The following is a 57,545-nucleotide window of genomic DNA, read 5'->3' as shown; positions in this document are numbered from 1 at the left end:
TTGGGTATGACTGCCAAGACAATTCAAATTTTGAAGTAACCAGACTACAAAGACTACGGAACGGTAATTTTTTACTGGAAGCCAAGTTTTCCGTGAATGTATACTCTTATAATGCCTCAGTCCCCACTCCTCCGGGCGAAAAACCCACTGAAGTAGCAACCCTGCATAGGATTGAGAATGGGTTCATAAGACTTCAGGTAGATCTTTAAGCCTAAGTAGCAAGAAGTCTATGCACTGTAAAATCTACTATTAGGCTTCAGTCTTGAAAAACCTTTAAAGGATTACATCTTGTTTTAAGGCTGTTTTCTGTAAAACAGCCTTAAAACAAGATGTAAAAAGCCGAACAGTTTTGGAAACTGTTCGGCTTTTTGCTGATTAGGAGCATGAAATGTATGTTTCATAGGTAGTTTTAAAGAACTAAGCAATGAATCAACCTAAACTCCTCCTATATCAAGGCAGGTAAATCCACTATAGTTTTATTTGCTGTTTACCACAGAGAAAATGATTTCGAAAACAATAAAAAGTAATGGATAAATACTTTAAATATAAATATGATGACCTTTTCAATCCGACTTTAACGGCATTGAAAAGTCTTGGTGGCTCTGGAGCTGTTGGGGAAATTGAAGAAGAAGTTGCCAAACTATTAAATCTTAGTGAAGCGGCTACAAATGAAATACACAGAGAAAGCACTACTAAATTAACCTACAGGCTTGCTTGGGCGAGAAACTATTTAAAACGATACGGACTTATTGAAAACTCTTCTAGAGGTGTTTGGGCTTTAACTGAAGAAGGAAAGAACACTGCAAATGTTAATCAAGAAAGTGTTAAGAAAGCGGTTGTAAAAAAGGATAGAGAAGAAAGAAACCAAAAGAAGACAGAGAAAAATGACTCACCTGAACTTCACGATAAAACAGCAGAGATTGAAGAATTCTCCTGGCAAGACAAACTAATAGAAACAATAAAAAAGATCCAACCTGACCAATTTGAGAGACTATGCCAGAGGCTTTTAAGGGAACTTGGGTTTGTAAACGTTGAGGTTACAGGAAAAACTAATGATGGAGGAATTGATGGAAAAGGAATGATTAGACTTGGCGGGGTCCTTTCATTTCATGTTGTATTTCAAGCAAAGCGATACCAAGGTTCTGTTTCTTCTGCCGTAATAAGGGATTTTAGGGGTGCTATGAGTGGTCGTGCGGAGAAAGGCCTGCTTTTAACAACAGGAAGTTTCACGCGAGAAGCAAAAAAGGAAGCCCAAAGAGATGGGGCAATCCCTATTGACCTAATCGATGGAAACGATTTTGCAGAAAAGCTAAAAGAGTTAAATCTTGGGGTTACTGTAGAATTGGTTGAAGAAGTCAAAATAAAACCAGAATGGTTTAAAACCATCTAGTCTTTTTCAACAAGGGCCAAAATCTTATGCCAATACTCGCATCCTCTACCTCTTCTACTTCCCTACACCTTTCACCTCCACCCACACCGGGCCGTGGTCACTGGATTTCTCCCAGCCCCGAACGTCACGGTCTACCCCGGCGGCTACCAAATGCTTTTTCAAATCAGGGCTAAGCAGTAAGTGGTCAATACGAAGACCGGCGTTGCGGCCGTAGGCATTCCGGAAGTAGTCCCAATAGGTGTAGATGGTTTCTTTGGGGTGTAGGTGGCGCAGGGCATCGGTCCAACCCTGGCTTAGTAGGTCTTGAAAAGCAGCCCGGCTCTCTGGACGGAACAATGCGTCTTCCACCCAGCGCTCGGGTTTGTAGGCATCCAACTCGGTGGGAATCACGTTGTAGTCGCCGGCTAGAATCACGGGGGTGCCTGCCGCCAGCAGTTCAGCTGCGCGGGTAGCAAAGCGTTTAAACCAGGATAGCTTGTAGTCAAACTTCGGGCCGGGGGCTGGGTTCCCATTGGGCAGGTACAGGCACACCACCAGCACACCGTTCACCATGGCTTCCAGGTAGCGGCTTTGCTCGTCCTCGGGGTCGCCGGGGAGGCCACGACCTACTTCTTCAGGTTTGGTGCCCCGTGCCAGAATAGCCACCCCGTTATAGCTCTTCTGCCCGTGCCACACTGCCTGGTACCCTGCGTCCAACAGATCCTGCTCCGGAAACTTTTCCTGCGGGGTTTTCAATTCCTGCAGGCACACCACGTCTGGGGTGGTTTCCTGTAGCCAACGAAGCAAAATGGGCAGGCGGGCATTGATGCCGTTCACATTGTAGGTAGCTATTCTCATGGCCAGGCCGAAAGGTAAAATTGTTGGATAAAAAGTTTCCCATAGCATACGGTTGCGGCGCCGGCAAGGCCAGGCAGCAGAACAGAAAAACTTCTGAACCTGGTCCTTTGGCTATACCAAATAAAAGACCTGGTTTCAGAAAATGCGCCACCATCCTGTAAAACACAATCCCGGCAATCGCTGTTAAGGGTAGATAATGGCACCTGCCATCACACCCACGCCTTCCGGGCAACCGCTATGTTCCAACTGCTAGAAAAATATATCAAGGACCGCGCTTCCGTAGAGCCTGCCACGCTGGACTATATCTGTTCCCATTTTTCTGATGTCAGGACGAAGCGCAACCAACTCCTACTCCACTACGGCGACGTCTGCCAGCACTATTATTTTGTTAACAAAGGGGCCATCAGGGTATTCACGCTCAACAAAGAAGGGCAGGAAGCTTCCCGGTATTTTGCGTTTGAGGGGCAGTTTGGCACGGCTTTGCCCAGTTTCATAGAACAGCAGCCGGCCCTGGAATACCTGCAGACCATTGAACCCTCCCAACTGCTACAGATCTCCAGAAAAGACTTTTTCCAATTGGTAGACACCATACCCGCCTTCGCGGCTATCTACCGGCAAATAGTGGAGACCGGCTTCATCAATGCCCAAAAAAGAATCTATGGGTTTCAAGGGTTTGATGCCCTGGAGAAGCTACAGTGGGTGCTCCAACAGCAACCCGATTTCTTGGCCCGGGTCTCCAATAAAATGGCGGCCTCCTACCTGGGCCTTTCCCCTTCCACGCTCAGCCGGCTAAAAGCCCGGCTTTGAAAACGTTGCCCTAGATCAATGTTTGGCAGAAAACCGGCGGGTACCTTTGTAAAAAAACATGAGACTCACCCTTTTCCTTATCATATTGTTCCTTCCCGGCTGGGCCTGGGCGCAGGCTAGCAAGCCTCAAAGCGCCCCGGTGGCGCAGGTTTGGGTTTCTGAAGCCTTCCAACTCCCCCTTAAAACTGCCCAGGAAGTAGCCTCACGGGCTCGCATGAAAGCGGCGGCCTTACAGAAAGAGGTATCTATTGCCGTGGTAGATGCCTCCGGCGAAGTTATTCTGCTAAGCCGCGGCGACGGCGTAGGCCCGCATAATACAGAGGCGGCCCGGCGCAAAGCCTATACTTCCCTCTCCACTAAAACCAATTCCCTTCTGCTCAGCCGTAACACCAGAACCAATCCAGACACAGAAAACCTGGCCCATTTGCCGGAGTTGCTGCTTTTGGGCGGCGGGTCGCCGTTATGGTACAAAGGCAAGGTGATTGGGGCCATTGGCGTAGCTGGCGGCGGCGGCCCCGAAAACGATGATGCCATTGCCGCCGCCGGTCAGTTACCCGAAGCAGGTATCACCACTATTCATCCCTCTAAATAAGTACTCCTCATGAAAAAATTACTCTTCAGCCTGGCGTTATTGGTTTTTACCACCATGGCCTACGCACAAACGAACACCCACCAATTATCCAGCCACATCCTGGACATCTCCACCGGACTCCCCGCGCCCGAAGTAACCGTGCGGCTGGAGAAACAGGACGAAAAAACCAAAGCCTGGACAACCGTAGACACCAAAGTCACCGATGAAAACGGCCGGATCAAAGACTTTCTGCCCTATACTAAAACCCAGCCTGGCATCTATAAACTCACGTTTGAGGTAGCTGACTATTTCAAAAAGAAGAAGACCGACAGCTTCTACCCCTTTATTGAAGTGGTTTTCCAGATTAAGGACAAGAACCATTACCACGTGCCCATTACGCTTTCACCATACGGGTACTCTACCTATAGAGGCAATTAAGAAAAGGGCTACCCAGTGGTAGCCTTTTTCTTTTCAAGACTTACCATACTCTGGTTTAACTGCTACATTCAGCCAAGGAAAGGCCGTCCCATGAAAGCGTTTTGCCACTTCTTACCAACTGGTTAAGACCTCAACAAAAAACTGCAAAGCGCCATAGAAACAGACACCGCTAACCTCATCGGTTCTGTGGGTGTGGTTATTACTGAAGTGGTAGGCAACACTAATTTGACATTGACACATAGAACCGCTGGAGCAAAGCCCCGGCGAGACTCCTGGGCAGAAGAAATGGATCAAAAGTAAAGTAGGTCAGCCACTGGTATTTTAGGGCTATTTTTAAGAAAACGAGCTTAAAACGGAAACTAGGCGGTGTTTGCAGGAAAAAGAGAAGCCCCGGCTTTACCGAGGCTTCCCAATGGCCACTTAATGGCTTAACGCTCGCCCAGCGTGGGGGTGCTTACCGTTAACCCGTAACAGCCTAGCACAGATAGTATCTCCTTTCTTTAGTGAGTAGATATAACTATATACGAAATGCTAAATATTTAGGTACGCGTTTAAATACTCTATTTGCAGTGGTATTTTAAACTTTCACCTTACCGGTTCCTGTATTTTGCCTGCAGCGGAGCTGGCCAATTGGCTAAACAGATTAGCCTGCCTCGTCTCTTTTTTGTAATTTTGTAGGGTAGCCTGGCTGGCGTTTCGGGGCCGTTTTCCCGAAAACAGGCCTAAAACGCGGCCGCACTCTCCATACGTGTCATCCGGTTTTTTCCATACCAAGATAGAGTTTCTCAAGGGCGTTGGGCCCCAGCGGGCTGGTTTATTACAGACCGAACTGGGCATCTTCACCTACGGCGACCTTATCCAGCACTACCCCTTCCGGTACATGGACCGCACCCAGTTCCATGCCATCGCGGACCTCACCGAGGACATGCAGTACGTGCAGATCAAGGGCCGGATCATGGAGAAGAACCTCATTGGCGAGGGCCGCAAGCAGCGCTTGTCCGTGAAACTGCGCGATGCCTCAGATGAGATAGAGCTGGTCTGGTTCAAGGGCGTGAAGTGGCTCAACGTGCAGCTGAAGGAAGGGCAAGCCTACATCGCGTTCGGGAAGCCCACCCTCTTCAACGGCAAGTTCAACATGGCCCACCCCGAGATTGAGGAGGCCACCGAGGTAAAGCAGGACCAGAGCTTTCTACAGCCCGTCTACCACACCTCAGAGAAACTCAAGAACCACCGCGTAGACAGCAAAGCCATTAGCAAGATGATGGCCGAACTGCTCAAACAGGCGCCTACGCACCTGCCCGAGACGCTTACCCCTGAACTGGTGGACCAATACCGCCTGGTCTCCAAGCGCGAGGCCATGCTGCAGGTGCACTTCCCCAAGAATTGGGACACCCTGCAGGCGGCGCGCTTCAGATTGAAATTTGAGGAACTGTTCTACACCCAGCTCAAACTATTAAGGACCCGCACCAAGCGCAAAGCCGAACTGGCCGGACAGATCTTCAGCAAAACCCCTACCCTCACTGAGTTCTACAAGAACCACCTGCCCTTTGACCTCACCGGCGCCCAAAAGCGCGTGGTACGCGAGATTTACCAGGACGTGATTGCCGGCAAACAGATGAACCGGTTGTTGCAGGGCGATGTGGGCAGCGGCAAGACCATTGTGGCCTTCGTGACCATGCTCCTGGCCACCGATAACGGCGCCCAGGCCTGTATCATGGCCCCCACGGAGATTCTGGCCGACCAGCACTACCAAGGGCTGAAACAATACGCTGATAAACTGGGCATAGTGCTGGGAAAACTCACTGGCTCCACCAAAAAATCTGACCGCCGGGTGCTGCACGAGCAGTTGCGCTCCGGGGAGATGAAAATGCTGGTGGGCACTCATGCCCTTTTAGAAGACGAAGTACAGTTCCAGAACTTGGGCCTCTGTATTGTAGACGAACAGCACCGTTTTGGGGTGGCTCAGCGCTCTAAGCTCTGGCAGAAGAACCCACGTATCATTCCGCACGTGCTGGTCATGACGGCCACGCCAATCCCGCGCACGCTGGCCATGACCTTGTACGGCGACCTGGAAGTCTCGGTAATTGATGAGCTTCCGGCGGGCCGGAAAGAGATCATTACCGTGCACCGCTATGACAGCAACCGCCTGCGGGTGTTTGGGTTCATACGCGAACAGATCAAGCTGGGCCGGCAGATCTACATGGTGTACCCGCTTATTGAAGAGTCTGAGGGCCTGGATTACAAAGACCTCATGGACGGCTTTGAGAGCGTGAGCCGCGCCTTTCCAGAGTACCGCGTGAGCATGGTGCACGGCAAGATGAAACCCCAGGACAAGGATTTTGAGATGCAGCGCTTTGTGAAGCACGAAACCCACATTATGGTGGCCACCACCGTGATTGAGGTAGGCGTGAACGTGCCCAACGCCAGCGTGATGGTCATAGAGAACGCGGAGCGGTTCGGACTCTCGCAGCTGCACCAGTTGCGGGGCCGTGTAGGCCGGGGCGCTGATCAGAGCTACTGCATCTTGATGACAGGCTACAAAATTAGCAAGGAAGGAAAGACGCGTATTGAGACCATGGTGCGCACCAACAACGGTTTTGAGATTGCCGATATTGACTTAAAACTGCGCGGACCGGGAGATTTGATGGGAACCCAGCAGAGCGGGGTATTGGACTTGTTGATTGCGGATCTGGCTAAGGATGCCACTATCCTGAAGGCTAGCCGGGCGGCGGCCCTGGAGATCATAGAAAAAGACCCGGACTTAAGTCTTCCGGAGCATGCCAACCTGTTGCGGCACATCCGGTCACTGAAAGCCAACGCCGTTAACTGGAGCAGGATCAGCTAGACTTGAGTCTGGATCTTTTCTGGTAATTAAAGTAAATTAGTTGAGGGAGTACGTAAAGGTTTTCTCAGTTTGATTTTCTACTTTTTCGGTGTCTTGTACATTATGTACCGGCTGGGTAAAGGGGGAGATGGCTTCTGAATTTAGGGAGTAAATATCCCCGGTTGTAATATTCTCTTTCTTTCCAACGGTACTGGCATCAGCTGCTTCTTCTTTGTAGAGCTTTCCTACCACAATCATTCCCACTAAAAGGAACATCTTAAAAATAAATTTCATAGATAACTAATTATTTGTGCGTCATTTACTTCCCTACAAAAGTACAGGATCAATTTTTACAGGTCATTAACAGATAGTGATGCTTCTGTTAAGGAATGATAAAGCCATTCAGCGCAGCACCTTCCTTCACAGCTCACTAACACGTTGGGCAAGCCTAGGTGTTTACGGGCGCAGGAGGCGCTGGTTCAAGCTTTCTCTATAAAAAGTTATCCACAGGCAGGAAGTAAATCTTTTAGGTGACCTTAAATGTGAAATAGATAAATAATATGTCTTTTTATTTATGTCTGTTTAAGCAGGCGCAAAGATACTGATTAAAATGGCAATTTACTTATCCTGAATTATATAATCTGCTGGCCTTTAAATAATAACAGAATCAACCCACTGGCAGGTGATGACTTCCTTGAGGTTTAGCGGTATATTTGCGGGGTCTATAATCTTACCTTTATGCGTGTTACTACCTCACTTCTTTCCTGCTTGTTTTTGCTAGGGCTGCTTTTTCAGCCGGATTTAGGGCAAGCCCAAAAAATAAAATCTTCTGCCTTTGCCTATGCGCCAGAGGCTGCCGGAGACCAGTATAACCAACGTATCCCTAAAAAAGCCTTCGCGGTGAGCCCCACAGATTTTGTGATCCTGAGCCGCAAGTCTGACAACACGTATGCCATTGAGCGCTACGGCGCAGACCTCAAAGCCGTGTGGTCTACCCCGGTGCCTATGCTGAGTCAGGAAACCGTAGAGGCTTTCTCCCAGAACAAAGGCACTGCCCTGCTCATTACCCACCAGGTATTGCCAGACCAAGGCAGCCAGGCCCTTTTCGGAAGAGTATTTGACGTGGCCACCGGCAAAGAGTTGAAGAGAAGCAAACTGCAGGAAGCCCCCAGCCGTGGCCGCCGTCCGGCCGTTGCCATCTCCGCCGACGGCTCCAAACTAGTAACCTACCACGCCAATACCCGCAATGAGCAACTGCAGTCTATGCAAGCCAATGTCTATGACGCCTCGCTTACCAAAATCAAAGACAGATTGTATGACTTTAATGGCCTTGGCAACCAGGTAAGCGCCCACGTGCAGATAGACAACCACGGCAACCAGTTTGTGAGCGTGCTTACCAACAAGTCTATGCGCCTGAGCGTGCGCCGCTACAATAACCGTGACAATGAGATCAAAGTGATGGAAGTGATGCTGGGCGGAGTGTTTAACGGCGAGAAAATGTACGTGCTGGACACGCACTTCAAGATTCATCAGGACAGCAGCCTGTACGCCGCCGTGCTGGTGGCCGAGGAAAAGACCGGCGATTACCGCAGCCTCAAAATGGTTCGGTTTGACTACAAGGCCGGTAACATGCGTTTTGCCGAGGAGTTCAAGTTTACGCCAGACTTCACCAAAACCCTGGCCCAGTCAACCGGCGCCACCCGCCTGGCAGATATTTACCTTTCTGATATTCTGGTAAGCCACGAAGGCCAGATTCTGATTATGGCCGAGAAGAAATACACAGACGGCGGCGAGAACAGCGACTTCCATGCCCAGGAACTACTGCTATTCGCCTACAATGAGTACCTGCAACCTACCTGGAACTCCGCCATCATCAAAAACCAGAAGGCCCCTGCCTCTGAAGGCTTCGCCGGAATCTCTTACAGCGCCCACCTCATTGGCAACCGTCTGCAACTGCTTACCCTGGAAACCATCAAAGGCAAAACCGATCTTTACTCCCGGTCCATTCATCTGTTAACCGGCGGTGCCGAGCCTCCCAAAGCAGTAGGCCTGAACGTAGCCAATGACCAACGGGTATCATACGTGAAAGATTTTACCACCTGGCTGGACGAACGCACCATCACCGCCGTAAACCGTCCTAACAAAGCATCTGCTGGTCTCCGTTTGAGCCGCATCACGTTCAAGGATTAGTCCCTCTGTTTTGAGCCTGTTTTTGGAAAAACAGGCTCAAAACAGAGGGATGTATTACAGTTAAGACAATAGATTAAGTTGTTGGTGAGAACACCAACAACGGCAAGAAGGAAGTTGATTAAAAGTAGGGGCAATCCCTTGTGGTTGCCCTTTTACGGTTGCTACCTTGTTAGGGCAACCACAAGGGATTGCCCGATTCTAATTAAAACAGAAAACCCCGCTGATGCAGCGGGGTTTTCTGTTTTAGAGCCGTTTTAGCCAAAACAGGCTTAAAACGCTCATGCTACAACTCAAGAAAAGCCTTGCGCCGTATGTCCTGAATCTTGTATCTAAAAAACTAATACACAAACTCGTTCTCTTTGATCATCTCCGCGGCAATGCGGCGGCGGGCTTCTTTGGTGTTGAACGGCTCCAGTTTAGTGAAGCGTTTCAGGCCAATAAGTAATAGCTTCTGCTCATCACCAGGCTCGCTCATGGCGGCAATGGCTTCTTTACCGGCTTTGTTAATGCGGTCAGCGGCGTCATTGATGATTACGCGTACCATGTCTAATTGGCGGCCATGAGCTTCTTCGCCGTTCTGGCTTACCAGTTTTTCCACGCGCAATAAGGCAGACTCAGCAAGGTAGGTTTGGATGGCCATATCCGCTATGTACATCAACACTTCCTGCTCTTTGTCAAGGGTCATCATGAACTTCTGCACGGCGGTACCGGCGGTCAGCAAAGTGGCTTTCTTGAATTTCTCCACGGTCTTTCTTTCCGCGGCAAATAGGGTAGTGTCTTCATCCCCGAAATCTGGAATCTCCATCAGTTCCTGCTGCACGGCAGCGGCCGGGCCCATCAAATCCAGTTCGCCTTTCAGGGCTTTCTTCAAGATCATGTCCACAATAAGCATGCGGTTGATCTCATTGGTGCCCTCAAAGATGCGGTTGATACGGGCATCGCGGTACGCGCGGTCCATGGGGTAATCAGCGGAGAAGCCGTAGCCTCCGTAGATCTGCACGCCCTCGTCTACCACGTAATCCAAAGTCTCAGAGCTGTCCACTTTTAAGATGGCGGCCTCTACGGCAAACTCACGGGCGGCTTCCAGAACGGCCTCATTGTAGCCTTTTCCGGCGGCCAGCAACTCCTGCTCTTTGTTGTAGATGTCATGTCCGCAACGGTACAGGGCAGACTCCACGGCAAAAATCCTAATGGCCTGCTCGGCTAGTTTATGCCGGATGGCGCCAAACTTAGAGATGGGAATTTTGAACTGGATACGCTCATTGGCATACTTCACGGACAGATCTGTCACGGCTTTACAGGCACCCAGACACGCCGCGGCCAGCTTAATACGCCCGATGTTCAGGATATTGAAGGCAATGAGGTGGCCTTTGCCAATTTCACCTAGCACATTGCTCATGGGTACTTTGCAGTCAGTGAAGAACACCTGGCGGGTAGAGGAGCCTTTGATGCCCATCTTGTGTTCCTCGGGACCCAGGCTCAGGCCTTCATAGCCTTTCTCCACAATAAAGCCCGTGAACTTGTCGCCGTCTACCTGCGCAAACACAATGAAGACATCGGCAAAGCCGGCGTTGGTGATCCACATTTTCTGGCCGTTCAACACGAAGTTCTCGCCTTCCACGTCTAGGATAGCCTTGGTCTTGGCGGCCAGCGCATCTGACCCAGAACCCGGCTCGGTTAAGCAGTAAGAGGCCGTCCACTCCCCTGAGGTCAACTTAGGAATGTACTTGGCTTTCTGCTCCTCCGTCCCGAAGTATAGGATAGGCAGTGTACCAATACCCGTGTGCGCCGCAAACGCTACCGGGAACGAATGGCCAGAACCCACCGACTCAGTCACCAGCAAAGATGAGTTGAAATCCATGTCCAGCCCGCCGTATTCCTCTGGAATGGCTACGCCAAATAGGCCCAGTTCCCCGGCCTTCTTCATAAGGTTCTCCATAAGGCCTTCCTCATGGTTGTCCAGGCGCTCCACCAGGGGCATCACCTCAGACTGCACAAACTGCTGGGCCGTCTCGGCCATCATGCGCTGCTCCTCAGAGAAATCCTCTGGGATGAATATGTCCTGGGCGTTGGTTTGCTTGATGATGAACTCACCGCCTTTTAGGGTTTTGTTAGTCGTTTCCATGGCTATAATGCTGTTTATTTCAATAATTCATAAATACCTGCTACACCTTGCCCCCCGCCTACGCAGGCCGTCACCATGCCGTACTTTTTGTTCTGGCGGCGAAGCTCGTTAAACAACTGCACGCTTAGTTTGGCGCCGGAGCAGCCCAGCGGGTGGCCTAGGGCGATGGCACCACCGTTGGGGTTGAGTTTCTCGGGGTCAATGCCCAGTTCGCGCATGACGGCAATGGACTGCGAGGCGAAGGCCTCGTTCAACTCGAACACGTCAATGTCCTGCAGGTTGAGGCCAGCGTTTTTCAGGGCTTTAGGAATAGCTTTCACCGGGCCCATACCCATGATGCGTGGGTCTACACCTTCGGCAGCGTAAGATACCAGGCGGGCTATAGGCTCAAGGTTCAGTTCCTTGACCATGCGCTCACTCATGACAATGGTAAAGGCGGCTCCGTCTGAGGTCTGGGACGAGTTACCGGCGGTCACGCTTCCGTTGGCGGCAAACACCGGACGCAGCTTGGCCAGTTTCTCCAGGGAGGTATCGGCGCGGGGGCCTTCATCGGTGTCTACCACATAGGAGCGAGTTTTCTTTTTGCCGTTCTCGTCCAGGTAGGTTTCCTCCACGTTAATGGGCACAATCTGGTCTTTGAAGCGACCTTCCTCAATGGCCCTGATGGCTTTCTGGTGCGAGGCAAAGGCAAAGGAATCCTGGTCTTCGCGGCTTACTTTAAAGTCATTGGCCACAGCCTCAGCGGTTAAGCCCATGCTGAGATAGTATTCCGGGTGCTCCTTGGCAATTTTGTAGTTAGGAACGGTCTTCCATCCTACCACCGGCACCATGCTCATGGACTCGGTGCCTCCGGCGATAATACAATCGGCCATGCCTGCCTGTATCTTGAAGGCGGCGGTGGCAATGGTCTCAATACCGGAGCCGCAGTAGCGGTTCATGATGGCGCCGGGCACGTTGATGGGCAGGGCCAGCAGGGAAATCATGCGGCCCATCTGCAGGCCTTGCTCGGCCTCGGGCACCGCGTTGCCCACCAGGAGGTCATCCACGCGGGCGGGGTCCAGCTGCGGCACCGAGGCCAGCAGGTGCTTGATCACGTCGGCGGCCAGGTCATCGGGCCGGGTAAACCGGAATACCCCGCGAGGCGCTTTCCCCACGGCTGTTCTGAATCCGGCAACTATATAGGCAGTTTGCATTTTCTTTTCTGTTTTGGAGGTGTTTCTGGAAAAAGAGGCTCAAAACGTCTTTGCCCCATCTTCCTGAACAATAATTATTTATATCTAATTCCGCAGCGGTTTACCAGTGGTTAAGATGCTCTTGATGCGCTCCAGGGTCTTGCGTTCGCCGCAGAGACTCAGGAAGGCTTCGCGCTCCAGGTCCAGCAGATACTGCTCAGACACCTCAGAAGGCATAGACAGGTCACCGCCGCACATCACGTAGGCCAGCTTCTCAGAGATCTTGCGGTCATGCTCAGAGATGAAACCGGCCGCGTGCATGGCGTATGCCCCGGTAATGAACATGCCCAGACCGCCTTTACCCTGCACCTTAATGTTGGTCTTGGGCGTAGGTCTGGTGTAACCGGCCTCCGCTAAGAGGATGGCTTCGGCTTTGGCCTCTGCTAATTGGCGGTTATTGTTGAGCGTGATACCATCGCCGTGGCGCATAAAGCCAAGGTCATAGGCCTCAGCGGCCGAGGTGGAGACTTTGGCCGTCCCGATGGTCATGAACACGTTGCGCAGGGCGTTGTATTCAGTATCGCCTTCTTCATAGGCTGCCGAGGTGCGCAAGGTCATTTCCTTGGTACCACCACCGCCCGGGATCAGGCCTACGCCAAACTCCACCAGACCAATGTAGGTCTCTGCAGCAGCTTGTACTCTGTCTGCGTGCAAGCAAAGCTCGCAGCCTCCCCCCAGGGTCAAGCCGTGCGGCGCGGCCACTACTGGTATAGCGGAATAGCGCATGCGCATCATGGTGTTCTGGAACTGCTTGATCATGAGGTTGAGCTCATCATACTCCTGGTCCAGGGCGTACATGAACACCAGACCTAAGTTGGCTCCCGCCGAGAAGTTGGCGGCCTCATTGCCTACTACTACGCCCCGGAAGTTCTGCTCCGCCAAGTCAATCCCTTTGTTCAGGCCCTGGATGATCTCACTACCAATGGCGTTCATCTTGGAGTGGAATTCCACGTTCAAAATGCCGTCACCTAAGTCAATGATAGAGCAGCCGGCGTTCTTCCAGACCACGTTGGTACCGCGCAGCACGTCAAGGAGCACGAAGTTCTCGGTGCCCGGAATCTGCTTGTAGTCTTTGCTAGGGATGTCATAGTACTGGCGTTGGTTGTTCTGGCTGCGGTAGAAGGTCTCATGGCCGGCCTCCAGCATCTCATACACCCAGTCGGCGGGTTTGTAGCCGGCGGTTTCCATGGCGCTCACGGTCTCACGCACGCCAAAGGCATCCCAGGTTTCAAACGGACCCAATTCCCAGCCAAAGCCGGCGCGCATGGCGTCATCAATTCTGAAGACCTCATCAGAGATCTCAGGGATACGGTTGGTCACGTACTGGAACAGCCCGTAGGAAGTTTCCCGGAAGAACTCACCAGCCTTGTCCTGGGCCTGGCTGAACACCTTGAGGCGCTTGCGCAGGTCTTCAATGGGCTTGAGCATTTCCATGCTCTGGAACCGCACCTTTTGCTTAGGTCCGTATTCCATGGTTTTCAGGTCCAGGGTAAGAATCTCGGTTGCCCCTTCGGCGTTACGGGTTTTCTTGTAGAAGCCCTGCTTGGTTTTATCGCCTAGCCATTTCTTCTCCAGCATCTGCTCAATGTAGCCCGGCAACTGGAACAGCTCGCGTCTTTCATCGGCCTCGCCGGTTTGGTAAAGCCCTTGCGCCACTTTGGCCAGCGTATCCAGACCCACTACATCAGAAGTTCTGAACGTGGCCGATTTTGGTCTGCCCACTACCGGACCGGTCAGGCGGTCTACCTCATCTACGTTCAGGCCCAGTTTCTCCATGACGTGCAGTACCTGCATAATGCCATAGATACCCACGCGGTTGGCAATAAAAGCCGGCGTGTCTTTGGCCAGCACCGTGGTTTTGCCCAGAAACAGGTCACCGTACTTTAATAGGAATTGGGTTACCTCGGGGTCGGTTTCTGGCGTAGGGATGATCTCCAGCAACTTGAGGTACCGCGGCGGGTTGAAGAAGTGGGTGCCGCAGAAATTCTTTTTAAAATCATCTGAGCGGCCTTCCAGCATAAGGTGAATGGGAATGCCCGAGGTGTTGGAAGTAATCAAAGTGCCCGGCTTGCGGAACTGCTCCACGCGCTCAAACACAGACTGCTTGATCTTGAGGTTTTCCACCACTACTTCAATGGTCCAGTCACAGGCGGCAATGTCTTTGAGGTCATCGTCAAAGTTGCCGGTCTGGATAAGGCGGGCGTCGGTCTTCTTGTAGAGCGGCGCGGGGTTGGAGGAAATGGCCGTCTGCAGGGCGGTGTTCACAATGCGGTTGCGCACCAACTTGTTCTCCAGGGTAAGGCCTTTAGCCTCTTCCTCGGGCAGCAGCTCACGCGGCACCATGTCCAGGAGCAGCACCTGCACACCAATGTTGGCGAAGTGGCAGGCAATGCGCGAGCCCATAATGCCCGAGCCCAGCACCGCCACTTTCTTAATGATTCTCTTCATAGTTACTCTTTTTATGTATCAAGATGTGCGTATCTGGTAGCACTATTTTTTCTTCTTCAGCACTTTGCGTTTCAGGGCCGTTTTTCTAAAAACAGGCCTAAAACAGGTTTTACTTGGCTGGCTTGCCTTCTTCGGCGAACACCTCCTTGGCTTCAATAAGGTGGTTGATCTGCCCAATGACTTTGAAAAACACGTCCAGCTGTTTCTCCGGAATCACCTCCAGTACCTTCTGGTTGAACTGTTTCACGGTGATCCGGCTTACCTCCCGCTTTTCCAGGCCCAGGTCAGTGAGATGAATGCGCACCGAGCGTTTGTCCTGTTCATCGGCTACCTTGTAAATAAGGCCTTTTTCTTCCATGCTCTTGAGAATGCGGGTAAGGCTTCGGGCCTCCAGGCCCAGCAAAGGGGCAATCTTGGTGGCCGGGGTTCCTTTCTCGCGGTCAATGTTTAACAGCACAAACCCAATGGAGGTGGTAATGTCATTTTTGGCGGCCTGGGTATTATACATACGGGCAATAGCATGCCAACACACCTTTATATTAAAGTCAACGGTCTCCTCTGCTTTCATGAATGTATATAGGTGTCTCTTACCAAATTTAGAAAAATATGTTATGCTTGCATACTATTATTTGAGATTTTTTATTCTTTTCCTGAAAGAAGGGCCCTGCCTTGCGTTTTTGGAAAAGAGAGACAGCTTATTTTGCGAAGCTTTCTAAATTACAGACACCAAGTGCTGTAGTAGGTACTACCAAACTCGAAAAACGTTTTAAGCCTACTTTTATGAAAACGGCCCTGAAACGGTTTTTAGTGGGCTCGGGTACTTAGAAATTGCAAAACTGCGCAAGCGGAGAATTAGAGCCTTTTTTTTGGCAAGCCTAGGCCACGCTATTTGCTTTGACTAGTTCTCCGGTTTAGGCTTGAAATTGAAATTATACTGCAAGCTGATGCTGCCTACAAAACCGTCTAACTTAGGGTTGTGGCTTTTATCCTGGCTCAGCAACTTTGCCAGAACGCCTCCAGAAAGGCAGAACCTACTCTTGAGCAGGGGCAAAATTAAGGTTGTATTGCAGGCCAACCCTAAAAATAAAAGCGGCAATCCCAACCTTTTCCCTTACCCCTGCCCATACCCCTTCTTCCTTGGTGTTAATATCCTGCATATACACCTCATTCCATTCCCTTAACACAGGAACAGAGAATCCTGCCTGCCCATTAATCTTGAATTGACCAAGCTTGTAGCTATAACTTGCCACCGGTTCCAGGTTTGCACTCCAGAGGCCTTTATACATCCTCCTAATATTTGGAGAATCAGAATATTTAATGAAATGGAAAGTGCTGTAGCGGTTATAGGAGATTCGCAGGGCACCCCCAAACTCAGATTTAGGTTTTCGCTTTATTAGATTAACCTGCCCATTATAGCTCCAATATTCAGCATCTGTTTTAGTACCCGGATCATCATAACTAAGACTAATAGAATATTTTAAGTTATTTATGTGCTGAAAGGCCGCGCCCGCAAATAACTCCATCACCCATCCTTCCGCTCCCGGATTAGCAAGATAGCCTACCCCACCGGCCAAGGCGTAATTCTTCTTATCAATTTTATAGCGCCCCCCCAATAGAGAGGAATGGCTGGAGGACCATGGGTTTCGGGAGCCGGACGCATACACAGCCATATTGTTAGTGATGGCATAAGAGGTAACCAGGCCCACCCCGCCGCCTACGCCAAGCGATAGATGCAGCTGCTGAGGCTGGCTGTGTACTGGGATCACCAAAGGCTCCGGAATAAAAAATCCTTTTTGCGCATGTACCCAGCCTGGAAAAAGCAAGCCTACCCCTATGCTTATAAACTTATACAATATGTTTTTCATGTAGATAAAGAAATGAGCATGAATTATATAAGGCCTAAAACATTTAAGACATGTTGTGGGAATAAGGGGTAGAAATCAAGACTAAAAATAGAAAGGGGAAACACTTTCTAGTGTTTCCCCTTTCTTATCTAATTACTTAGGCCGTCCTATACAGGCCTTCTATCAGGTCTTTGTTGTTGGCAGTGATCACCTTGCGCTTGATGCTGAGCTTGGGGGTCATCTCGCCGGTCTCTACGCTCCAGGCCTTGGGCAGCACCACAAACTTCTTGATGCGCTCATACTGGGCCAGGGTTTCGTTGGCTTTGTCTATCTCCTTCTGGAACTTCTCCAGGATCTCGGGCTTCTTGATCATCTCCTCATTGGTGGTGTAGGGGATGTGGTGAATCTTGCACCACTCCTGCAGGCCGTCAAAGGCGGGAACGATAAGGGCACCCGGGAATTTCTCACCCTCGCCCACTACCATGACCTGCTCAATTACCAGAGACTCCTTGAGTTTGTTCTCAATGAGCTGCGGCGCCACGTACTTTCCTCCCGAAGTCTTGAACATCTCCTTCTTGCGGTCCGTGATCTTGAGGAAACGGCCTTCCACCAGCTCACCGATGTCGCCGGTGTGGAACCAGCCGTCCGGGTCAATGACTTCGGCGGTGAGGTCAGGGCGTTTGTAGTAGCCCACCATCACGCTTTGGCTGCGGGTCAGGATCTCGCCATCCGGGGCAATCTTCACCTCCACACCGTCTATCACGGGCCCTACGGTACCAATGGCGTTGTCTTCGGGCTCGTAGCGGTTCACAGCAATCACCGGCGAGGTCTCTGTTAAGCCGTAGCCCTCCATAATACGGATGTCAGCGCCCCAGAAAACACGGGCCAGACGCGGTTGCAGGGCCGCCCCGCCAGACACAATTACTTTAATGTTGCCGCCCAAGGCCTCTTTCCACTTGGAGAAAATGAGCTTGCGGGCCAGCTTGAGCTGCAGGTCATAGAATGCGCCCGGCGATTTGCGGGTATCGTATTTCTGGCCCAGGTTTAAGGCCCAGAAGAACAGTCCTTTCTTCACCCCGGTGAGTTCCCCGCCTTTGGCCACAATCTTGTCATAGACTTTCTCCAGCAGGCGCGGCACGGTCACAAAGATGTGGGGCTGCACTTCCTTGAGGTTATCGCCTACCTTGTCAATGCTCTCCGCAAAGTAAATAGACACGCCAACAGACAAGTAGATACAAGACACCATGCGCTCATAAATGTGGCAGAGCGGCAGGAAGCTCAGCGCGCGGTGCTCGGCGCTTACCGGCACGAAGGGCTTCACAGAGGTGAAGTTGTTCACCAGGTTGTTGTGTGACAGCATCACACCCTTGGGTGCCCCAGTGGTACCGGAGGTATAGATAATGGAAAGCAGGTCTTGCGGCGTAACAGCGGCTTTGTACGGCTCCAGCGTGGCCGGGTCTTCGCCCTCTCCCATCTTAAGCAGTTCGGTCCAGTGTTTAGCGCCTTCTACGCGGTCAAAGGTGTAGATCTCCTGGATGCCGGGAAGGTCAGAGGCGGCCTCTTTTACTTTATTATATAGATCCTCAGTAGAGACCAAAATGAGCTTGGTTTCTGAGTCTTTTAAGATGTAGCGGTAATCTTCTACGGTAATGGTGGGGTACATAGGCACGCTCACTGCGCCGGTCTGCTGGATACCATAGTCGGCGAACACCCACTCGGGGCGGTTCATGGAAATGAGCGCTACTTTATCATTCTTCCTGATACCAGATTTGATCAAGGCCAGACTAAGCGTATTTGCGGTGTCAATTACCTGCTGGGTGCTATATTTCACCCATTCTCCGTTTATTTTGGCGGCCAAGCAGTCTGGCTGGGGAAATTCCTGCACCTGCTGCGTGAGAAGGTCAAAAACGCGGGTCACTTTCATAGTGTTGTCTGTCTAGTTCGTTCGGTTAAGATAAAGCTAAATACGGTTAAAAAAAATTAAGCCCTGGGCCTTCTACGCCCATATTTGCTAAAAATGATACCTTTTGGTGCCCAATAATTACCTAAATTTGATTTTTGCCTACCCACTCCATGAATTTATCCATCTTTTTTGAGCCGCTTCCCGAAGAGCATTTTGGGCAGGTAACCAACCCCAAAACCGTGGGGGCCTACCTGGCACCGTTCCTGCACTCGTTCCCAGACTGGCGCTCTGCCGAGGTGGTGCTCATAGGCCTACCAGAGTACCGCGGCTCTGTTGACGCAACCAACCTTACCTATGAGGGCCCCAACCGCATACGCAAAGAGCTGTACCGCTTAATTAAAGGCACAGGGCAATGGCTGGTCATGGACCTGGGCAACCTGCTGCCCGGTATCCATCTGGAAGACACCTACCTGCGCCTGAAGGAAGTGGTGGAGATGGTGGTAGACGCCGGCAAATTCCCTATTCTGATAGGCGGGTCGCATGACCTTTCTTACGGGCAGTTCTTGGGCTATGAACACCTTTCCAAGAACGTAAACCTAACGGTGATTGACTCCCAACTGGACGTAGCCATTGAAGATGAAGCCCTGCCTGAAGCAAACCACCTGCAACGCATCTTGCTGCATGAGCCCAATTACCTGTTTGGGGTGAGCCACCTGGCCCACCAGGCCTACCTCACAGATGCCTCCATGCTGAACGTTCTGGAGAAGTTGCATTTTGAGCTTTTCAGAATTGGGCAGGTGCGGCAACAGATGAAAGACATGGAACCTGTGTTACGGCAAGCCGATCTGATCAGCTTTGACGTGTCGGCTATCCGGTACCAGGATGCCCCCGGCCAGCTGCAGGCCAACCCCTTCGGGCTTACCGGCGAGGAAGCCTGCCAACTTTGCTGGTATGCCGGCCAGAACGACCAACTGAGCTCCATAGGCTTCTATGGCTACCGACCCGAACTGGACCACCGGGCCCTCACGGCCACCACGCTGGCCACCATGGTTTGGTACACCATTGAAGGCTTTTACCAGCGCCAGGGCACCCTTGACTTCCAGAGCAACCACTTCCTGAAGTTCGCGGTGGGTTTCCATGACAACCCCCACAAGATGCTTTTCTACAAAAACCGCCACACCGAGAAATGGTGGATGCAGGTAGACGACCTTTCTGGCCAGCGCCCGCCCCTCATTGTGCCCTGCAGCTACCAGGACTACCTCACCGCCGCAGACGGCGAAGTACCGAATAGGTGGATTCTGATGCAGACACGGATTTGATTTAATGAGTGATTGTGTGAATGAGTAATTGTGTGAATGAGTGATTGTGTGAATGAGTGATTGTGTGAATGAGTGATTAATTATTTGGTTGTGTTCTTTCTTGCTTTAGATAAAACGTAAAGGATTTCTGTCGTTTCCTTCATGAGGATCTCTGTAGACAACTGCGTGGCAGATCCTGATTCTGTAAGCAGTTCTAGCCAGAACAATGTTTCATCTGCTTCTTCTATACAGATGCTAATTTTAGAATAGAATTCTGCAGCAGAGCGTGAGCGACAGGCAGCCCTATAATTTGCAGCCACAGAAGTTACGGAGCGTAATAACTGGCGTTTCATGATTGTAGCCTCTTCTGTTTTTGGCAATAGCTGGCAAAACCTTATTAAATGCAAGGCTAAATTCTTTGTACGTTGCCTGAAACGCTCAATAAATTCTTCCTTGGTCAATTTTATCGTCTCACTCATGGCTTGGAAAGTTTTTATCTCAAACACCAGTTTTACCTAAAAATTCACTTATTCATTTAATTTCATTCCAACATACACTCATTCACACAATCACTCATTCACTCCTTATAAGATGCAAGAATACACCCGCTCCCAACTGGCCCTGCGTAACGGGCAAGACCGTGATGAGATTTGGGTCGCCTACAAGGGGGAGATTTATGATGTGACCAAGTCTAGGTTGTGGCGCCGCGGGAACCACTATGAGCACTGGGCCGGACAAGACCTGACGGAGGAACTCAAAGACGCCCCGCACACTGAATATGTGTTTGACAAGTTCACTGTGATAGGAATCTTAAAAAAATAGGGCTTCTTTGGGCAGATTTTCAGAGATTTGAGGCTGTTTCTTTCCTCCCGCTTATGATCCTTATTGCCGACAGTGGCTCTACTAAAACCGCCTGGCGCCTGCTAAACGCTCAGGGCGAAGTGGCCCAGGCCCTTACTGTGGGGATTAACCCCTATTACCAGGATACCCCCGAGATTGCCCAAACCCTGAAAGACAGCCTGTTGCCGCAATTACCCGGCATAGCGCCCCAACAAGTATATTTTTACGGCGCGGGTTGTAGCGCCAAAGACAAACAAGACCTAGTAGCGGCGGCGCTGCTAGCGGTGTTCCCTAACGCGCAGGTGCACGTGCACCATGATTTGGAGGCCGCGGCCCGGGCCCTGTGTGGTCACAAAGAAGGCATTGCCTGCATTCTGGGCACCGGCTCCAACTCGTGTCTCTATGACGGCGAAAAGATAATACAGAACCTGCCCAACCTAGGCTTTATTCTAGGTGACGAAGGCAGTGGCGGGTACATGGGCAAACACATTGTACAGGCTTTTCTGAACCAGGAACTACCCGCCGACCTGCACCAGGCCTTTGAGGAGCGCTACCATACCAACCGTGATGAGATAGTAGATAATGTGTACCGCAAGCCCTACCCCAACAGGTACATGGCCGGCTTTGCCCGCTTTCTCTCAGACCACCGCGAACATCCCTTCATTTACCAGATGATCACTAAATGCCTGGGTGATTTCTTTGAAAAGGCCGTGGTCAAATACCCAGACTACCAGAAAAAAGAAACCCACTTTGTAGGCTCCATTGCCTATTATTTCAGAGACATTCTGCGTACAGTGGCCCAACAGTACGGGGTCACCGTATGCACTATCTTAGAAAGCCCCATTGAGGGCCTTAGCCAGTATCATCAGCAAAAACTTTCCCTATGAGTACTACTGAAACCGCCTCGCACTATGACCATCTGGAAAAGATGAGCGTGCATGAACTCCTTACCAACATTAACAAAGAAGACAAAACGGTGCCCCTAGCCGTGGAGAAAGCCATTCCGCAGTTAGAGAAACTGGTAGCCGCCGTGGTAGCCAAAATGCGCGAAGGTGGCCGTCTGTTCTACATTGGCGCCGGTACCAGCGGCCGGCTGGGCGTGGTAGATGCCTCTGAGTGCCCTCCTACCTTCGGCGTGCCTTTTGACATGGTCATTGGCATTATGGCCGGCGGCGATACCGCCATTAGAAGAGCGGTTGAATTTGCCGAAGATGATGATCAGCAGGCCATCAGAGACCTGGATGCCTATGGCGTAAACGAGAAAGACGTGGTGGTGGGCATTGCCGCCTCAGGCCGTACGCCCTACGTGATTGGCGGTCTGCAGGCCTGCAATGACCGCGGTATTACCACCGGTTGCGTGGTGTGCAACGCAGACAGCAAAGTAGCCGCCGTGGCCCAGTTCCCCGTGGAAGTAGTAACCGGCCCCGAGTTTTTAACCGGCAGTACCCGTATGAAAGCCGGTACCGGCCAAAAGCTGGCCCTCAACATGCTCACCACCTCGGTAATGATTCAATTGGGCAAGGTGAAAGGCAACAAAATGGTAGACATGCAACTGACCAACCACAAATTGGTTGACCGCGGTGTCCGCATGATCATGGATGAACTCAACATCTCTGAGGAAAAATCCCGTGAGCTGCTGGACCTGCACGGCAGCGTACGCGCCGCCATCACCTCCTTCTACAATCAATAACCACCTCTTCTGTTTTGGGGCCGTTTTTTAGAAAACAGGCCCAAAACGCCATAAAAAAAGATCTGCCATTTACCGGCAGATCTTTTTTTATGGCTATCCCCATCCCTTGGGCTGGTTTACCCGTTACTCTTTTTCGCAGCTAAGTATATTTTGCCATGCACACCATAGAGCCCTTTTACAACTGGATTGAAGCTTACTCCGCAGCCGAAGATGAACGCTCCCCGCTGTACGGAGCCGAGTATAATGAGCTAGAGTACATGAACACCATTTACGGGTACTACATTCACCCGCAGTGGGATGATATAGACTCAGAGACGCTTTTCCTGAAGATTCTGTACGTAGACTACAATGAGGGCTACGCCATTATTGAATTCATTGGCGAATGGAATGACACACTCCACAATGACATCATGAGCCTGAAGCGCAACATCCTGGACCTGATGGTGGGCGAGGGCATTAATCACTTCATCCTGATTGGCGAGAATGTCTTCAACTTCCATGGGTCAGATGACTCTTACTATGAGGAGTGGTTTGAAGATGTGGAAGACGGCTGGATTGCCGCTATAGGCTTCCAGGACTTTGTGGTGCAGGAGATGCAGCAGTTCCACGTAGATTACTACATCAACTTTGGGGGCGACCTGGACAAGATTCCGTGGCGCACGCTGGCCCCGCCCCAGTTGTATATGCTGGTAGACAACCTTATCCAGAGAAGGCTGGGCGCCTAATGGCCCCGGCCTGTTTTGGGCACGTTTTTGTGAAAACAGGCTTAAAACAGGCCAGAGGGCTGACTGCCAGCGGGCCATAAAAAAGGGGTTCCTGAACAGGAGCCCCTTTTTTATATAACGGTAGTTTGCTTATTGAGGATCAACAGCGTCAACGCTATCTTCCAGCTCTTCAGCTCTCTCTTCAGCAGCAGGGTTGTCAGCATCATCAGCTGCATCTTCCATTTGCTCTGCTTTTTCTTCCTGGCGGTTTTCTTTGGCAGAGTCACAAGAAGCGAAACTCATCATACCGGCAGCAAGGGTCATTACAAACAATGTCTTTTTCATAGTTTTATTTTGTAGGGATTTAAAAACAATTTAAGGTAATCAATAATAGCGGCCTTCTATCTAAGGCGCCGCACTTATTTTGGGTCTACAGCATCAATGCTGTCTTTCACTTGTCTGGCTTCACGGGCCAAGGCTGTATCACCGGCCATCTCAGCGTGGGTTTCCACAATCTCGGCTTGCTCCTCCATTTTATTTTCGGTTTTAGAGTCACAGGCAGAAAAGCCCAGGATTCCGGTAAGCAAAGCAGAGAGAAAAAGTGTCTTTTTCATGGTTATGGCTTGTGCGTCTAAAGGTCATTTCCTCTTCTTGCCCAAGGGTATTGCGGGCATTTCAAGGTTTATGGAGTCTTGTACGCAAGTATGGAAGAATGGATATATTTTCTACCGTAGATATACGAATTATTCAACAAATACCTTGTATATACACAAAAACGCGGGTTATACTTAATAAATATCAAGTATAACCCGCGTTTTGGAAGTAATTCCGGCACGGTATGCCGAGTAGTGTTTATCTAATGGAATCAGTAGATAGCGTATCTAGCAACACCCCTTGCGTATCAATAGGAGAAGCAGTGGTCTCAGCAATGTCTGTGGCGTTCACTGCCTCCTCTGTTGTGGTGGGAGCAGCAGCCTCATCTGCTTTCTTAGAATTGCAGGCAGAGAAGGACAAGATGCCCACCGCTGCAATTAACGTCAAAATAGTCCGCATGATGTGTTAATAAAGGGTAAAAAAGGGTAGTAGGATGTAAGGTCTTGGTACCGAAAAAAGCAGGCGAACCTATTTCTTTCTGAACACTAAGTTAACAGGCACTCCTTCAAAACCAAAATGTTCCCGCAACCTATTCTCCAGGAACCGAGCATACGACTCTTTTATGTACTGCGGCAAGTTGCAGAAAAAGGCGAACGTAGGCGTGTGCGTAGGTAATTGGGTGACGTATTTAATTTTCACGAATTTGCCTTTAATAGACGGCGGCGGATAGCGCTCAATCTCCTTAAGCATGGCATCATTCAGCTTGGAGGTAGGGATCTTGAGCGACCGGTTCTCATACACCTGAATGATGGTTTCAATGGCCTTGTGCACCCGCTGCTTGTTCATAACAGAGATGAAGATAATGGGTGGGTAGGCAATAGGGGCAATACGCTCCAGAATAGCCTTCTCCATATCACGCACGGTGTTGGTTTCTTTCTCCACCAAATCCCATTTGTTCACCAGAATCACCAGGCCCTTGCGGTTCTTGTCGGCTAAGCCAATGATGTTCATGTCCTGGGCCTCAATGCCGCGGGTGGCGTCCAGCATCATCACGCAGATATCGCTTTCCTCCAACGCCCGAATAGAGCGAAGCACTGAGTAGAACTCAATGTCTTCATGCACCTTGCTTTTCTTGCGCAACCCGGCGGTGTCTACAATGATGAACTCTTTGCCAAACGCCTTGTAGTGCGAATGGATAGAGTCACGGGTGGTGCCGGCAATGTCGGTCACAATATTCCGGTCCTCGCCCAGCAGCAAATTCACGAACGAAGATTTACCTACGTTAGGGCGGCCAATCACGGCAATGCGCGGAATACCGGCCTCTGGGTTCTCAATGCCTTCCTCAGGGAAGTGCGACACCACGGCATCCAACAACTCACCGGTACCGGAGCCATTCTGGCTGGAAACCGGGAAAATCTCGGCTTCAAAACCCAGGGCGTAAAACTCGCCGGCCAGGTGCCCGCGGGCGTGGGTATCTGCCTTGTTGGCCACAATGTAAATGGGCTTTTTGGTGCGGCGCAGCACATCAGCAAACTCCTGGTCTAAACCGGTCACCCCGGCATCTACGTCTACCATAAACAGGATCACGTCTGCCTCTTTAATGGCCAGGTCAACCTGCTTTCTGATTTCGCCTTCAAAGATATCATCAGACCCGCGTACGTAGCCGCCGGTATCAATAACGGTGAAGTATTTACCTGTCCAGTTGCCGTGGCCATAGTGGCGGTCACGGGTTACGCCGCTCTCATTATCCATGATAGCTTTGCGGGTACCCACTAAACGGTTGAACAGGGTTGATTTGCCCACGTTGGGGCGTCCTACAATGGCGATGGTATTTTGTGCCATACTACTTGAAATGTGCGTTTTGAGGCTCCTTTTCAAGAATCACTCCCAAAACACGGGTGAAGCCCTGCGGTATCGCCTTCGTGGCGCCGCCAGGGTACTATCTTTTTAGTTGTCAGTTAGTAGTTGCTAGTTGTCAGTACAGAAGAAATAAGAATTTTCAACTTGGCTGACAACTAATAACTGACAACTAGCAACTATATACTGTTATATCCGAACCGATCCAGGAGGCGTTTATCAGCGCGCCAGTTCTCGTTCACGCGCACGTAGAGGTCCAGAAACACTTTCTTCCCGAAGAACTCTTCCATATCCAGACGGGCCTGGGTGCCTACTTTCTTTAAAGCGGCGCCTTTGTCTCCTATCACAATGCCTTTCTGACTCTTGCGCTCCACGGAAATTTCGGCGCGCATTCTTATGAGGTTGTCGTCTTCCTTGAACTCCTCAATCACTACCTCGCAGCTGTAAGGAATCTCTTTCTTGTAGTTGAGGAAGATTTTCTCCCGGATCATCTCAGCGGCAAAGAAACGCTCGGGCTTGTCGGTTAGTTCATCTTTGGGGTAATAGGGCGGGTGCTCCGGCAGCAGGTCCAAAATCTTCTGGAAAACCCCGGGCGTGCCCTGGCTGTGCAGCGCCGAGATGGCCAGGTATTCCTGCGCCGGTAACTGCTCTTTCCAGTACTCTACCTTGGCCACTACTTCTTCCTGGGTAGCCTGGTCAATCTTATTGATAAGCAAAAGAATAGGTGCCTTGGCTTTGCGCAGGCGTTCTACTACTTCACTCTCGTCATGCTTCTCGTAGATATCAGTCACAAACAGAATCACGTCTGCGTCTTCCAGAGAGGCGTGCACAAACCGCATCATAGACTCATGCAGTTCATACTGCGGCTGAATGATGCCGGGCGTGTCTGAATACACAATCTGGAAATCCTCTGAGTTAAGGATACCCATGATGCGGTGACGGGTGGTTTGGGCTTTAGAGGTGATAATGGAAAGTTTCTCGCCCACCATCACGTTCATCAAAGTAGACTTACCCACGTTGGGCTTGCCAATGATGCTTACAAACCCTGCCTTGTGCGGCTTCTCTGTTACGTTATTCTCCATCTTTCAAAACAATTTGCAAAGGTACGGTTTTTTAGGGAGTTATGAGTTGTGGGTTATCTAATATGCTTCTTTAGGTAAGGCCTACCGCCTATAACAGTTAAACGGGCAAAAAGTCCTTAAGGCACCTTTCTACTTTCGGGCTGTTTATACAAAAACGCCCGTGAAACAGTTTGTTCTTTTGCCTGTTTGGCCCATGATGGATATCACCTTCAGAAGACGTTCCCCGTACCTATCAAATCTGTATCTTTGCACCTCAATTGACTGCCTATGAAAAGTGGAGCCACTGGCAAAACAGGAGTATTATTGGTAAATCTGGGTACACCCGACTCGCCCAGCGTGCCGCATGTGCGCAAATACCTGCGTGAGTTTTTATTAGATAAACGGGTGCTGGACATTGCCGCTCCCAGCAGGTTTATGTTAGTGAACGGGGTGATTGCCCCTTTCAGAGCACCTAAGTCTGCCAAAGTATACGCCCAACTCTGGACCGAACGTGGCTCGCCGCTGCTGTTCCACGGGCTGGATCTGCAGAAGCTGGTGCAGGAGAAACTAGGCAAAGAGTACCACGTGGCCTTTGGCATGCGCTACCAGAGCCCCAGCATTGAGGCGGCCCTGGCCGAGCTGCAGGAGAAAGTAGTAGACCGTATTGTGGTGTTGCCGCTGTTCCCGCAGTACGCCTCGGCCAGCACGGGTTCTGTGCAGGAGAAAGTAATGGAACTGGTGAGCAAATGGGAAGTGATTCCAGACATCAGGTTTATCAGTACGTTTTGCAACCACCCGGGCTTTATTGGCACCTTCGCGGAGATTGCCCGCCAGCATATGGCTAAGCGCGACTATGACCATTTTGTGTTCAGCTACCACGGCCTGCCCGAGCGGCAGATTCTGAAAGCCAGCACCAAAGGGTATTGCCAGCTGGGCGTTTGCTGCAACACCTATCATAGCCGCAACCGCTACTGTTACCGCGCCCAGTGCTTTGAAACCTCGCGGCAACTGGCCAAGGCGTTGAACATACCAGAAGACAAGTATTCGGTTACATTCCAGTCACGGCTGGGCAAAGACCCGTGGCTGAAACCCTACACAGACTTTGTTTTGAAGGACTTGGCCGCCGCAGGCATCAAAAGCGTGCTAGCCTTCAGCCCCGCCTTCGTGGCCGACTGCCTGGAAACCACCATTGAGGTAGGCAAAGAATTCAAAGAAGAATTTGAAGCCGCCGGCGGTGAACATTGGCAACTGGTGGAAAGCCTTAACACGAATCCTATGTGGGTAGAGGCCGTGGCCCAGATGGTGCAGGAAGCCTGAGCAGGATCCCCGGAGCAGGATTTTCTGGATGAAGTTGATTTTCAGGATTGGGTTAGTTCTGTAGAAAAAAATCAAGAAGGCGTTTTGAGGCTGTTTTCTTAAAAACAGCCTCAAAACGCCTTCTTGATTTCAGCCGACTCGAAGCATGTGCCTTGCCTCAGGAGTAACGAAAGTTCCAGCCCCGCATACAATTATATATGGATGAGGAGTTCTTCAGCAGGTTGGTCAGGAAACATAATCTCCAGAACAGCATGAAACCATAGTCATCTGCCCCTGATCCTACTTCCGCACCGCAGCTTCAGCGTCTTAAGTGAGACCGAAGCCCCGTTCACCTGCTTCATCCTGAAATCAACCTAATCAAGTAAATCCTGGTCAGAAAATCCTGCTCATTAATCCTGAAAATCAACCTAATCCAGAAAATCCTGCTTCTAGATGCGGTCCAAATCTACCCATTTCTGGGTAATGACCGGGGAATGATGCAGGAGGCGCTCCAGAAGTTTTTCGGGCTGGTCTTCCACAATCAGGTTCTGGCGGTGCTCAGCTTTGATGAATCCTTCGGCCACAGCATGGTCAATCATGGCCAGGAAGGAATTGAAGTAACCGTTCACGTTGAAAAGGGCGGCCGGCTTCTGGATGATGTTGAGTTGGTTCCAGGTCACAATCTCGCAGAGCTCATCAAACGTCCCAAACCCGCCGGGCATGGCCACAAAGGCATCTGACTGGGCCGCCATGAGGGCCTTGCGGGCATGCATAGTCTCCACCACATGAAGTTCGGTGAGGCTTGGGTGCGCCACTTCCATGTCTACCAGGCTCTGCGGAATCACACCTACGACCTCTCCGCCTCCGGCTAGCACCGCATCGGCAATTACTCCCATGAGGCCTACCTTTCCGCCGCCAAACACCAGCCGTATGCTGCGCTGGGCAAATAAAGTACCCAGGGCCTGAGCCGTCTCACGGTAAAGAGGGTTTTGGCCGGTGCTGGCCCCACAGAAAATGGCAATGCTTTTCATAAAGTCTGGTGTTTAGGTGCAAGAAGCCATAAAAGTACAAAAGCCCGTGGAGCGGAGAAAAGCGCGGGGTGCTTTTGTTTTACGCCTGTTTTTCTAAAAACGGCTATAAAACGCCCGGGTAAACCTTCCGCCGCAAAACCGGTATCTTAAAAGACAGCCCCCTAGAAGACCTCCCCCAAGTTGCCCCGCAGAAACAGAAGTAAAACCTGACCCTTGCCGTATGAGTACCTGACGTTCCTTGCCATGCCTGCCGCCTCTGCCCTTCACCTTCCTGCCTTAATCTCTGACCTGGCTTTCATTCTGGCTACCGCTGGCATCACCACGCTTATTTTCAAGAAACTCAAGCAGCCGCTGGTATTGGGCTATATTATGGCTGGGGTGATTGTGAGCCCTAATTATTCATTCCTGCCCTCAGTCACAGACCGCCCCACCATTAGTGTGTGGGGGGAAATAGGTGTGATTTTCCTGCTTTTCAGCCTGGGTCTGGAGTTCAGTTTCAAGAAGCTGGCCCAGGTGGGCGGTACTGCCTCCATCACCGCTATGACCGAGGTGCTGGCCATGATCTTTTTAGGCTACGCGACCGGCCAACTGCTGGGCTGGTCTACCATAGACAGTATTTTTCTGGGCGGCATTCTCTGTATCTCCTCCACCACTATTATTATTAGGGCCTTTGATGAGCTGGGTGTGAAAACCCAGAAGTTTGCGGGCCTGGTGTTTGGCATTCTGGTGGTAGAAGACCTGATGGCTATTTTGCTGCTGGTGTTCTTGTCTACCCTGGCGGTAAGTCAGCAGTTTGGCGGCGAGGCCATGTTGCAGGCCATGCTGAAATTGGGCTTTTTTCTGTCTATCTGGTTTCTGGGCGGCATCTACCTGATTCCCTCTTTCCTGCGCCGGGCGCGCAAGCTCATGAACGAAGAGACGCTGCTCATCATTTCTGTGGCGCTCTGCCTGGGCATGGTGGTTATTGCCACCCAGGCCGGTTTCTCGCCCGCGCTAGGCGCGTTTATCATGGGCTCTATTTTAGCGGAAACCGTATTCAGCGAGAAAATTGAACATCTCACCAAGTCTGTGAAGGATCTGTTTGGGGCGGTGTTCTTTGTGTCTGTGGGTATGCTCCTTGATCTAAGGCTTCTGGTTTTGTATCTGGGCCCTGTCTTGCTCCTGACGGCAATTACCATTCTAGGCAAATTCTTCTCCAGCACCTTTGGCGCGCTGGCCGCGGGGCAACCCCTTAAACAGGCTACTAAGGCGGGCCTGAGCCTGGCTCAGATTGGGGAGTTCTCGTTTATCATTGCCACGCTGGGTATGTCTTTGAAGGTGACCAGTGACTTTCTGTACCCCATTGCGGTGGCCCTGTCTGCCGTGACCACCTTTACCACGCCCTTCCTTATACGCCTGGGAGATCCCCTCAATGCTTTTATAGACCGTCACCTACCAGACCGTTACAAAGCCGCATTTTCTACCTACAGCAAAAGCACCCAATCCATCAGCAACAAAAGCGACTGGCAGGTAGTCTTGCGCCGCTATGCCCAGATGGTAATCTCTAACTCCGTAGTGCTGATTGGCATTATCTTATTCTCCACGCAATACCTGGCGCCTACCTTTGCCGCGGCGTTCTCAGATGGGTTCTTCAGCAATTTGGTCACGGTGGGTTTGGCGTTGGTGTTTATGGCGCCTTTTATCTGGGCCTTGGCCATTAGAAGGGTGAGTTTGCGGGCCTACTCGCGGCTGTGGCGGCACAAAAAATACGCGCGCGGGCCGCTGGTAGCCCTGGAAACCGGCCGCATCATGCTGGCCCTTCTCTTTGTGGGGTTGCTGCTGGACCGCGTGTTCTCCATTCAGGTGGCGCTGGTGATCGCGGCTCTGCTGTTGGGCATTATTTTCCCGCTCCTCACCCAGCGCCTCCGAAGAACCTATAGCCGCATTGAGCACCGTTTCCTCAGCAACCTGAATGCCCGCGAGCAGGAAAGCGAGTCGCCGGTAAAGAAACTACTGCCCTGGGATGCCCACCTAGCTGAGTTCAAGATTAGCCCTGAGTCTGGGGTGGTAGGCAAATCCCTAATGGAGCTAGCCCTGCGGGAGAAGTTCGGGATCAATATCGCGCGCATTGAAAGAGGGAGTCTGGTGCTACCGGTGCCACGGGGCGATGACCGGCTTTACCCCGCCGATAAAATCACCGTGATTGGTACCGATGAGCAGCTAGCCGAGTTTAAACCTTTCATAGAGGCCTTTTCCCCTGAGCATCCGCCGCTTTCCACCCAGCCAGATATTTCATTAAGGCAACTGGTGGTAAATGCCCGGTTCCCTTTCCAGAACCTTAGCATCAGGGACTCCGGGATCAGGGAAAAGACCAACGGCCTGGTGGTGGGCATTGAGCGCAAAGGCAAGCGCTTGCTCAACCCAGACCCCTCCACGGTTTTCACGCCCGGCGATATTGTCTGGCTGGTGGGAGACGTGCGCCTGATCAAAACCATTGACCCTACCGCTTAACCAATTGCCGGGCAATTCCTGTTTTAAGCCTGTTTTGGCCAAAACGTGCTCAAAACGAAAATCGGGGGTTACCTTTATAAGGCAACCCCCGATCTCTCTGTTCTATTACCGTCTATACTAGTACGCTCTGGCAAAGTACACGCGGCGCTTGGAGGGCTGACCGGTGACCATGTCCACGCCGTCTTCCTCCGGGGAGTCCAGCGCGATGCACCGGATAGTGGCTTTGGTTTCCTCTTTGATGCGTTCTTCGGTTTCTGGGGTGCCGTCCCAGTGGGCCAGCACAAAACCTGGTTTCTCGTCCAACAAGCGCTTGAACTCCTCATAAGAATCCACTTTGGTGGTGTTGGCTTCCCTAAAGTCAAAGGCCTTGCGGTAGATGTTCTCCTGAATCTCGTCCAGCAACGCCGGGATCAAATTCACCAGGTCATCAAACTGCTGCGATGATTTCTCTTTGGTATCACGGCGGGCCACTTCGGCAGTGCCGTTCTCCAGGTCACGGCCTCCAATGGCAATTCGCACGGGCACACCTTTAAGCTCCCACTCGGCAAACTTAAAGCCTGGGCGCTCGGTGTCACGGTCATCAAACTTCACGGAGATGCCTTTGGCCTCCAGTTGCTTTTTCAGACCTAAAACTTTTTCAGAGATTTGGGCCAGTTGCTCCTCGCCTTTGTAGATAGGCACAATCACTACCTGAATAGGCGCCAGTTTTGGAGGCAAGACCAGACCTTCGTCATCAGAGTGAGCCATGACCAGAGCACCCATCAGGCGGGTGCTCACGCCCCAGGAGGTTCCCCAAACGTACTCCAGGCCGCCTTCTTTGGTCGCGAATTTCACGTCAAAGGCCTGAGCAAAGTTCTGCCCTAAAAAGTGAGAGGTGCCGGCCTGCAGGGCCTTTCCGTCTTGCATTAAGCCTTCAATGCAATAAGTGTCCAGGGCCCCGGCAAAGCGCTCATTGGCAGATTTCTTCCCTCTTACCACTGGCAAGGCCATATATCCCTCAGCGAAGTCGGCGTAGACGTGCAGCATGCGCTCGGTTTCTTCTACGGCTTCTTTGGCGGTGGCGTGGGCAGTGTGGCCTTCCTGCCACAGGAACTCGGCGGTACGCAAGAACAGACGGGTCCGCATTTCCCAGCGCACCACGTTAGCCCACTGGTTAATCAATAAAGGCAGGTCACGGTAGCTCTGGATCCAGCCTTTGTAGGTGTTCCAAATGATGGCCTCTGAGGTGGGGCGCACAATCAGTTCTTCTTCCAGACGGGCATTGGGGTCTACGCGCAATTTGCCGGGCTTGTCAGGGTCGGTTTGCAGGCGGTAGTGGGTTACCACAGCACATTCCTTGGCAAATCCCTCGGCGTTCTGCTCTTCGGCCTCAAACAAACTTTTGGGCACAAATAGGGGAAAGTACGCATTGGAGTGTCCTGTAGCTTTGAACATGTCATCCAGAACACGCTGCATCTTTTCCCAGATGGCGTACCCGTAGGGCTTAATGACCATGCAGCCGCGCACGGCGGAGTTTTCTGCCAGGCCGGCGCGCTTTACTAACTCATTATACCAGAGGGAATAATCCTCACTGCGTTTAGGCAACCCTTTGCTCATTTTGTGTATCTTTACTAAAGTGAACTATATCGCTAATATTGTATAATTCGGCATAGATTTTGCTTTCATTCAAGCATTAACCCATACCTTTTCGGGTCAAAAATACGTTAATATATCTGAATAGAAACGTTGGCGAACCGGATACTCGTGTTTCTTGGCTCGTGATTAGAATAAGCATCCTTAACCAACTACTTTACACCCATGAGATATTATACCCATAAACTGCTCCTGTTACCGCTCCTGGGTTTCCTGGCGGCAGGATGCAGCACGTCTTCCAACCTGCAGACCACTGAAACGGATGATGTGTATTTTTCCTCCTCTGACAAGGTCACGTACGTAGAACCGGTGCAGGTGCAGGAACAGCAAAGCACGGTCAACGGCGAGGAATATGATGCGTCGCAGGATATTTCTGAGCGTGTAAGCGACCCAGAAACCTATGCCAAACAACGTAACCGCCGTGACAATACGCCTTACCAATACTCTTATTATGATGCTCCCTTCGGGAATCCGTATTGGGCGTATCAGACTCCTTTCTACTCCCCGGGCCGTTATTATTCCCGCGCCCTGTACATGGACCCGTTCTATGACCCCTGGTATGACCCGTACTATGGACCAAGCATGGCGATGTATGATCCTTTCTGGCCCCGTACCGGTATCTCCCTTAGCATTGGCTTAGGTTTTGGCCGTTTCTATAACCCTTGGGGTTATGGGTATGGCGCCTATAACTACGGCGGATATGGTTACGGCTACAGCCCTTACCGGTATTACGGCAACAATTACTACGGTGAGCGCGTGATCGCTAACCAGGTATCTTATGGTCGCCGTGATGACCGCAGCTCCAATACCGCTGGGCGTAACCCTAACATTTCCCGCGATGGACGCAGCAATTCTGTGATCAGTACCAGCAGGTCAAGAGCTGCCGTTATGGAGCCAGGTGAGGTGAACCGGCCCAGAAGCTCTTCCAGCCAAAGGTATCCAGAGGGAACCACCCAGCCAAGACGCCGGCAAATAGTAACCCCTTCTGGCCAGAGTGAAAGTAACACCACTACTTCCCCTACGCCTTCCAGATCTAGAAGCAGTAATTCTGAGACAGCGCCGCCGGTAAGACGCCAGCGCACAGAATATACGCCTTCCCAACCCACTGAATCCCGTAGCCGCTCCTATGATCCGGCTCCAAGCAGAACCTATGAAGCCCCTTCCAGATCTTCTTCTGAAAGTAGCTCTGGGTCCAGCTCTGGATCAAGTTCAGGCGGTGGCCGCAGAGGCAGAAATTAATCCTCCAATTTTCAAAACTACATGAAACGATACAGCATTCTTCTGGCCTGCCTGGCTTTGCTAGGCAGTGCCGGGGAGGGCTTTGCCCAAAACGAGGTAGACGCCCTTAGATATTCCCGCACAGATTTTGGAGGGACCGCCCGCACCTTAGGCCTGGCCGGGGCCAACGTAGCCTTGGGTGGTGATGCCGGCAACCTGTCCACCAACCCAGCCGGGCTAGGGCTTTTCCGGCGCTCAGAGATCACCGTCTCTGGTGGGCTTAGCTTCAATGAGGTGAACAGCACCGTGTATGGCTCCCAGGCCATGAACAGCCGCAACAACCTCAACATCCCGGGCTTCTCTGCCGTGTTCTCTAACCGCAAAGCAGATGACCAGGAAGGCGACTGGCGCTCCGGTTCTTTTGGCGTGGGCTTTACCCGCACCAACAACTTTAACGTGCGCTCGCTTTACCAGGCCACTGGCCCCAGAGAGAACATGAAGTTTGGCGAATACGCCGCCCAGCGGGCCAATGCCAATGGTATTCCTACCAACTCATTACAGGAACTGGCTTATGAAACCTACCTGATAGACCAGGAAGACGACGGATACTATATTTCACCCAACCTGGTGGCCTCTAATCCTTTCCAGGAGAACATCCAGTCCAGCGGCTCTCAAAACCAGTGGGACTTTGCCTACGGCGCCAGCTTCAGGGATAAGATTTTCCTGGGTGCCTCCATTGGCCTGAGCACGTTTAGGTTCAAACAAACCAGAACCTACTCAGAGACCTCGCCGGCTACAGACATTGACAACCTCTCCCTGAGAGACGAACTGGAGACCGAAGGCAATGGCGTGAACCTTCGCTTCGGCGCCATTTACCGGCCAAGTGATGTGCTGCGCCTGGGTATTGCGGTGCAGACCCCAACCTGGTACACCATGACCGACCGTTTTTCCACCAGCCTGGCCGTGAACTTTAACCGGGCCCCAGAGGCGAATGCGTCGCTTAACCAGTATTTCGCCACAGACCCCGGTGAGTTTGAGTATAACCTGACCACGCCGTTCAAAGCCAGCGGGGGCGCCGCCTTCTTTATTGGCAAGAACGGCTTCATCACCGCCGATGTGGAATACGTGGATTACAGCAATGCCAACCTGAATTCTGATGAGTCTTTCCAGGATGCAAACCAGAGCATCAAGAGTCTCTACAACTCAGCCATGAACTACCGCCTGGGCGCCGAAGCCCGCCTGGATGTGTTTAGGTTACGGGCCGGCTACGCCCTGTACGGTGACCCATTCAAAGACAGCGATGTAGACCAGAAAAAGACGTTCCTGACCGGCGGGATAGGACTTAGACAGAACAACTACTTTATAGACGCCGCCTTGGTGTATAGCACCTACAAAAGCGTGTACACGCCGTTTGTGAATTCTCAGTTTGATGACCCCAGCTCTGAGTTCTTCCAAGTGCTTACCCCTACGGTGAACAACAAACACAAGAACACTAACTTCGTAGCCACATTCGGCTGGAACTTCTAATTTCTGTTTTGAGCCTGTTTTTCAGAAAACAGGCCCAAAACGCCCTTACAACAAAAAGGCCTTTCCTGAATCAGGAAAGGCCTTTTTGTTGATGGAACTGTATGAAAGATTAAATATGCAGCGCCCGGTTCTCCGTAGCAGCCAGACAGGCCTCTTTCATGGCTTCAGTATAAGTAGGGTGCGCATGGCTCATGCGGGCAATGTCCTCGGCGGAGGCCCGGAACTCCATGGCCACCACGGCCTCCGCGATCAAATCTGCTACGCGCGGCCCAATCATGTGAACGCCCAGGATCTCGTCGGTTTTGGCATCTGCCAGGACCTTCACAAACCCATCGGTATCCATTGACGCTTTGGCACGACCTGAGGCTTTGAACGGGAAAGAACCGGTTTTGTAGGCACGGCCTTCCTGCTTCAGTTGCTCCTCAGTGAAGCCTACGCCCGCCACTTCCGGCCAGGTGTACACCACGCCCGGGATGAGGTTGTAGTTGATGTGCGGTTTCTGGCCGGCCATGTACTCAGCTACCAGTACGCCTTCTTCCTCGGCTTTGTGGGCCAGCATGGCGCCACGCACCACATCGCCAATGGCGAAGATGCCGGGCACGTTGGTTTCCAGGTGGTCGTTCACGGCAATCATACCGCGCTCGCCCATCTGTACGCCTGCGTTCTCCAGGCCAAGACCCTCGGTGTACGGCTTACGGCCGACGGATACCAGGCAGTAGTCGCCTTCAAAGGTGATGGCCTGGCCTTTAGGGGTTTCAGCGGTTACTTTCACCACATCGCCTTCTACCTGCGCCCCGGTTACCTTGTGGCCCAGGAAGAACTCAAAGCCCAGCGTTTTCTTCAGCACGCGCTGCAGCTCTTTGCCTAGGGCGCGGTCCATGGTAGGGATGATGGCGTCTGTGTATTCTACCACCGATACTTTAGAACCCAGGCGGGCATACACCGAGCCTAACTCCAGACCAATCACACCGCCCCCAATCACGATCATGTGCTTGGGTACCTCTTTCAAGGTCAGGGCCTCGGTAGAAGTGATGATGCGGTTTTTATCAACGGGCAGGAACGGCAGGTTCACCGGCTTAGAACCCGTCGCGATGATGGTTTTATCGGTTTCAATCTGCTGTTCGGCAGCGCCTTCACCACCAGAAATCTTGATGGTATTTTTATTCACGAAGGAGCCCAGGCCGTTGTACACGTCTATCTTGTTCTTCTTCATGAGGTAAGCAATCCCGTCATTGTTAGACTTGATCACGCCGCTCTTGCGGGTAATCATCTGCTCCAGGTTCACCTGCAGGTTCTCCAGCTCAATGCCGTGCTCTTTAAAGGTATGCGCCGCATTGTGGAAGTGCTCTGATGAGTCCAGTAAGGCCTTAGACGGAATACAGCCCACGTTCAGGCAAGTACCGCCCAATACTGAATATTTCTCAATGATGGCTGTTTTCAAACCCAACTGTGCACAGCGGATAGCCGCTACATACCCTCCGGGACCTGAACCAATGACCGTTACATCGTATTTCATGTTCTTTCTATTTATGTGAAGAAAGGCTCCGTACTAACTCTACATCAGCAGCACGGAGCCTTTCGTTTTTGACCTATTTTCTGGAAATCGTGCTTAAAACGGAATTAAACCCCAAGAAGCAATCTCATTGGATCTTCCAGCAACTCTTTCACGCGCACCAGGAAGCTCACGGACTCACGGCCGTCAATGATGCGGTGATCATAAGACAGGGCCAGGTACATCATGGGGCGAATCTCCACTTGGTTATTGATAGCTACCGGACGGTTCACGATGTTGTGCATTCCCAGGATAGCTGACTGCGGCGCGTTAATGATTGGCGTGGACATCATGGACCCAAACACCCCACCGTTGGTGATGGTGAAGGTACCACCGGTCATCTCATCAATGCCCAGTTTGTTCTCGCGGGCACGCTTGGCCAGACGAACCACTTCCTTCTCAATACCGTCCAGGCTCAGGCTCTCGGCGTTCCGGATTACCGGTACCACAAGACCTTTAGGGGCGGATACGGCAATAGAGATATCGCAGAAGTCATTGAAGACCATTTCGGTACCGTCAATCTGGGCGTTAACCGCCGGCCACTCTTTCAGGGCTACGGTGCAGGCCTTCACGAAGAACGACATAAAGCCCAGGCCAACCTCGTGCTTTTCCTTGAACTTGTCTTTGTATTTGGCCCTGATGTCCATGATTGGCTTCATATCTACCTCGTTGAAGGTAGTGAGCATGGCCGTCTCATTTTTTACGGACACCAAACGGCGAGCTATGGTTTTACGCAGGCTGCTCATTTTCTCGCGGCGGCTGTTGCGGTCGCCGGTTGTGGCCGGGGCCGAAGCTGCTGCCTGAGTAGCAGGCGCAGCAGAAGCTGGTTGGGCGGCTGGAGCAGCCGGACGGGCCTGGGCGTTCTGCGCATCCTCTTTGGTGATACGGCCATCACGACCGGTACCATTCACGTCAGAAGAGGCAATGCCTTTCTCAGAAAGGATCTTGCCGGCAGCCGGCGATGGCGTGCCGCTGGCGTAGGTAGAAGCCCCACCCGCAGGAGCCGAAGCGGCCTGGGCTGGCTGGGCAGCAGGAGCAGCAGCCTGCGGTGCAGGGGCAGAAGCACCTGAACCGGCTCCTACCTCAATGCGGCAGATAGTGGCACCAATTTCTACGGTATCGCCTTCCTGCGCCACAATGCGTAATACACCGGCGGCCTCCGCGGGAAGTTCAAACGTAGCCTTGTCAGATTCCAGTTCGCACAGCACTTCGTCCATGGCTACCTGATCACCGTCGGCTTTGAGCCATTTGGCTATGGTTACCTCAGTGATAGACTCGCCTACCGTGGGGATTTTCACGTCCAGCGTCTGGCCTGTGCCACCACCTTGCGGCTGGCTCTGTGGCTGGTTCTGGTTGCCTTGGTTAGGGGTGTTCTCGGCGGCCACGGTGCTCTGCGGATCGGTCACGGATTTAGTCTCAGTGATGGTTTCCTGGGTAGCCACCGTGGTAGGTTGAGGGGCAGAGGCGCCTTCTCCGCCACCTTCAATGGAGCAGATTACGGCTCCAACCGGAATAGTGTCGCCCTCCTGGGCTTTGATTCTCAATATACCGGCAGCCTCAGCGGGCAGCTCAAAGGTGGCTTTATCAGACTCCAGTTCGCAGATGACCTCATCCATGGCTACCTGGTCGCCGTCCTGCTTCAGCCATTTGGCTATGGTCACCTCGGTGATGGATTCGCCTACTACTGGCACTTTTACTTCTAATGACATATCTTTTTAATTAATAATTAAAAATTAAGAATTAAGAATTCTCCTGCCCTTTTATGGTCTTTAGGATGGCTGTAATAATTTTTAAGAGTTCTTCGCAGTCAGCCAACAATGAACTTGCCATGGCATTATTCAAGTATTCTGTATCTCTCAAAAGCCTAAGCCAATAACGTGTCTCCCTGGCCTCTTTGTAAGCGATAGATAGCTTTGCAATAAAATCCTTTTTACTCTGCCCACCCATCGCTTCCTCTGCGTTGGCCCCAATTGAAGTTCCGCTTCTAAAAACCTGTTTCGAAATCAGGTAATCTTTCTTCTCTTCTAGTAAGAACTGGTTTAACTTAATAATACGGATAGCAAAGCTGTAGCTCTTATCTAGAAGTACATTCTCTGCTTTCATAGTATTAATTATTAATTACTAATTCTTAATTATATAGCAAACGCTCTTTCAATGATGCTGCGCTGCTCTTTCTGGTGGATTTTGTTGTAACCCGTGGCCGGCGAAGAGCTAGGTTTACGGGAAACTACATCTACTACGCGGTGGCGCATGACGCTCAGGATAAAGGTCCAGGCGCCCATGTTGTAAGGCTCTTCCTGTACCCAGAAGATCTGGGCGTTAGGGAATTTCTCCAATTCACGTACCAACTGCACCTCTGGGAACGGATGCAACTGCTCCAGACGGATGATGGCCACATCGGTACGGTTGGTTTTCTGCTGTTCTTCCAGCAGGTCATAGTACACTTTTCCGGAGCACAGCAATACCTTGGTCACGGCTTTGGCATCGGCGAAGCCGTCTCCCAGCACCTCCTGGAAGGCACCCTTGGTAAAGTCCTCTATAGGAGACATCACGCTTGGGTGACGCAGCATAGACTTAGGCGACATGTGGATACATGGTTTCCGGAACGGCGTAGCCAACTGGCGGCGCAGCATATGGAAGAAGTTAGCCGGCGTAGTACACTGGGTCACGTACATGTTATACTCGGCAGACAGCTGCAGGAAGCGCTCTGGACGGGCATTGGAGTGCTCCGGCCCCTGGCCTTCATAGCCGTGTGGCAACAACATCACCACCCCGTTCATGCGCTGCCACTTAGACTCTGTGGAAGAGATGAACTGGTCAATCATTACCTGGGCACCGTTGGCGAAGTCACCAAACTGGGCTTCCCAGATAACCAGCGCATTGGGGTTAGCCATAGCGTAGCCGAACTCATAGCCCAGCACACCATACTCAGACAGCAGCGAGTTGTAAATCTGCAGTTCGTGCTGGTTTTCCTGGATGTGGTCCAGGTTGGTATAGGCGGCGCTGGTGTTAGCGTCACGTAAAACGGCGTGGCGGTGCGAGAACGTTCCGCGCTGCACATCCTGTCCGCTCATGCGCACAATCTTGCCTTCCTGCAAGATGGAACCATAGGCCAGCAACTCGGCGGCGGCCCAGTTCAGCACCTTGCTGGTGAAGAACATATCCTGGCGTTCTTTGAGCAATTTCTCAATTTGCTTGAGTGGCTTGAAGTTCTCGGGCAGCGTAGTCAAGGCTTTGCCTACTGCCTCAATGGCTTCTACAGAGATACCTGTTTCCGGGGACTGGTTGAAATCTTCTGGGGTAGAGCGGCGCAGTTCCTGCCATTCTTTTTCCAGTACCTGGTAGTTGTATGGCAAAGGTTTCTGCTTGACCATGTCCAGGCGGTCCTGCAGCATCTGCCGGAACTCCTTGTCCATTTCCTCGGCCACTTTGGCCTCTAACTCACCGCGGCTCACCAGTTCATGCACATAAACCTCACGTGGGTTGGCATGCTTAGAGATGATGTTGTATAACTGCGGCTGTGTGAATTTTGGCTCATCTGCCTCATTGTGACCATGGCGGCGGTAGCACACCATATCAATGAACACATCATTGTGGAATTTCTGACGATACTCAGTTGCCAGGCGCACGGCAAATACCACGGCCTCTGGATCATCTCCGTTCACGTGGATAACCGGGGCGTCAATAATCTTGGCCAGGTCTGTGCAGTAGATAGAGGAGCGGGCGTCCTCAAAGTCGGTGGTGAAGCCTACCTGGTTGTTGATCACGAAGTGGATAGTACCACCGGTGCCGTAGCCTTCCAGCTTGGCCATCTGGGTGACCTCATACCCAATACCCTGGCCCGCCACAGCAGCGTCACCATGTATAAGGATAGGCAAGATTTTATTAGTATCACGGCCGTACATGGTGTCCAGCTTGGCACGCACAAAGCCTTCCACTACCGGGTTCACCGCCTCTAAGTGCGAGGGGTTAGGCGCTAGTTTGAGGTTCACTTTATGGCCAGACGGGGTATCAACCTCACTGGAGAAGCCCATGTGGTATTTCACGTCACCGTCGCCCATGGTCAAATCTGGAACGGCGGTACCTTCAAATTCTGAGAAGATCTGCTCATAGGTTTTGCCCATGATGTTGGCCAGCACGTTCAGACGACCGCGGTGGGCCATGCCAATCACCACTTCCTGCACGCCTAACTCAGCGCCTTGGTCTATGATAGCGTCCAGGGCCGGAATGGTGGTTTCCCCGCCTTCCAGCGAGAAGCGCTTCTGCCCTAAGAATTTTGTATGCAGAAAGTTCTCAAAGACCACCGCCTCATTCAGTTTGGAAAGAATGCGTTTCTTGGTCTCAATAGAAGGGTTGAAGTTAATCGACTCCTTCTCTATCTTTTCTTTGAACCAGTCCAGTACCTTGGGGTCCCGGATGTAGCGGTACTCAAACCCAATGGTTCTTTCATACACCTTTTTAAGGGTGGCCAGAATATCACGCAGGGTAGCGTTGCCTAAGCCCAGCTCAGCGCCGCTCTGGAATTTGGTGTCTAGGTCTGCCTCTGAAAGGCCAAAGTCTGGCAAATCTAACAGAGCCTTACGGTCTTTGCGTGGACGCACCGGGTTGGTGTTAGAGCGCAAGTGACCGCGGGAACGGTAGGCGTAAATAAGATTACGTACCTGAATCTCTTTCTCTACTTCAGAAACAGAAGCGCCGGTGCCGGGGGCGACTGCCGACTGGGCTGGGGCTCCACCTTCGCCATTTTCGCTAGGGTACGTTTGGGAGAAGTCAAAACCTTCAAAGAATTTCTGCCAGCCAAAGTCTACAGACGCCGGATCTTGCTGATACTGCTTGTACAGCTCGTCTATGTATGTTCCGTGGGCGTTGGCTATATATGAGTATTTATCCATAAAAATTGATAGTACTTTCTAAAATCGGGGTAAGTTAAATAATCTCTTCCAAAGGCTTTAATCATAAAACCGCATAAGCAAATATAAGGTTTACAACTTAAACCACTGCTGCATAATTTTAGATTTAACGGTTTATAAAGCATCACGTTACTTTTAAGTTGAAATTTAGCTCCTGGCAATATTAGAGATAATTACAGCAGCAGCAAATCTTTTTAAGATTGCTACTTGGTTTGCCGCAGGCACCTCCTTTTTCCTTCTATAATTTCTACAGAAAGGCTACTTTATGCAACGGTTCAAATAAAGGAGAAACAGTTTCATCTGTACTTTCAGAAACCTTCCCCGGCACCACTTCAGTAAAAAGAAGAAACCAAAGATAGATACCGTGCCCAAGATCATAGTTTACTCAGACTACGTTTGCCCTTATTGCTTTCTAGCCGAGCAGGAAATAGTGAAAGCACAGCAGATGCTGCAACTGGAAATTGAATTGGATTGGCGACCATTTGAATTACGCCCCTACCCTACGCCCACCCTCAAACCCGAGGATGACTATCTGCAAACCACCTGGCGCAATTCCGTTTATCCCATGGCAAAGGAGTTAGGGATTGAGATTAAACTGCCCACCGTCTCTCCGCAGCCTTACACACATTTGGCGTTTGAAGGCTTCCAATACGCCAGGGAGCAAGGCAAAGGAGCAGCCTACACCCACCGTATGTTCACCGCCTTTTTTCAGGAAAGCCAGGACATTGGCCAAGTGGCGATTTTGACAAAACTAGCAGGTGAAATTGGCTTAGATACTAAGGCGTTTGAAGAGGCGGTAACGTCACGGCGGTACAAAGAGGCACATGAAAAGGCACTACAGGAGGCTACCCAGGAAATGCAGATACGGGCGGTGCCCACCATGATTATTGGAAACCGCATTGCCCGCGGTATGCTACGGGCAGAAGATTTGGTGCGGGTTTTACAGGCAACGGAATAAGCGGGCATTTTGAGCCTGTTTTGCGCAAAACAGGCTCAAAAAGGCCTGCTATTCTCTGTTACGCACCCGGGTAAACTCCGGGGTGGCGGGGGCTTTGGTGGCTAATTTGCTTTCTGTGGAAGGGCCTCCCTGGACTAACACACCCCGCTCTTCATCTATCACCACGGTTTTCTTGCGCCAGCCTTCCACCTTTGATTTATCCACCACCTCATCGGCGCCCCGGCCGCCGTAGATATTCACGTAGCTTCCCTTGGCAGCCACACCTTTCACATCAAAGATATCATCGCCTTTGAGGCCGTAGAGGTTAATGGTCTCGGTTTCGCTGGCAAACAAAGTGCGGCTATAGACCTTAGCCCCATTCAGGTTTCCTTCGCCCAGCCTGAACACCTCTACCACGGTTCTCCCCTGGCTCAGGCGCTGCACCACAAACCGCTCCGGTTCATCTGAACCAACCACCGCTACTTCTTTGGCCAGAATCTTATAGTACTCCTCGGCGGCCTGGGGCAGCTTGTGCAGCCTTGACCGCAGGTGATTATAGGTTTCTTCGCCTACCAATTGGTACACCGGCTGCGGGAACTGCCGTACGGCCACCCGTAGCACAGAATCTGTGAGGGCGGTTTGCATTTCACGGGCCAGGCGTTTAAAATCTACCAGGGAGACCTCAGGCAAGGCCCGGGCATCAAGAAAAGCGGCGTTAATGGTAAGCCCGAACACATCTTTATAGGTGGGGTGGAAAGACTCAAACTTACGGGCCGCAAACTTACGCGTAGCCAGCCACGGCAGAAGCCCATCATCATAGCGGCAAAGCGCCTGGTCGCGGTCTTTGGGCACGGGTTTGTACCAGGTCTCATTGCCCTGTTGGTACACGGCCCAGTCCCACTGACCTTCATGGCGGTCCCAGTCGCTGAGCAGCAGATCTAGCAGGCGGGCGCGGGCGTAGGCCCACTGGTCTATGCGGTGCCGGCTGGACTGGTAGTGGCGCACCAGCATTTCTTCGGTGTCAACCAAGTCTGTGGCCGCCCCAAACGCCTTGGTCAGGGATGCCTTAGAGGTGAACTTCTCCTCCATGAGAAAGAGCTTGTTCCCGAACAGGTTGGAGTATTGCTTGAAGCTCTTGTCTGAGGGTAGCACGTATACCAGGCGCGGGCTGGGGTGGAAAATACCGGCAGCCTGGGCCAGCGGCGCTACCACCAGGGCCGCGTAGGGGTTGGTGGCCGAGATCTGATCGCGTACAAAGCTGCCCACAAAGGTTTTCTGCCAGAAAGACGGCAGCACGCTGATAGGGTCTTTGTCTAAAGAGCGCAAGGCAAAACGCCGGCCCGCCGGGTCTGTTAAGGTAAGGCTGGTGGTTTGCATGCCACCACCTAACTTTTCAATGGAAAGCCCTCCTTCGGCCTCTTTCATCCGGAACACCTTGGCCTTGATAGGCACGGCCCACACATCCCGGTAATGCTCGCCCAGGAAAAACTCGCCAAAGGCGCTGCGTTGGTAATGGGTGCCGGCACTTACCAGCACACAGTCTGGCAATTGGGTTAAAAGGCTACTGCTTCCCATAAAAACAGAAGGGAGCGCCTCTTTTGGGGTGGAGCGGTCTATCAAGAAAGAATGCACCAACCCATACAGGAAGATCCCTCCCACCAGTGCCAGCCATATCCTTCTCTTCATGTAAGCGTTTTTAAATAGAGTTCAGCTTTACCCTAAAAAGGCACCAAAGGTTTAACTATGTTTGGCGCGCTTGTTTTATGCCTCTTTTACGGAAAACAGGCATAAAACAATTACCTTTAACACACGCGTGGCTACGTTAACTTTGCGGCGACCTCTGCGTTTAAACATGTTCCACCAACTTCTTTAATTTCTTACTTATGGCAAACAGTGCTATCTACAACGGCATCACCCCAGACTTATACCAAAACCTGCGCGGAAAATTAAGCGCGGCCGGTATTGAGTTAGAGGGCAACAACGGACGGGTCTCCAAGCAGGGCGTGACGGCAGACTATGCCTACAATGAGGACTCCCAAACGCTGCAGATCAACAACGTACAGGTTGCTTTTCCGGCCAGCATGATGTTCAGCCCAGATAAAATCATCCAGAAGATAAACGAGGCCGTGCGCGGCGCCGGCGGCCAAGTTGCCTAACCTGGAAAAAAGAATAATCCTAGCGCCTACATTTGCGTATAAAAGTCCCGGTCTGCTGCCTAAGGCGGACCGGGACTTTTATTTTTCATTCAATCATTAGAAACGCTAGAGACACCTAATACTATGGAACAAGCAGAAAACACTTCCGCCCACCTTGTACAGCCTAAAGATTTTGCCAAAACCGTGGAATCTATCATGAATGTTTACCAAGGCAACCATGATGTGCTGCCAGATCTTCTCTCAGACGCCGGAAGGCTGCTGCTTAAGGCTCGCGAGAAAATGACTCCCGTGCAAATGGTACTTTCTGTGGCAGCGGTAGCCATTGGCGCCATTGTGCTGGTAAGCTACAGCGCCGGCCAGTTCACAGACGCTGAGGAAGTGAAAGAATAGCAAATACCTATACAATAGCCGCAACGCCCCGTTCTTTTATAAGAGAGAGCGGGGCGTTGCTGTTTATACCCGTGGCGTAAATTTTCCTGACCAGAAAGGCGATGGCCGTTGCTGGCTTATTTCAGCTGGTGACTTTACATCCGTTTTAAGGCCGATTTTCTGAAAACACCCTTAAAACAGCTTTTTCTTCTGAAAGGAAACAGGCTCTTCGGCACTCTCTTTCTCTTCTTTGCGTTGTAGAAATACCGCTCTATGCCAAAACCCAGGAAGAAATACGCCGCTGTTCTAGTTGCCCCACTCACCGCCCAGGAGCGCGTGAGCCGCTACATGCGCGGCAACAAAGGCAAGCACACTCAACCAGAGCTTTTGCTCCGGCGGGCGCTTTGGCAAAACGGGCTACGGGGATACCGCTTGCACTGGAAACAATTGCCGGGCAAACCCGATGTCTGTTATCCCGGCCGAAGGCTGGCCATCTTTGTGCACGGCTGTTTCTGGCACCGCTGCCCTCACTGCCAACCGGCCCTACCTAAAACCAACGTAGATTTCTGGACCGAAAAATTCACCCGCAACCAAGAACGGGACCGGCAGCACCGCGAGAAGCTGAAGGCCGCGGGCTGGCAGGTGCTGGTGATTTGGGCCTGCCAACTGCAGCAGGATTTGGAGGGCTGTATTTTAACCGTAAAGGCGCTGCACGCGGGGGTGCCGGAGAGCTATTGGCTGGAGGCGGCGTAAAATGAAGTAGTACCGCTAGAAAAGCAAAAACCTGTTTTAGGGCCGTTTCCCGGAAAACAGGCCTAAAACAGGTGAAAAGAATTCTGGCACCCAGAATTACTACTTTCCCATTAAAATTTGTAGTCCACTCCCAGGCCTAGGGACTTCGGTCTATATGCTTCGTAAAGGCTGGTCCTCTTGAAGTTCTTATATAGGAGATTCCCTTCTAGGTAAACGTCAAACCGCCGGCTTATGCTGTATTTCAGGAGCAGCCCCCCAATAAATGTGGTGTTTATCCCAGAGTATTTCTCCTCAGAGAGAACCGTTGTAACCCCGGCCCTATCTTTTGCATGCTGGTGTTTGGTGCTGCCAACGGTGGGAACAAATTTAGCGGTGACATAGAACTGGAACCGACGGCTAGGATTGAAAGGCGTGAATTGGATAGCAACCGGAAAGACCCACCCTCTGGTAGTGCGGTACCTGTGCTCATGGGTCAGTTCCGTGTCTCCATCTTCTCTATAAATTCCCCCCATATCAAACTCGCTCTTGTTATAACCAATACTTACCTGCACATTGAGTCTTGGCGTTAGCCTGTAGCCAACATGAGGAGTTATCCAAGGCGTGACGCCTCCTCCTTTCCCAAAGTCATTATACAAAAGTGTATAACTTACATTACTGAGGTCTATGCCCACATAAAGTTTTTTATTTTGAGAAGTAGATGGGCCTTCGGGATCTTGCTGTTGTGCCTGCACAGTTGAGGAAAATAGCAGGATAATTAAAAGTATCTTAATCAAATTCATTATGGTATTATGTCAGTTGAAAATTTACTCAGGCTCCATCGCTTCTTATAAGCGAAGCCGGAACCTGAGTAAATGAATGCTCCTTACAGAATTTGGCTTAATTAAAATTTCACGCAGAAGTAAATATAATCGCCACCGGCCCCTTCGTTTAGGTCACCTTCTATCCTTGTCCAGCCTGTGGGTGGCTGAATTGTGCTACTGTTGCCGTAAAGCACCCCTACTTCCCTCACATAAGGTGCGGTAGTATTATAATTGTCTCTATATTGGTAAGCATAAATATATTTACCACTGGCACCGTCATTCAGATCTGGGCAATGAAACCCCAAAGCATCTTTCACCTCAATTGGCGGGGAGATTTCAGGATTTGGCCACATGCCTGCCGGGCCTATGCTCTGGGCAACAACCTCAATATTTCTTACAAAAGCCGTCCTGCCTATTCTGTCATCATTCACCCAAGCGCCTGGATTTGTATCTGACCCCTGAACTGCATCAAGCTCTCGGGTAAAGCACAGATAGATATACTGCCCGCCTGCTCCTCTGTTAAGGTCTACAGGAATTTTAGAGTAGCCCGGCAAATCATCTGTACCAACAGAAGAAGAACTGCCTTTTATAATTTTAAGATCTCGGATGTAGTTATTTGGATTTGTATAGTATTGGTTAGGATAAGTATACCCTGTACCATCAGATTTGACAAATGTTGAGGTTACGGTGGGCGGTATATACCCACCTCCTCCACCAGTGTCTTCTTCCGGGAGATCGTAGGTTCCTATCTTTCCTCCGGCTGCATCTTGCTTGTAGCGGGTAGGTCTTTGACTACCATCATCATAGCCTGTTACCTGTACATTTTTACTAACGTATTGCCCGGTTTTATCGGTTCTATACTTATCATCCTTGGCTTCTTTCTCAGAGGTACCTTTTACTTGCTGTGTCTGTTTAGAACGTAGTGCGGTTATTTCAGGGTTAATTAAATCTGTAGCTGTCTCGCAACTCCAAAACATCAAACTAAAGGAAACAAACAATAGAAACAGCCGCTTTATGGCAGCCCTACTTAACAAAGGTGTTTGGTAAATGTTTTTTTTTATAAAATTAATTATTAAAGGTTTGAATAATATTTTCTATCTAATTTATTATGGTCTTGCAGATTCTACTTTCAAGCCCTGGGAATTTTTATAATGGTATGGTATGATATAATTATTATTAAAATTTACTAAAAACGCCTTTCATCAGGCTTAGGCGTCTAAACTTAGTAGGTAACCCAATTCTCTCCTCTCTACTACTTTCTTGTAAAATAAATGTAGACCTATTCTTTGACTATACTTAGGAAACTCTTCACACCTGAGCAACTATAATGTTTTTTATAATTACTTAAATAAATTAAAGACAAAGAGTGGAAAAATTGGGCTCAATCCATGTAGGAATTAAAGATGCACATTAAAAAGAATTTAAACATGCCCCATGTATAACAAGCCCTTCTTGTTTATTTTGTCACTAAACAGAATGCATTAGATGGCAAAGGGGAAATAGTTATTGGCTGGAGGCGGCGTAAAATGAACCAGGACCGCTAAAAAAGGAAAACCTGTTTTAAGCCCGTTTTTCGGAAAACAGGCTTAAAACAGGCAACGCCCTTAGTTACCCCCACCGCACCGGCACCCCCAGCTTGCGGGCCGAATATCCTGCCGCTGAGGCATGCAATCGGGGCAGCATCTCATTCAGGTCGTCCTCAAATTCCACGTGCAGGTCTTCCTGCATTTTCTGTAGTTTCTGCAACGCCTCCTCGGCACGCTTGGCCAGAAAAAGGGCGAGGGCTTCATTGGCCCCGGAAAGTAGCTGTATCATTTCACCTTGGTGCCGGAGAACCTCTTTTACCAACAGAAGCAGCAGGCTAGTTTCGCCGTACACATCATGGGTTACTTTGGCGTGGGCACTGAACAGCGGGCACAGTTGCCGCAGAGAGATAAGCAACTCTGATGCGTTGTAGTAAAATCCTTTGGCGGTAGCACGCACTTGCTCCCTCAACACTTCGCGGCGGTCTTCCAGGGCATCAGGGCCTTCCAGTAATTCAAACCGCAGTTGCTCCTGCAGCAGTTGGTTAGACCCCAGCAACTGGAGCAGCAGCTTGTCTTTGCGGGCCGATGGAAGGGCCAGCAGGGCTTTTTTCAATTCTTTATCTAAAGCAGGCATAGGTTCTTTTCTCTGGTTACCGAACAACCAACCGCAAGGTTCTATTCCCGCAAGGGCGCCGTTATTTTCCTTTCGGGCAAAAATAAGCCTGGCAAATCACCTCTACTTTCGCTCTGCCACGCAATTGGCTAACCCAAAGCGGCCAAAACTGCGTAAACAGCCGCAAACGTATACAGCAGAACGCTCCTGCCGTCTATCCTACTTCCTGTTTTAAGGCCGATTTTTGAAAAACAGGCCTGAAACAGAGAAAGGAAAATCACATACTATCTACCCTATGAAACAATCTTTACCCCTCTGGGTAATCCTGCTTATTTTCTGCTTTTGCACGCTTTCCCCGGCGTCTAGCCGGGCACAACTTCCGGCCTTGCCCGCAGCTTCTCCTTCTTACACGGTGTTGTTGGCCGGCCGCTGGTCACCGGGCCAGAATACGGCTGTTCCCCTGCCCTTGCTGCAGGCGCAGCTTAGCCAGGCCGGCGAGAAAAGCGCGGTGGTCTTTATTGGCAACCCATTTCAGCCGGCGTCTTTGCCCGGCGTGTCTGCTACTAACAGAAAAGAACTGGAAACCCAACTGCAGACGCAACTCCAGTACCTGCAAGGTTACTCCGGCAAGATCATTCTTATGCCCGGCGAGCATGATGCCAAAGGCCGCGTGGTGCCCGAGGTCAGAAATCAGGAACGCTACATCTCCCAATACCTGAAAAACGAGAAGCTGTTTCTCCCGGAAAACCATTGCCCTGGCCCCACTGAGGTTTCGCTCACTGATGACGTGCACCTGCTTTTATTAGACACCCAGTGGCTGATCCCTAACCGCCGCATGGATGAGGAAGAGGAGCAGCGCGGGTGCCCCACCACCGGCGGTACAGCTACGTTGGCGGCCCTTGATGACATTCTGCGCAGTAACGAAGACAAGAACCTGCTGGTGGTCATGAGCGTGTCACCGGAAATGAAGAACCTGGAGCACAGGCTCATGCAGCGGCAGCTGGCCCAGATGTATTCCCAGCACCCAGGCATCGTTCACGCTGAAGGCAATGGCGCCGCCCTGAGCCATCGCCTGAAAGACAGCGTTCATTACGTGACTACCGGCCTGGGTTTCTCAAAAGTGAAGCCCCCTAAAAATACGTCACCGCTTTTCTCTCAGGAGAACCCTGGCTTTGCCAAACTGCTCTATTTCCCCAACGGTGAAACCTGGCTGGAAATCTGGACTGCCGCAGACACGCAAAGTCAGCAAGGGCAAGTAGCCTACCGGGCCCTGCTTTCGCGCAAGCCTACCCTGGCCCAGGTAACCGAGCAGGTAAAGAACATGAACCTCAGCTTTGCCGGGCAAACCGCGTCACTGCCGGCCAGCCAGGTCTACAAAGCAAGCGGGTTTAGAGAATGGCTCCTGGGCGCCAACTACCGGCAAGAATGGCAGACCCCGGTAAAACTTCCTGTCTTTGATATTGGTACCCAGAACGGAGGCCTTAAAGTAGTACAGCGCGGTGGCGGTTTCCAGACGGTATCTCTGCGCCTGGAAGACAGCACCGGGCGCCAGTACGTGCTGCGCTCCGTAGAGAAATACCCAGATGACGCCCTGCCCCGCATTCTTCGCCAGACCATTGCCGCCGATGTAGTAAAGGACCAGATCTCGGCCTCACACCCGTATGGCGCATTGGTGGTGCCCACCTTATCTGACGCCACGGGCGTGTACCACACCAACCCCAAATATTTTATCATTCCAGATGACCCGCGGTTTGGCCGCTACCTGAAAGGCTTTGCCAACACCATTGGCCTGTTTGAGGAACGCGCCGATGAGGACATGTCTGACCTGGCCAGTTTTGGCAATTCCAAAAACGTGGTGGGTTCAGAGAAAGTGCTGGAGAATCTGCAGGAAGACCAAAATGACCAGGTAGACCAGCTCAGCGTGCTGCGGGCCCGCCTCCTGGATTTCTTCATTGCCGACTGGGACCGCCACGATGACCAATGGCGCTGGGGTGAGTATGAGAAGGAAGGCAAGGGCAAACTCTACAAAGCCATCCCCAGAGACCGTGACCAGGCGTTTTTTGTGAACCAGGGCGTGATCCCCAACATTGCCAGCCGGCGCTGGATTCTGCCCAAGGTGCAGGGGTTTGACGAGAGCCTGCGTGACATCAAAGGGTTCAACTTCAATAACCGCTACTTTGACCGCTACTTTCTCACGGGCCTGGACCGCAGCCAGTGGCTGGCCATGGCAGACTCTGTGCGCATGGGCCTGACTGATGAAGCCATTGAGGAGGCGGTGCGGCAACTTCCGCCGGAGATCCAGGCCATTTCAGGGGCAAGACTGGCCAATACCCTTAAAGCCCGCCGTGCCTTCCTCAAACGGGACGCCGAAGACTACTATGAATTCTTGGCCCAGAAAGTAGACGTGGTTGGCACAGATCAGGCCGAGCGGTTTGAGGTGCAGCGTGAACCGGGCGGCGCCACCCTAGTAACCATGTTCAAGAAAAACGGCAATCCGGCCCAACCGCTTTACCGCCGCCGCTTCTTGCCAGAAGACACCCGCGAAATCAGGCTCTATGGTTTGGGTGGCGAGGACGAGTTTACGGTAACAGGCCAAGCCTCAGACGGGATCAGGTTACGCATTATTGGCGGCGAGGGAGCAGACAAAATCACAGACAACTCTAGTGTAGAGGGGCTGCGCCGCCTCACCTATGTGTATGACACCCCAGAGGGCAACCAACTGACGTTAGGGTCTGAGGCCCGTAATTTCACGCGTCTAAAGCCCACGCCCACCTATGACCGCAAGAGTTTCAAATACAATTACCTGGGGCCATTGGGGTCTTTTGAGTATAACCGTGATGACGGCATCCTTCTTGGCGCAGGGGTACTTTTGAGAACGCAGGGTTTCCACAAGAACCCGTATGGCATGGAGCAGCGCCTGGTGGGTAGCTATGCCTTTAACACGAAGTCCTTTTTGGTTGACTATTCTGCCCATTTCCCGCAACTGCGGTTAGGCCTTGACCTGAAGCTGGATGTGAACTTTAAAAGCCCTGGCTACTCAGAGAACTTCTTTGGCCTGAGCAATGAGAGCGCCTTTAACCCAGACATAGACATAGATTATTACCGCTACCGCTCATCTCAGTTTTACACCAACGTGCTGGTAGGCAGAAAACTGGGCGAGCATGACAGCTTTTTTGCCGGACCGGTCTACCAAACCGTGAACATTGAGCGTACCCCGGGGCGGCTTTTGCCTTCCTTGCTGCAAACCTCAGACCGCCTGACGGGCTATTATGAGCCCAAGGCCTATGCCGGGGCCCGCTTGCAGTATGTGCTAGACTCCCGTGATTTGCCGGCCCTGCCTGCCAAAGGGGTGCTGTGGCGGGTAGGCGCAGACTTACTTAAGGGCACTAACCAACAGTCAAAAGACGTGGCGCGCATAAATTCAGAGTTCTCGCTGTACCAGACCGTCAGGATTCCTTTCAAGCTCACGTTGGCTACCCGCTTTGGTGCCGGCCACACGTTTGGCGATGACTTTGAGTTCTTCCAGGCCCAGACCCTGGACGGCCCCACCACCTTACGGGGCTACCGCCGCAACCGGTTCAGTGGCCAAACCATGGCCTATAACAACACAGAGGCCCGCCTGCGGTTGGTCAGCTTTACCACGTACCTGTTCCCGGCGTCTCTGGGCGTATTTGGGTTCCATGACATTGGCCGGGTGTGGGTAGACAACGAAGACTCCAACAAATGGCATAAAGGCTACGGCGGCGGCCTTTGGCTTTCCCCGCTTAACCAGATTGTCATATCAGTAGGCTACGCCAAATCTGCCGAAGACAATCTGTTGCTCCTTCGGGCCGGTTTCCAGTTTTAAACCTGGGCCTGAAGCAAAAAGAGAGGGCTGACCCATGGTGGGTCAGCCCTCTCTTTTTGTGCTCTTTTCAGAAAAACAGCCTTAGAATAGGTTAGTTCAGGAAAATGGAAAACAACTCAAACCGGTTAGAGGAAAAGCTCCAGTGCGACGGGGATGGATGAATTTCTTCGCCCTCCTCATCAATAATGGTCACAGCCATTCCTTCTTCCTGGTTAAGCGGTTCTGTGAAATGTTTCACCGTGTATACATGCCCTTCCTTGATCCATTCCTCTGGTTCAAAATTAGGCAAGGTAGCGTCAATGCACTTGGCATACACGTTCATATAGCTGGGTGGATAGATCAAATTTACCATGTCTTCTTAACTATAAACAGGTGAGAAAAATTCCGGCGGCCCCACAGTCACCTCTTCTGTAGTTGCAAAAACCTCGCCAAGTTCAGGTGGGCCATTCCGGGAAAGTTAAGACTAGTTTACGCAACGTATTTGAATTTTCCAAAGGCCCCCAAGAAATTAATAAAGGCAAGGGCACCCTCTTGCTGTTCCGCCCGTACAACCAAAAACCGGCTCAGCCGAGTTTCAACCAGTTTTTATCTCTTAACCAATATAGAACATGGAAAAGAATAATAAGTTTGACGAGAATGAAAAATTGCCCCGGGGCAAAGAATCCGCCAAAGACATGAAGCAAACCCCGGAAGAGCCGGGAGCCGGAGCCAAAGGTAACGCCAGCGCCCAGCAGGGAGGCCAGCAGCCCGGCAACAGCCAGGGCGGCAAAGGCGGCAAGTCTACTGACAAAGACAAGAATTCCCGCCATGACACAGATAATGAGATGAGTATTTTTGGACGTCTAGACAGCTAAGTACCGGCCAAAGATGCAAGAGCAACTAAGCAATGTCCTTAGGCAAAAGCAGGAGTCCTGCTTTTCGGTGGCACCAGGTGTCATGGGCATGGAGATCGTCTTTGTAAACCTATTCTTTGTGGAGAACCCAGACCGGTCCTGGGTATTGATTGACGCCGGGCTTTACGGCTCCGCCGATAGAATACGCCGGGCCGCCGAGGAACGATTTGGCAAAGACAACCCTCCCAAGGCGATCCTTTTAACGCATGGGCACTTTGACCACGTGGGCGCCCTGCAGACGCTGGCAGACATCTGGCAGGTACCGGTTTTTGCGCACCCCCTGGAACTTCCTTACCTCACGGGCCGCTCTAACTACCCGCCCCCAGATTCCAGCGTAGGCGGTGGTGGCATGGCCTACCTGTCATTCATGTACCCCAAAAAGCCCATTACCTTCAAGGGCCGGCTGGAACTGTTGCCTTCAGACGGGTCGGTGCCGTTTTTACCAGAATGGAAATGGCTGGAAACTCCGGGCCACGCCCCGGGCCACGTGTCCTTCTTCAGGGAGCAGGACCGGGTCTTGATTGCCGGTGACGCCTTTGTGACCCGCAAACCAGAGTCTGCGCTGGCCGTGCTCACCCAGAAACAGGAAGTTTGCGGACCTCCCGCCTATTTCACCCCAGACTGGAACGCCGCCCGCACCTCGGTGCAGAAGCTGGCTGAGTTGCATCCTTTGATAGCAGCTACCGGCCATGGCTTGCCTATGCGGGGCCAGGAACTGAAACAAGGTCTGGAAGAGCTGGCGCGTCTATTTGATCAACTGGCTATTCCCAGCAAAGGGCGTTACGTAACAGAGCCCGCTATCACCGACCGCAATGGCATTGTGCAGTTGCCCCCGCCCGTGAACAACACCGTTCCTAAGGTACTGGCTACCGCAGGCCTGGTGGCGCTGGCGGGTCTGGCTACTTATGCCTTGACCAAGCAGGGTAAAAGCAAGACCAATGCCCGGGTCAAAAGAACCTGGCCCGGCTCTGTCAGCAGCCCTGCTAACCGATATGCCTCTGGCGCTTCTGACAAGGAAAGTCCGCTCCCCAGCCAAGACTATAATGACATGGTCACCAATCATTATCCGTGATTAACAGTGTAAATTCCAAAAGAGAAGGGCCCGCTTTTTAAAGCGGGCCCTTCTCTTTTGGAATTTACTTTACGGCATAACTGCCTGGCTTCTTAGATCCCTATGGCTTTGCGTTTAAGGGCTGCAAATTCCTCTTCCGTGATGGTACCTTGCTCCAGCATTTGGCGTAGCCGCTCAATGGTGGCAATATCATCTTGTATGGGGCTTCCGCCTAGTCCTTGCCCCGAGGTAGTGGTCTGATGCTGGGTCTCCCGAGTGGAATGATGGTCGTGGTGGCGGCTTCTGTTGCGGTAGAACCTATTTTCATCAAAATGATCCCGGGTATAGAAATCGGCGGCAGGGGCAGCCAAGGGAGTTGCCGAGGAGGAGACATAGTTTTCATTCGGGCTGGTGATGGCATGCATGACCCGGTATTCATACTCGGCGTCTACCGTGCCTCCTTTGTAAAACGGAAACCTGGAAAGCGCATTCTGGTCCATGGCCACAAATACCTGGTCACTGTCATCATCTAATTGGGCGGCCCCTATGGGCAGTAGAATGTGGCGGGCATCTGTGTCGGGCAACACCCGGTTTTTGTCCACATCCACATCCAGGTACCGCACCTTCATCAGCTCACGGTCCACAATCAGGTCATCTACCTGGCCAATGCGCTGTCCGTCTGAGCCAATCACTTCCCATCCTCTCACGTCCAGGTTGTCATTGGCTACTTTAAAGTCTTTGAGATCATGCAGGGCAATAAGCCTTGCCATTGAATCATGTGTATGGTGTGCCATGGTTTTAGATTAAAGGATGAAACAAATCAGGTGGTCAGGAAATAGGGGACTACCGGAACAACCATTCCCGTGGTAGGTGCGCCGGTAGTGTCTGGGTCACCATCCTGCACTTCAAAAACATATTTATACAGCAACCACCCTATTACTAATAAGATGAGTAACACCACAATCCACCCCCAACCGGAGCGCTTTTTAGGTTCAATGTTGATTTCAGCCATAGTTTTAGTTGTTAGGTACAGGTGCAGCCCAGCTGCCTTCTAGCGTACGAAGCTTTTCAAGAGAGGTTTATAGTCAGGGTTTACAAGGTTAGGAGCCGGAGTCTTTTCATGCAACTGGGACAATGTCATACTCCTTTTGCCTATTTGTTAGTGTTGGCTTGCGATGTAGATTGAATTCTTCTCACGGTGGCATTACTCGCCGTTGGTGGTGTTATTAAGGGCCAACGACTAAGACAGCCTATCCCTTAGGCATAACTGGTGCACGCGTTTCCGCCTGTTGCTGGCGTGGTCTCGGTCCTCGCCTTAAGCCCTTATGCTGTATTGTTTCATCTCATCCCTCCGAGCGCTCACGGCCGCGGGGCCCCGTCTTTCCCCCTCGCACTGCCCTTGCGGCCGGGTTGCAGTCTGCCCTTAGAAAGCCCCTGCAGGGCCACAAGCGAGGCGCTCGAAGTAAAGACTGGAACTGGGAAATGCGTGGAGGATATTTGGAGAGATGCGTTTTGGGCTGTTGGCGTTTTAAGCATGTTTTTGAGGAAACAGGCTCAAAACACACTACTGCCTCAAAATACCCAATACCTTTTATAAAACGCAGACTCCCCCCTTGAGGGGGGGGCGAAGGGGGGTGTTTACACAGTAGAGCACGTTTTTCTGATTCAACTTTCGCCCTCTTCCTCGTCCCCCTTTGAAGGGGGTAGGGGGATGACGTTCTTCTGCAGATTAACTCTGGACTCAGAACTCAAGCCTCAGAACTCAGCCCTGCTGTTTCAGGCCCAAACCAGCTTACTGCCTTTCTATCAGTTCCGGGTGGTTGGTCATGACGCCGTCGGCGCCCATTTGGAAGAGGCGTTGGATGTTCTTGGGTTTGTCTTCGGTCCAGATGAAGGTTTTGAAGCCCTGGTTGTGGAGGGACTTGATGAATGCTTTGGAGGCGAAATAGCGGTGCACGTTAATGGCGGCTACCTCTGAGTAACGGTCAAAGCTGCCAAACTTGAGTTCGTGGTCAATGAAGATGGGTAGAAACGGAATCTTCCCGATGATGAGCTTGTGGGTGGGAATAACGAAATCAGCTTTCCAGATGCGCTCCAGAATGGGGTCATAGAAAGACTGCAGCACGCACCACTCTTCGGCCCGGTTATCTCTTATGAGCTGGAGGGTCTTTTCCTCCAGGCCTTCATAGTAGTCTTCTTCGCCCTTTTTAAGCTCTATGAGCAGTTTCTTTTTGCCTTTTACGGCCCGCAGCACTTGGCCCAGGGTGGGAATGCGCTCCCCGGCGAAGGAA

Annotated in this window: 51 protein-coding genes (2 of these 51 cut by a window edge); 23 read left to right on the top strand and 28 right to left on the bottom strand. The window is 51.5% G+C overall.

Annotated features, from left to right (window positions below; genetic code table 11):
* A protein-coding gene (locus ACYVJQ_RS19360; RefSeq protein ID WP_460894770.1) for a hypothetical protein crosses the window boundary here: on the top strand, positions 1-209 show its 3' portion. The gene continues 190 nt to the left of window position 1, outside the view; only the last 209 of its 399 coding nucleotides appear in the window; its start codon lies beyond the left edge, outside the window; the stop codon is at positions 207-209.
* Between the two features lie 317 nt (positions 210-526).
* Positions 527-1,390, top strand: a complete 864-nt coding sequence (locus ACYVJQ_RS19355) for a restriction endonuclease (RefSeq protein WP_460894769.1) — start codon at positions 527-529, stop codon at positions 1,388-1,390.
* A 54-nt stretch (positions 1,391-1,444) separates the two neighbouring features.
* Here the strand turns inward: ACYVJQ_RS19355 and xth are convergent, their stop codons facing one another.
* Entirely contained in the window at positions 1,445-2,227 is a 783-nt protein-coding gene (gene xth, locus ACYVJQ_RS19350) for an exodeoxyribonuclease III (RefSeq protein WP_460894768.1), read from the bottom strand.
* 237 nt (positions 2,228-2,464) lie between these two features.
* On the opposite strand from xth, the gene ACYVJQ_RS19345 reads away from it, so the two are divergent.
* From ACYVJQ_RS19345 to recG, 4 genes are all read left to right on the top strand, one after another.
* The gene (locus ACYVJQ_RS19345) at positions 2,465-3,034 is read left to right on the top strand and encodes a Crp/Fnr family transcriptional regulator (RefSeq protein ID WP_460894767.1); all 570 of its coding nucleotides are present in this window, start codon (positions 2,465-2,467) and stop codon (positions 3,032-3,034) included.
* 58 nt (positions 3,035-3,092) lie between these two features.
* Entirely contained in the window at positions 3,093-3,626 is a 534-nt protein-coding gene (locus ACYVJQ_RS19340; protein ID WP_460894766.1) for a heme-binding protein, read from the top strand.
* 9 nt (positions 3,627-3,635) lie between these two features.
* Entirely contained in the window at positions 3,636-4,043 is a 408-nt protein-coding gene (gene uraH, locus ACYVJQ_RS19335; protein WP_460894765.1) for a hydroxyisourate hydrolase, read from the top strand.
* Positions 4,044-4,791: 748 nt separating this feature from the next.
* Positions 4,792-6,888, top strand: coding sequence for an ATP-dependent DNA helicase RecG (gene recG / locus ACYVJQ_RS19330; protein ID WP_460894764.1), 2,097 nt, complete (start codon positions 4,792-4,794; stop codon positions 6,886-6,888).
* A 36-nt stretch (positions 6,889-6,924) separates the two neighbouring features.
* Here recG and ACYVJQ_RS19325 read toward each other — a convergent pair whose 3' ends face one another.
* Positions 6,925-7,161 (bottom strand): hypothetical protein, encoded by a 237-nt coding sequence (locus ACYVJQ_RS19325; RefSeq protein WP_460894763.1) that lies wholly within the window; start codon positions 7,159-7,161, stop codon positions 6,925-6,927.
* A gap of 444 nt (positions 7,162-7,605) precedes the next feature.
* On the opposite strand from ACYVJQ_RS19325, the gene ACYVJQ_RS19320 reads away from it, so the two are divergent.
* Complete coding sequence (locus ACYVJQ_RS19320) at positions 7,606-9,057, top strand: hypothetical protein (protein WP_460894762.1); 1,452 nt, start codon at positions 7,606-7,608, stop codon at positions 9,055-9,057.
* Between the two features lie 337 nt (positions 9,058-9,394).
* Here the strand turns inward: ACYVJQ_RS19320 and ACYVJQ_RS19315 are convergent, their stop codons facing one another.
* The 6 genes from ACYVJQ_RS19315 to ACYVJQ_RS19290 all read right to left on the bottom strand — a co-directional run bounded on the left by ACYVJQ_RS19315 (position 9,395) and on the right by ACYVJQ_RS19290 (position 18,630).
* On the bottom strand, positions 9,395-11,182 hold the full coding sequence (locus ACYVJQ_RS19315; RefSeq protein ID WP_460894761.1) for an acyl-CoA dehydrogenase family protein: 1,788 nt from the start codon (positions 11,180-11,182) through the stop codon (positions 9,395-9,397).
* Between the two features lie 14 nt (positions 11,183-11,196).
* Complete coding sequence (locus ACYVJQ_RS19310; protein WP_460894760.1) at positions 11,197-12,375, bottom strand: acetyl-CoA C-acyltransferase; 1,179 nt, start codon at positions 12,373-12,375, stop codon at positions 11,197-11,199.
* Between the two features lie 84 nt (positions 12,376-12,459).
* Complete coding sequence (locus ACYVJQ_RS19305; protein ID WP_460894759.1) at positions 12,460-14,862, bottom strand: 3-hydroxyacyl-CoA dehydrogenase NAD-binding domain-containing protein; 2,403 nt, start codon at positions 14,860-14,862, stop codon at positions 12,460-12,462.
* A gap of 109 nt (positions 14,863-14,971) precedes the next feature.
* Positions 14,972-15,430 carry a MarR family winged helix-turn-helix transcriptional regulator gene (locus ACYVJQ_RS19300; protein WP_460894758.1) on the bottom strand — a complete coding sequence of 153 codons (459 nt, stop codon included), beginning with the start codon at positions 15,428-15,430 and terminating at the stop codon, positions 14,972-14,974.
* A 463-nt stretch (positions 15,431-15,893) separates the two neighbouring features.
* The gene (locus tag ACYVJQ_RS19295) at positions 15,894-16,727 is read right to left on the bottom strand and encodes a hypothetical protein (RefSeq protein WP_460894757.1); all 834 of its coding nucleotides are present in this window, start codon (positions 16,725-16,727) and stop codon (positions 15,894-15,896) included.
* 136 nt (positions 16,728-16,863) lie between these two features.
* Entirely contained in the window at positions 16,864-18,630 is a 1,767-nt protein-coding gene (locus ACYVJQ_RS19290; protein ID WP_460894756.1) for an AMP-dependent synthetase/ligase, read from the bottom strand.
* A gap of 149 nt (positions 18,631-18,779) precedes the next feature.
* Here ACYVJQ_RS19290 and ACYVJQ_RS19285 point away from each other — a divergent pair, with 149 nt between their 5' ends.
* Positions 18,780-19,928 carry a formimidoylglutamase gene (locus ACYVJQ_RS19285; RefSeq protein ID WP_460894755.1) on the top strand — a complete coding sequence of 383 codons (1,149 nt, stop codon included), beginning with the start codon at positions 18,780-18,782 and terminating at the stop codon, positions 19,926-19,928.
* Positions 19,929-20,008: 80 nt separating this feature from the next.
* Here the strand turns inward: ACYVJQ_RS19285 and ACYVJQ_RS19280 are convergent, their stop codons facing one another.
* Positions 20,009-20,386 (bottom strand): four helix bundle protein, encoded by a 378-nt coding sequence (locus ACYVJQ_RS19280; RefSeq protein WP_460894754.1) that lies wholly within the window; start codon positions 20,384-20,386, stop codon positions 20,009-20,011.
* A gap of 112 nt (positions 20,387-20,498) precedes the next feature.
* On the opposite strand from ACYVJQ_RS19280, the gene ACYVJQ_RS19275 reads away from it, so the two are divergent.
* The 4 genes from ACYVJQ_RS19275 to ACYVJQ_RS19260 all read left to right on the top strand — a co-directional run bounded on the left by ACYVJQ_RS19275 (position 20,499) and on the right by ACYVJQ_RS19260 (position 23,162).
* On the top strand, positions 20,499-20,729 hold the full coding sequence (locus ACYVJQ_RS19275) for a cytochrome b5 domain-containing protein (protein ID WP_460894753.1): 231 nt from the start codon (positions 20,499-20,501) through the stop codon (positions 20,727-20,729).
* 53 nt (positions 20,730-20,782) lie between these two features.
* On the top strand, positions 20,783-21,634 hold the full coding sequence (locus tag ACYVJQ_RS19270) for an N-acetylglucosamine kinase (RefSeq protein ID WP_460894752.1): 852 nt from the start codon (positions 20,783-20,785) through the stop codon (positions 21,632-21,634).
* Positions 21,631-22,437 carry an N-acetylmuramic acid 6-phosphate etherase gene (gene murQ, locus ACYVJQ_RS19265; protein WP_460894751.1) on the top strand — a complete coding sequence of 269 codons (807 nt, stop codon included), beginning with the start codon at positions 21,631-21,633 and terminating at the stop codon, positions 22,435-22,437. Before ACYVJQ_RS19270 ends, murQ begins: the two co-directional genes overlap by 4 nt.
* Before the next feature lie 155 nt (positions 22,438-22,592).
* Positions 22,593-23,162, top strand: a complete 570-nt coding sequence (locus ACYVJQ_RS19260; protein ID WP_460894750.1) for a hypothetical protein — start codon at positions 22,593-22,595, stop codon at positions 23,160-23,162.
* 129 nt (positions 23,163-23,291) lie between these two features.
* Here the strand turns inward: ACYVJQ_RS19260 and ACYVJQ_RS19255 are convergent, their stop codons facing one another.
* From ACYVJQ_RS19255 to era, 5 genes are all read right to left on the bottom strand, one after another.
* Positions 23,292-23,486, bottom strand: a complete 195-nt coding sequence (locus ACYVJQ_RS19255; RefSeq protein WP_460894749.1) for a hypothetical protein — start codon at positions 23,484-23,486, stop codon at positions 23,292-23,294.
* Between the two features lie 74 nt (positions 23,487-23,560).
* On the bottom strand, positions 23,561-23,755 hold the full coding sequence (locus ACYVJQ_RS19250; RefSeq protein ID WP_460894748.1) for a hypothetical protein: 195 nt from the start codon (positions 23,753-23,755) through the stop codon (positions 23,561-23,563).
* 238 nt (positions 23,756-23,993) lie between these two features.
* Positions 23,994-24,194, bottom strand: a complete 201-nt coding sequence (locus ACYVJQ_RS19245) for a hypothetical protein (protein ID WP_460894747.1) — start codon at positions 24,192-24,194, stop codon at positions 23,994-23,996.
* Positions 24,195-24,263: 69 nt separating this feature from the next.
* The gene (gene der, locus ACYVJQ_RS19240) at positions 24,264-25,577 is read right to left on the bottom strand and encodes a ribosome biogenesis GTPase Der (RefSeq protein ID WP_460894746.1); all 1,314 of its coding nucleotides are present in this window, start codon (positions 25,575-25,577) and stop codon (positions 24,264-24,266) included.
* Positions 25,578-25,771: 194 nt separating this feature from the next.
* On the bottom strand, positions 25,772-26,674 hold the full coding sequence (era, locus tag ACYVJQ_RS19235; RefSeq protein WP_460894745.1) for a GTPase Era: 903 nt from the start codon (positions 26,672-26,674) through the stop codon (positions 25,772-25,774).
* A 267-nt stretch (positions 26,675-26,941) separates the two neighbouring features.
* Here era and hemH point away from each other — a divergent pair, with 267 nt between their 5' ends.
* A complete protein-coding gene (gene hemH, locus ACYVJQ_RS19230; protein WP_460894744.1) occupies positions 26,942-27,970 on the top strand; it encodes a ferrochelatase in 1,029 nt (342 codons plus the stop codon).
* A gap of 428 nt (positions 27,971-28,398) precedes the next feature.
* Here hemH and ACYVJQ_RS19225 read toward each other — a convergent pair whose 3' ends face one another.
* Positions 28,399-28,980, bottom strand: a complete 582-nt coding sequence (locus ACYVJQ_RS19225; RefSeq protein WP_460894743.1) for an LOG family protein — start codon at positions 28,978-28,980, stop codon at positions 28,399-28,401.
* 243 nt (positions 28,981-29,223) lie between these two features.
* On the opposite strand from ACYVJQ_RS19225, the gene ACYVJQ_RS19220 reads away from it, so the two are divergent.
* A complete protein-coding gene (locus ACYVJQ_RS19220) occupies positions 29,224-31,470 on the top strand; it encodes a cation:proton antiporter domain-containing protein (protein WP_460894742.1) in 2,247 nt (748 codons plus the stop codon).
* Between the two features lie 117 nt (positions 31,471-31,587).
* On the opposite strand, the gene proS is transcribed toward ACYVJQ_RS19220, so the two are convergent.
* Positions 31,588-33,066 (bottom strand): proline--tRNA ligase, encoded by a 1,479-nt coding sequence (proS, locus tag ACYVJQ_RS19215; protein ID WP_460894741.1) that lies wholly within the window; start codon positions 33,064-33,066, stop codon positions 31,588-31,590.
* A 201-nt stretch (positions 33,067-33,267) separates the two neighbouring features.
* On the opposite strand from proS, the gene ACYVJQ_RS19210 reads away from it, so the two are divergent.
* Both ACYVJQ_RS19210 and ACYVJQ_RS19205 read left to right on the top strand, forming a co-directional pair.
* Complete coding sequence (locus tag ACYVJQ_RS19210) at positions 33,268-34,341, top strand: hypothetical protein (RefSeq protein WP_460894740.1); 1,074 nt, start codon at positions 33,268-33,270, stop codon at positions 34,339-34,341.
* Between the two features lie 21 nt (positions 34,342-34,362).
* Complete coding sequence (locus tag ACYVJQ_RS19205) at positions 34,363-35,847, top strand: OmpP1/FadL family transporter (protein ID WP_460894739.1); 1,485 nt, start codon at positions 34,363-34,365, stop codon at positions 35,845-35,847.
* Positions 35,848-35,956: 109 nt separating this feature from the next.
* Here ACYVJQ_RS19205 and lpdA read toward each other — a convergent pair whose 3' ends face one another.
* From lpdA to ACYVJQ_RS19185, 4 genes are all read right to left on the bottom strand, one after another.
* On the bottom strand, positions 35,957-37,363 hold the full coding sequence (gene lpdA / locus ACYVJQ_RS19200) for a dihydrolipoyl dehydrogenase (protein WP_460894738.1): 1,407 nt from the start codon (positions 37,361-37,363) through the stop codon (positions 35,957-35,959).
* Between the two features lie 104 nt (positions 37,364-37,467).
* Positions 37,468-39,108, bottom strand: coding sequence for a 2-oxoglutarate dehydrogenase complex dihydrolipoyllysine-residue succinyltransferase (odhB, locus tag ACYVJQ_RS19195; RefSeq protein ID WP_460894737.1), 1,641 nt, complete (start codon positions 39,106-39,108; stop codon positions 37,468-37,470).
* Between the two features lie 31 nt (positions 39,109-39,139).
* Positions 39,140-39,502, bottom strand: coding sequence for a four helix bundle protein (locus tag ACYVJQ_RS19190; protein ID WP_460894736.1), 363 nt, complete (start codon positions 39,500-39,502; stop codon positions 39,140-39,142).
* Between the two features lie 29 nt (positions 39,503-39,531).
* Positions 39,532-42,291, bottom strand: a complete 2,760-nt coding sequence (locus tag ACYVJQ_RS19185; RefSeq protein WP_460894735.1) for a 2-oxoglutarate dehydrogenase E1 component — start codon at positions 42,289-42,291, stop codon at positions 39,532-39,534.
* 382 nt (positions 42,292-42,673) lie between these two features.
* Between ACYVJQ_RS19185 and ACYVJQ_RS19180 the strand changes: the two genes are divergently transcribed.
* The gene (locus tag ACYVJQ_RS19180; protein ID WP_460894734.1) at positions 42,674-43,267 is read left to right on the top strand and encodes a DsbA family oxidoreductase; all 594 of its coding nucleotides are present in this window, start codon (positions 42,674-42,676) and stop codon (positions 43,265-43,267) included.
* A gap of 48 nt (positions 43,268-43,315) precedes the next feature.
* On the opposite strand, the gene ACYVJQ_RS19175 is transcribed toward ACYVJQ_RS19180, so the two are convergent.
* Positions 43,316-44,932 carry a hypothetical protein gene (locus ACYVJQ_RS19175; RefSeq protein WP_460894733.1) on the bottom strand — a complete coding sequence of 539 codons (1,617 nt, stop codon included), beginning with the start codon at positions 44,930-44,932 and terminating at the stop codon, positions 43,316-43,318.
* A gap of 197 nt (positions 44,933-45,129) precedes the next feature.
* Between ACYVJQ_RS19175 and ACYVJQ_RS19170 the strand changes: the two genes are divergently transcribed.
* The 3 genes from ACYVJQ_RS19170 (at position 45,130) to ACYVJQ_RS19160 (ending at position 46,524) form a co-directional block, all read left to right on the top strand.
* A complete protein-coding gene (locus tag ACYVJQ_RS19170) occupies positions 45,130-45,402 on the top strand; it encodes a hypothetical protein (RefSeq protein ID WP_460894732.1) in 273 nt (90 codons plus the stop codon).
* Positions 45,403-45,525: 123 nt separating this feature from the next.
* Positions 45,526-45,792 (top strand): hypothetical protein, encoded by a 267-nt coding sequence (locus ACYVJQ_RS19165; protein WP_460894731.1) that lies wholly within the window; start codon positions 45,526-45,528, stop codon positions 45,790-45,792.
* Positions 45,793-46,044: 252 nt separating this feature from the next.
* Positions 46,045-46,524, top strand: coding sequence for a very short patch repair endonuclease (locus tag ACYVJQ_RS19160; RefSeq protein WP_460894730.1), 480 nt, complete (start codon positions 46,045-46,047; stop codon positions 46,522-46,524).
* Between the two features lie 110 nt (positions 46,525-46,634).
* On the opposite strand, the gene ACYVJQ_RS19155 is transcribed toward ACYVJQ_RS19160, so the two are convergent.
* The 3 genes from ACYVJQ_RS19155 to ACYVJQ_RS19145 all read right to left on the bottom strand — a co-directional run bounded on the left by ACYVJQ_RS19155 (position 46,635) and on the right by ACYVJQ_RS19145 (position 49,484).
* Positions 46,635-47,303, bottom strand: a complete 669-nt coding sequence (locus ACYVJQ_RS19155; protein ID WP_460894729.1) for an outer membrane beta-barrel protein — start codon at positions 47,301-47,303, stop codon at positions 46,635-46,637.
* A 101-nt stretch (positions 47,304-47,404) separates the two neighbouring features.
* Positions 47,405-48,322, bottom strand: coding sequence for a hypothetical protein (locus ACYVJQ_RS19150; protein WP_460894728.1), 918 nt, complete (start codon positions 48,320-48,322; stop codon positions 47,405-47,407).
* 610 nt (positions 48,323-48,932) lie between these two features.
* On the bottom strand, positions 48,933-49,484 hold the full coding sequence (locus ACYVJQ_RS19145) for a hypothetical protein (RefSeq protein ID WP_460894727.1): 552 nt from the start codon (positions 49,482-49,484) through the stop codon (positions 48,933-48,935).
* A 274-nt stretch (positions 49,485-49,758) separates the two neighbouring features.
* Between ACYVJQ_RS19145 and ACYVJQ_RS19140 the strand changes: the two genes are divergently transcribed.
* Positions 49,759-53,310 (top strand): BamA/TamA family outer membrane protein, encoded by a 3,552-nt coding sequence (locus tag ACYVJQ_RS19140; protein ID WP_460894726.1) that lies wholly within the window; start codon positions 49,759-49,761, stop codon positions 53,308-53,310.
* Positions 53,311-53,401: 91 nt separating this feature from the next.
* On the opposite strand, the gene ACYVJQ_RS19135 is transcribed toward ACYVJQ_RS19140, so the two are convergent.
* Entirely contained in the window at positions 53,402-53,662 is a 261-nt protein-coding gene (locus ACYVJQ_RS19135; RefSeq protein ID WP_048922374.1) for a hypothetical protein, read from the bottom strand.
* Between the two features lie 256 nt (positions 53,663-53,918).
* Here ACYVJQ_RS19135 and ACYVJQ_RS19130 point away from each other — a divergent pair, with 256 nt between their 5' ends.
* Positions 53,919-54,164, top strand: a complete 246-nt coding sequence (locus ACYVJQ_RS19130; protein WP_460894725.1) for a hypothetical protein — start codon at positions 53,919-53,921, stop codon at positions 54,162-54,164.
* A gap of 13 nt (positions 54,165-54,177) precedes the next feature.
* Positions 54,178-55,275, top strand: coding sequence for an MBL fold metallo-hydrolase (locus ACYVJQ_RS19125; protein WP_460894724.1), 1,098 nt, complete (start codon positions 54,178-54,180; stop codon positions 55,273-55,275).
* A gap of 92 nt (positions 55,276-55,367) precedes the next feature.
* On the opposite strand, the gene ACYVJQ_RS19120 is transcribed toward ACYVJQ_RS19125, so the two are convergent.
* The 3 genes from ACYVJQ_RS19120 to ACYVJQ_RS19110 form a co-directional block, all read right to left on the bottom strand.
* Positions 55,368-56,048, bottom strand: a complete 681-nt coding sequence (locus ACYVJQ_RS19120; RefSeq protein WP_460894723.1) for an SHOCT domain-containing protein — start codon at positions 56,046-56,048, stop codon at positions 55,368-55,370.
* A gap of 26 nt (positions 56,049-56,074) precedes the next feature.
* Positions 56,075-56,266, bottom strand: a complete 192-nt coding sequence (locus ACYVJQ_RS19115; protein WP_460894722.1) for a hypothetical protein — start codon at positions 56,264-56,266, stop codon at positions 56,075-56,077.
* Between the two features lie 780 nt (positions 56,267-57,046).
* Positions 57,047-57,545, bottom strand: the 3' portion of a protein-coding gene (locus tag ACYVJQ_RS19110) for a glycerophosphodiester phosphodiesterase (RefSeq protein ID WP_460894721.1). Its footprint extends 377 nt past the window's final position; the window shows 499 of its 876 coding nt (coding positions 378-876); its start codon lies off the right edge, out of view; the stop codon is at positions 57,047-57,049.

The sequence above is a fragment of the Rufibacter soli genome (assembly GCF_054781795.1).
Note: the sequence above shows the minus strand (reverse complement) of the source record. Positions and strands in the feature narration are given on the sequence as shown.

Bases quoted from the DNA above. Each gene is read 5' to 3' on its own strand.
- ACYVJQ_RS19355 (WP_460894769.1), top strand. From the start codon at position 527: ATGGATAAATACTTTAAATATAAATATGATGACCTTTTCAATCCGACT.
- xth (WP_460894768.1), bottom strand. From the start codon at position 2,227: ATGAGAATAGCTACCTACAATGTGAACGGCATCAATGCCCGCCTGCCC.
- ACYVJQ_RS19345 (WP_460894767.1), top strand. From the start codon at position 2,465: ATGTTCCAACTGCTAGAAAAATATATCAAGGACCGCGCTTCCGTAGAG.
- ACYVJQ_RS19340 (WP_460894766.1), top strand. From the start codon at position 3,093: ATGAGACTCACCCTTTTCCTTATCATATTGTTCCTTCCCGGCTGGGCC.
- uraH (WP_460894765.1), top strand. From the start codon at position 3,636: ATGAAAAAATTACTCTTCAGCCTGGCGTTATTGGTTTTTACCACCATG.
- ACYVJQ_RS19325 (WP_460894763.1), bottom strand. From the start codon at position 7,161: ATGAAATTTATTTTTAAGATGTTCCTTTTAGTGGGAATGATTGTGGTA.
- ACYVJQ_RS19320 (WP_460894762.1), top strand. From the start codon at position 7,606: ATGCGTGTTACTACCTCACTTCTTTCCTGCTTGTTTTTGCTAGGGCTG.
- ACYVJQ_RS19315 (WP_460894761.1), bottom strand. From the start codon at position 11,182: ATGGAAACGACTAACAAAACCCTAAAAGGCGGTGAGTTCATCATCAAG.
- ACYVJQ_RS19310 (WP_460894760.1), bottom strand. From the start codon at position 12,375: ATGCAAACTGCCTATATAGTTGCCGGATTCAGAACAGCCGTGGGGAAA.
- ACYVJQ_RS19305 (WP_460894759.1), bottom strand. From the start codon at position 14,862: ATGAAGAGAATCATTAAGAAAGTGGCGGTGCTGGGCTCGGGCATTATG.
- ACYVJQ_RS19300 (WP_460894758.1), bottom strand. From the start codon at position 15,430: ATGAAAGCAGAGGAGACCGTTGACTTTAATATAAAGGTGTGTTGGCAT.
- ACYVJQ_RS19295 (WP_460894757.1), bottom strand. From the start codon at position 16,727: ATGAAAAACATATTGTATAAGTTTATAAGCATAGGGGTAGGCTTGCTT.
- ACYVJQ_RS19290 (WP_460894756.1), bottom strand. From the start codon at position 18,630: ATGAAAGTGACCCGCGTTTTTGACCTTCTCACGCAGCAGGTGCAGGAA.
- ACYVJQ_RS19285 (WP_460894755.1), top strand. From the start codon at position 18,780: ATGAATTTATCCATCTTTTTTGAGCCGCTTCCCGAAGAGCATTTTGGG.
- ACYVJQ_RS19280 (WP_460894754.1), bottom strand. From the start codon at position 20,386: ATGAGTGAGACGATAAAATTGACCAAGGAAGAATTTATTGAGCGTTTC.
- ACYVJQ_RS19275 (WP_460894753.1), top strand. From the start codon at position 20,499: ATGCAAGAATACACCCGCTCCCAACTGGCCCTGCGTAACGGGCAAGAC.
- ACYVJQ_RS19270 (WP_460894752.1), top strand. From the start codon at position 20,783: ATGATCCTTATTGCCGACAGTGGCTCTACTAAAACCGCCTGGCGCCTG.
- murQ (WP_460894751.1), top strand. From the start codon at position 21,631: ATGAGTACTACTGAAACCGCCTCGCACTATGACCATCTGGAAAAGATG.
- ACYVJQ_RS19260 (WP_460894750.1), top strand. From the start codon at position 22,593: ATGCACACCATAGAGCCCTTTTACAACTGGATTGAAGCTTACTCCGCA.
- ACYVJQ_RS19255 (WP_460894749.1), bottom strand. From the start codon at position 23,486: ATGAAAAAGACATTGTTTGTAATGACCCTTGCTGCCGGTATGATGAGT.
- ACYVJQ_RS19250 (WP_460894748.1), bottom strand. From the start codon at position 23,755: ATGAAAAAGACACTTTTTCTCTCTGCTTTGCTTACCGGAATCCTGGGC.
- ACYVJQ_RS19245 (WP_460894747.1), bottom strand. From the start codon at position 24,194: ATGCGGACTATTTTGACGTTAATTGCAGCGGTGGGCATCTTGTCCTTC.
- der (WP_460894746.1), bottom strand. From the start codon at position 25,577: ATGGCACAAAATACCATCGCCATTGTAGGACGCCCCAACGTGGGCAAA.
- era (WP_460894745.1), bottom strand. From the start codon at position 26,674: ATGGAGAATAACGTAACAGAGAAGCCGCACAAGGCAGGGTTTGTAAGC.
- hemH (WP_460894744.1), top strand. From the start codon at position 26,942: ATGAAAAGTGGAGCCACTGGCAAAACAGGAGTATTATTGGTAAATCTG.
- ACYVJQ_RS19225 (WP_460894743.1), bottom strand. From the start codon at position 28,980: ATGAAAAGCATTGCCATTTTCTGTGGGGCCAGCACCGGCCAAAACCCT.
- ACYVJQ_RS19220 (WP_460894742.1), top strand. From the start codon at position 29,224: ATGCCTGCCGCCTCTGCCCTTCACCTTCCTGCCTTAATCTCTGACCTG.
- proS (WP_460894741.1), bottom strand. From the start codon at position 33,066: ATGAGCAAAGGGTTGCCTAAACGCAGTGAGGATTATTCCCTCTGGTAT.
- ACYVJQ_RS19210 (WP_460894740.1), top strand. From the start codon at position 33,268: ATGAGATATTATACCCATAAACTGCTCCTGTTACCGCTCCTGGGTTTC.
- ACYVJQ_RS19205 (WP_460894739.1), top strand. From the start codon at position 34,363: ATGAAACGATACAGCATTCTTCTGGCCTGCCTGGCTTTGCTAGGCAGT.
- lpdA (WP_460894738.1), bottom strand. From the start codon at position 37,363: ATGAAATACGATGTAACGGTCATTGGTTCAGGTCCCGGAGGGTATGTA.
- odhB (WP_460894737.1), bottom strand. From the start codon at position 39,108: ATGTCATTAGAAGTAAAAGTGCCAGTAGTAGGCGAATCCATCACCGAG.
- ACYVJQ_RS19190 (WP_460894736.1), bottom strand. From the start codon at position 39,502: ATGAAAGCAGAGAATGTACTTCTAGATAAGAGCTACAGCTTTGCTATC.
- ACYVJQ_RS19185 (WP_460894735.1), bottom strand. From the start codon at position 42,291: ATGGATAAATACTCATATATAGCCAACGCCCACGGAACATACATAGAC.
- ACYVJQ_RS19175 (WP_460894733.1), bottom strand. From the start codon at position 44,932: ATGAAGAGAAGGATATGGCTGGCACTGGTGGGAGGGATCTTCCTGTAT.
- ACYVJQ_RS19170 (WP_460894732.1), top strand. From the start codon at position 45,130: ATGGCAAACAGTGCTATCTACAACGGCATCACCCCAGACTTATACCAA.
- ACYVJQ_RS19165 (WP_460894731.1), top strand. From the start codon at position 45,526: ATGGAACAAGCAGAAAACACTTCCGCCCACCTTGTACAGCCTAAAGAT.
- ACYVJQ_RS19160 (WP_460894730.1), top strand. From the start codon at position 46,045: ATGCCAAAACCCAGGAAGAAATACGCCGCTGTTCTAGTTGCCCCACTC.
- ACYVJQ_RS19155 (WP_460894729.1), bottom strand. From the start codon at position 47,303: ATGAATTTGATTAAGATACTTTTAATTATCCTGCTATTTTCCTCAACT.
- ACYVJQ_RS19145 (WP_460894727.1), bottom strand. From the start codon at position 49,484: ATGCCTGCTTTAGATAAAGAATTGAAAAAAGCCCTGCTGGCCCTTCCA.
- ACYVJQ_RS19140 (WP_460894726.1), top strand. From the start codon at position 49,759: ATGAAACAATCTTTACCCCTCTGGGTAATCCTGCTTATTTTCTGCTTT.
- ACYVJQ_RS19135 (WP_048922374.1), bottom strand. From the start codon at position 53,662: ATGGTAAATTTGATCTATCCACCCAGCTATATGAACGTGTATGCCAAG.
- ACYVJQ_RS19130 (WP_460894725.1), top strand. From the start codon at position 53,919: ATGGAAAAGAATAATAAGTTTGACGAGAATGAAAAATTGCCCCGGGGC.
- ACYVJQ_RS19125 (WP_460894724.1), top strand. From the start codon at position 54,178: ATGCAAGAGCAACTAAGCAATGTCCTTAGGCAAAAGCAGGAGTCCTGC.
- ACYVJQ_RS19120 (WP_460894723.1), bottom strand. From the start codon at position 56,048: ATGGCACACCATACACATGATTCAATGGCAAGGCTTATTGCCCTGCAT.
- ACYVJQ_RS19115 (WP_460894722.1), bottom strand. From the start codon at position 56,266: ATGGCTGAAATCAACATTGAACCTAAAAAGCGCTCCGGTTGGGGGTGG.